Consider the following 55,991-nt stretch of genomic DNA (forward strand, 5'->3'; position numbering starts at 1 on the left):
ATGATCGAGTTCCGGTGCTCAACCCCTGCGCGGTCGGGCAGACTCGAAGGAAACCCGAAGTTCATTCGGTGATCTTTCGCACCCCGCTGCTGATTTCTTTTTCTTCGGCTTTTCCGTTCCCGAAAGAGGGTGGAACGCATGGACCGCTGCGTCGTCCTGGTGGATGCCGGCTACCTGCTCGGTGCCGCCGCGAGTCTGCTCGCCGGAGAGCCGGCCCGTTCCCGCATCACCGTCGACCATGCCGCCCTGATCCAGGGGCTCCGCGAGCGCGCCGAGGCCGACACCCAGCAACCCCTCCTGCGCATCTACTGGTTCGACGGCGCCCCCGACCGGGTCCCGCAGCCCGAGCACCGCCGGCTGCGCGTGATGCCCAGGGTGACGGTCCGCCTCGGCGCTCTGACCCGCAGCGACGGACGCTGGGCGCAGAAGGGCGTGGACGCGGCGATGCACGCCGAGCTGACCGAACTCGCCCGCAACCGGGCCTGCTCGGACGTGGTCCTGGTGACCGGCGACGGCGACCTGCTTCCGGGTCTCATGTCCGCCAAGGAACACGGCGTCGCCGTGCACCTGTGGGCCGTGCAGGCCGCCGACGGCGACTACAACCAGTCCGAGGACCTCGTCGCCGAGGCCGACGAACGCCGGGTGCTCGACCGCGCCTGGATCACCCGCGCGGTCCGCGCCAGGGACCTCACCGGCATCTGCGCTCCCGCCCCCGCCCCGCGCCCCGAGATCGCCGCGATCCTCTCCGCCCCGCTGCCCGAATCGGCGCTCGCCGCCTCGGCCGAGCGGGCCGCCGAGGCCCAGGCCGCGGCGGTGCGGGACGCCGCGGCGCCGCCGGAGGCACCCAGCGAGAACGGCGCCGCGGTGCCCGGCCCGACCGGCGCCAAGGGCGTACCGACCCCGAAGGACCTGGCCTCCCTGCGCGGCCCCGGCAGCGCCCCGGCCGCCCCCGCGCAGCCCGCGTCGGCCACCCTGCGCTGGTCCTCCGACAAGGGCTGGGTGGAGCGGCCGGGCTCCGCGCTCGGCGAATCCCCCGAGACGGCGTCCCTGCCCACGCTCGCGCAGCTCACCAGCGCCGAGCAGCGCTGGGCCGACCGCGAGGAGGACATCACCACCGTGGGCGGCGACCCCTACGAAGTGGGCCAGGTCTTCGCGCGGCGCTGGATGGAACGCCTCCCCGAGCCCACGCATGTACAGAAGCTGTCCACCATGTACCCCCGCATCCCGCACCGCATCGACGGTGAACTCCTGCGCTACGCCGCCCGGTTCGGACTTCTCGCGCACAAGGACGACCAGATCGACGAGCACGACCGGTACGCGATCCGGGCCGGGTTCTGGCGCGAGATCGACGTACGGGCGGCCGCCGAGCGCCAGCCGGCCGGCGAGTAGCCCCGCGCCGCGGGGGCCGCCGGGGGCCGCCCCCGGGGCGGGAGCGGTCCCCGGACCCCTTAGGCTCGTTCTCCGTGAGTACCGGCACAGCAGCGGCACGGGCCGGCACCGTTTGCGCGGTGCGGGGCCTGGTCAAGACGTACCCCGCGGCGCGGGGCGGGCGAGGTGCGCCCGGTACGCCCGAGGTCCGGGCCACCGACGGGATCAGCCTGGACGTGCGGGGCGGCGAGATCTTCGGCCTGCTCGGCCCCAACGGCGCCGGCAAGTCCACCCTCGTACGCCAACTGACCGGGCTCATGCGGCCCGACGCCGGCACGGTCGACGTGCTCGGGCACGACCTGGTCCGCCACCCCGAACGCGCGGCCCGCCTCATCGCCTACCTCGGCCAGGAATCGACCGCGCTCGACGAGCTGACCGTCGCGCTCGCCGCCGAGACCACCGGCCGGCTGCGCGGACTCACCCTGCGCGAGGCGCGCGCCGAACGCGACGCCGTCCTCGCCGAACTGGGCCTCGGAGACATCGCCGGGCGCCCGCTCAAGAAGCTCTCCGGCGGCCAGCGGCGCCTGGCCTGCTTCGCCACCGCCCTCGTCGGCGAGCGCCCCGTCCTGGTCCTGGACGAGCCCACCACCGGCATGGACCCGGTGGCCCGGCGGGCCGTGTGGTCCGCCGTCGACCGGCGCCGGGCCGAACGCGGCGCCACCGTCCTGCTCGTCACCCACAACGTCATCGAGGCCGAGACCGTGCTCGACCGGGTCGCCGTGATGGAACGCGGCAAGGTCATCGCCTGCGACACCCCCGCCGGGCTCAAGGCCCGCGTCGCCGACGAGGTGCGGGTCGAGCTCGTGTGGCGCGACCGCGCCCCCGTCGAGGTCCCGGAGGTCGCGGCGCTGCGCGCGGCGGCCCAGGAGTCCGGCCGGCGCTGGACGCTGCGGCTCAGCCCCGAGCGGGCCCGTGCCGCGGTCGCGACCGTCACCGGCGGCCCGGCCTTCGCCGCGCTCGACGACTTCACCCTGGCCACGCCGAGCCTGGAAGACGTCTACCTCGCCCTCGGCGGCCGCACGGAAGGGCTGGTGAAGGCGTGAGCGCCATTCCCCTGGAGAGCACCGTCGAGACGGTCGGCGGCCGGACCCCGCTCAGCGGGACCGCCGAGCGCCCCGGCGCCGACGACGCCGCACCGCTCGCCCCCCGGGCCCGCCTGCTGCCCGCGCTCGCCGCCGTCTACCGCGCCCAGCTCTCACGGGCCAGGGTCTCCCGCATCCCGCTCCTGTTCGTCGCCACGTTCCAGTCCGTCGGCATCATGATCCTCATGCGGGGCGTCGTGGACGGCGGGAGCGAGGCCCGTGCGGTGGTCGCCGGATCGAGCGTGCTCGTCGTCGCCTTCGTCGCGCTCAACCTGCTCGCCCAGTACTTCGGCCGGCTGCGCGCCGACGGCGGCCTCGACCACTACGCGACGCTGCCCGTGCCGCCCGCCTCCGTGGTCCTCGGCACCGCCGCCGCGTACGCCTCGTTCACCGTGCCCGGCACCGCCGTCACCGCCGTCCTCGGCTGCCTCCTGTTCGGCCTTCCGATGGGACACCTGTGGATCCTGGCCGCGGTGATCCCGCTCGCCGGAGCCGCCCTTTCCGGGCTGGGCGCGGCCCTCGGGCTGCTCGCGCCGCGCCAGGAACTCGCCACGCTGTTCGGCCAGTTGGGCATGTCGGCTGCGCTGCTGCTCGGCGTGCTCCCGGCGTCCCGGCTGCCGGGCCCCATCGCGTACGCCCGTGATCTGCTGCCCTCCACCTACGGGGTGGAGGCCTTCGCGCACAGCTTCGACGCGCACCCCGACTGGGGTCTGGTCGGGCTCGACCTCGGCGTGTGCGCGGCCGTCGGCGTCGTCTCGCTGGCCGCGGCGGCGTGGGCCTATCGCCGGGCAGCGGTCCGGTGAGGCGGCCCACGGACACGCCTGGCACGATGTCAGGGTGACCGCACCTCTGACACCGCCCCATCAGCAGCCCCCGGGCGACGACCCGTGGCAGACGCACGCCGAGGGAGCCCGTCCCGGGCCCGTCGAGGAGGCGCCCACCATGAAGAAGGACGTGCGGGACGCGGTGATCGTCGCCGTCGCGGTGACGGTGGCCGGGGTGGCGCTCGGACTGCTGTGGCTGTGGCTCGCTCCGCGCGTGCCGCTCATCGCCGACGACAAGGCCGTCTTCCTCAAGGACACCGAGGGGGAGGAGGCGATCGGCGGTGACGGAACGTTCATCTTGCTGGCGCTCGGGCTCGGCGCGCTGAGCGCGGTCGCTGTCTTCCTGTTCCGCCGCAAGGGCGGCATCCCCCTGGTCGTCGGCCTCGCCGTCGGCAGCCTGCTCGGCTCGGTCCTCGCCTGGCGCCTGGGCATCTGGCTCGGGCCGAACCAGGACGTGGTGGCCGCGGCCAAGGCGGCCGGCAAGGGCGTCACCTTCGACGCCCCGCTCAAGCTCGACGCCAAGGGCGCGCTGCTGGCCTGGCCGATCGCCGCGATGGGCGTCCACCTGGGCCTCACGGCCCTGTTCGGGCCCCGCGACCCGGAGCCGGCGTGGCAGGTGCCCCCGCTGGACGCGGACCCGGCAGGACCGGGCACGTCCGGCCTCTGAGCGCCCCCGCACGGGCCCGGCCCGGAAAGGCCCCTACACGCGCCCGATCGGCGCCAGCAGGGCTCCGGTGAGGGCCGCCAGATCGGCGGGGGACAGCTCGACCTCCAGGCCGCGCCGGCCCGCCGAGACACAGATCGTGGCGTGCGCCGACGCCGAGTCGTCCAGGACCGTACGGAGCTTCTTGCGCTGGCCGAGCGGCGAGATGCCGCCCCGCACATAGCCGGTGGTGCGCTCGGCGGCCGCCGGATCGGCCATCGCGGCCCGCTTGCCGCCGACCGCCGAGGCGAGCGCCTTGAGGTCGAGCGAGCCCGCCACCGGAACCACGGCCACCGTCAGCTCGCCGTCCACGTCGGCGACCAGCGTCTTGAACACCCGCTCCGCGCTCACCCCGAGGGCCTGCGCCGCCTCCTCGCCGTACGAGGCGGAGGCCGGGTCGTGCGCGTAGGCGTGCACGGTGAACGCGGTGCCCGCAGCCGTCAGGGCCACCGTCGCCGGGGTGCCGCCGCTCTGCTGCTTCTTCTTGGCCAAGGCGGCCCTCCGCTCGGTCAGTTGGGGCTGGTCGGGGTGCGCGTCAGATCCACCGCGGGCAGCGAGGGCAGATGGCGGATGACCGCCGTCTCCGCGCGCAGCAGCTGCAGTTCCTCGCGCAGCCGGGTCGCGGTGTCGGGCGCCTGGAGCAGGCGCTGCTTGGCCGGGACGTCCAGGACGGCGGCCGCGGCGACCAGATAGGACACGACGGAGGGCTCGTCGGGCAGGTCGGCGGTGCCGGCCAGCGACCGTTCACGGGCGCCCGCGAGCCGCTTCTGGTACGAGCGGAACGCCCGCAGGACGCCCTCGGCGAGCGCGCCCGCCTCCTCGCCCGGCTCCTCGGGCACCTCCTCGTACTCGGCCGTCAGATACGGCCCGCTCGCGTCGACCGACAGGATGCGGATGCGCGACGTGCCGGTGGCGAGCACCTCGAAGCTGCCGTCCGGGCGCTCCCGGATGGTGGCCGCGTCCGCGACGCAGCCCACCCGGTGGAAGGCCTGGATCGGATCGGCGCCAAAGCCGGCGGCGGGGCCCTTGTCGGCCGTCGCGGTGCGGTCGGGAAGCCCGGGGGCGGTCGGGGCGACCTCCCGCCCGTCCCGGATCGCCACGACGGCGAAGCGGCGCGGCTCGTCGCCGGCGTCGTCCTCGGGGCCGGACGGGCCGGAAGCGTCGGTGCCGGTCTTCAGCAGATCGCGCATCATGGCGCGATAGCGCTCCTCGAAGATGTTCAGCGGCAGGACGAGCCCGGGGAACAGGACCGAGTTGAGCGGGAAGAGGGGGAGGCGTGCGGTGGTCACAACGCTCAAGCGTAATGGCCGTCGGAGCGGGCGCGTCCGGGCTTCTGCCGCTCCCGCCCCCATGGCATGCCCGCGGCGACCTCACAGCGCACGAACTCGCGCAGTTCCAGGAACTGGCCGAGCGGGTCCGCGGCCAGATGCAGCCAGGGGAAAGACGTCGCATACGGCCCGATGCGCCGGAATTCCTCCAGGGTTTCGGGCCAGCGCCTGCGGACGACGAGGACGTAGGCGAGCAGATTGCGCACCTCGGCCGGCCACGGGTCGCCCGCCTCGTAGGTGCCGGACAGCTCGATGCCGAGATCGGCCGCCGCGTCGATCCGCTCGTACGGAATGCTGTGCCCGCCGCCGCCTACCATGTAGGCGAAGGCGGCCCGCGCCGGGAGCGCGCGGATCAGCGAGCCCGGCAGGGAATCCTCCGCGGCCCGCTCGGCGAAGTCGAAGCACTCGCGGTGCGAGCCGTACCACTGGGCCGAGAGGTACTGGAGCGCCGCCACATGACAGCCGTAGTGGTGCGAGGAACGCCGTATGGCCTCACCCCACAATTCCTCGAAGACCGTGTGGGAGGCATGGGTGCCGCGTGCGTGGTCGAGGGCGATCCGCCACGGGACGGGGTCGGCCGGGTCGCCGTCGGCCGCCGAGAGGATCAGCGGGGCCACGTCGCGCAGCCGCTCGGCCCGCGCGGGCGAGCCCCACGCCTCGACGATCGCGAGCTCGGCCTTGACCAGCAGCGCGTCCGGATCGCGGGGCGCGGCGGCCAGCCAGTCGGCGAGCCACTCCGGCCTGTTCACCGCGAACGCGGCGAGCCGCACCGTGTAGCGGTCGCGGTTCTCCCACTCGGCCAGCTCCCGGGTCGTGGCGAGGAGCTTGGCCGCCGTCTCGTACTCGCCGAGCGCTGCGGAGACCAGCGCGGGGGCGAGCCGGGCGTCGGGGGCGTCGAGCAGCACGTCCCGGCCGTCCCAGAGCCCGGCCGGGAGCAGCCCCTCGGGCCCGCTCGGCTCGAACGGAGCCGAGAGCTTGGTCACGTGCCTGGCCCGCCGTGCGGTGCGGATCAGCGCGGATACGAAAGTCATGGTGCGGACCATTGAAATCCGCAGGTGGGGGTGGCGCCAGGGGGCCGCTGTGAAGCTTTCGTATCGGTGGTGAGGGTTGTACGACGCGGGGTCAAGGACCGGCAAATTCAGCCACCTCGGGCCCCACGGGGAGCGGGTGAGCACCGTGGGCACGGCCCGCTGAAGCGCTGCGGACGGCGCCGGGTCACCCCCGGCCGCCCCAGCTCCGACACGGTTCGTGGCTCAGCCGCGCCGCAGCAGTCGCGAGGCGCCCGCCGCCACCGTCGTCGCCAGGATCCAGCCAAGCAGGATCAGCAGGGCCGCCGCCCACTGCCAGACGCCGGAGAGCCGCCAGTAGCCGTCCTGGCCCAGGTTGACCACCGGGATGAGCAGATCGAGGGCGTACAGCGCCGCGTTCCAGTCGGGGTGCTCGTCGGGCTTGATCGGCCGGGGGTCGTAGTGCGAGAAGGCGAGGGTGCCGGCCGCCCACAGGACCGCCATCCACAGCGCGGCCCGCCCCGGCCGGTAGCCGTACGCCACCGTCAGGTCCTGGAGCACGCCCCACGCCTTCGCGGCCAGCGGCAGCGTCTCGCGGCGCCTGCGCTGCTTGGCGAGCAGCACCTCGCGGGCGTCCGCGTCCTCGCCGCTGCCCCGCAGCACGCCGGCGAGCCGCTCATAGGGTTCGGGCCCGTACTCGGGGGTCGCCGCCGTCACCCAGTCCAGGCGCTGGGCCAGCGTGAACGTGCCGATCGGGATGAGGTTCTCGTAGGCGAAGCCGTTCATCGTCAAATGGCCGGGCCGCGGCCAGCTGTCCGCCATGTCGACGAGGTTGACGACCCGCGCGCCGGACAGCACCACCTTGCCGCGCTCGGCGCGCTGCCCGGTGAAGCGCAGCTCCGGCGTCTGGATGCGGCGCAACGACAGCTCCTGCACGTCGCTCATGACGACACGGGACTGCGCCAGGTCCACCGCGTCCCCGAACCGCCCGTCGTCCAGGCGCAGACCGCCCCGGCATTCGAACGGCTGAATAAGAGTGCCGCGCACCGGCGTGTTGGTGTAGTTCGCCCCGTACGGAGTGCCGTACTGGGTCCCGTACTGCGTCCCGTACGGCGGGGTGGTGCCCGCCTGGTTGCCGCCGGGATAGACGGCCGCCGACGTCAGATACAGGGTGCGCTCGACGATCAGCTGCGGCGCGTTGAGCGCCCGCCCGCCGTCCGGGTTGATGAGCCGGCTGCCGCGCAGGCTCAGCGTCACCCCCACTTTCGCCGCGCGCAGGCTCAGCTCTCCGTAGGACTCGATGAGGTCGGCCTGGAGGTCCTGGCCGACCAGGAGCCCGTCCGCCGCGATCGAGCGGCCGTTGCGGTCACCGTGCACCACGGCCTGGCTGAGCAGGAGGTCGGTGCCGATGTGCGCGTCGGTCAGGCGGATACCGCCCGGGACGCGGCAGCGCGGCAGGTGCAGATCGCCCTCGGTGGTCAGCCTGGCCGCCTCAAGACGCGGAATCGCGCAGCTCACCATGCGCACGGTCGTGAAGTGGGCCTCGGGGAGCAGGACTTCGTTCTCGAAGCGGCAGTTGTTCAGCTCGACGTACGGGGTGACCGTGCCGCCGGACAGGTTGAGCAGGCCGGTGATCTGCACCCCGGTGAGCTTGAGCGCGGCGACCCGGCCGGGCAGCGCGGGCGGCCCGCTCAGCAGGAGCAGCGCCACCACCCTGGCCCGCACGCTGCGCTCGGGCCCCCAGGGGCGCACCGCGAACGGGTCGTCGCGCACGGGGTTGCGGGTGCGCAGATCGTACGTACTGCCGTTGCGGAAGGCCTGCCACATGCCCAGCTCCGCCGGGCTGAGCCAGTCCGGTGCCTCCCCCGGATCGGGCGCTTCGGTCAATGCCGTCCCTCTCGCCGTCCACCCTGACAGGAGGAACGCTAGTGGCCACGGGTGACAGAAGGTGACGCCCGTGTTGCGTATCAGCCACTGATACAGGCGTCCAGTGCTCCGGAGGCGTCTGAGAGAATTGGTTACGTGATCTCCCGAATCGATCTGCGCGGCAACACCCTCCCCGAGGGTGGCGCCCTGCGCGACCTGCTGCCCCGTGCCGAGTTCGACGTGGAAGCCGCCCTGGACAAGGTGCGGCCCATCTGCGAGGACGTGCGTCATCGTGGCGACGCGGCGCTCATCGACTACGCGGAGAGGTTCGACGGCGTCGAGCTGGCCCAGGTCCGGGTGCCCGCCCAGGCTCTGGCGGACGCCCTCGAGCAGCTGGCCCCGCAGGTCAGGGCCGCCCTGGAGGAGTCGATCCGGCGTGCCCGGATCGTGCACCGAGCCCAGCGCCGCACCACCGAGGTGACCGAGGTGGCCCCCGGCGGCACCGTCACCGAGAAGTGGGTGCCGGTCAACCGGGTCGGCCTGTACGCGCCGGGCGGGCGTGCCGTCTACCCCTCCTCCGTGATCATGGACACGGTCCCGGCGCAGGAGGCCGGTGTGCCTTCCATCGCGCTGGCCTCGCCCGCCCAGAAGGAGTTCGACGGCCTCCCGCACCCCACGATCCTCGCCGCCTGCGCGCTGCTCGGTATCGACGAGGTGTACGCGGCCGGCGGTGCCACCGCCGTCGCGATGTTCGCGCACGGCACGGAATCCTGCGAGCCGGTCAACATGGTGGCCGGCCCCGGCAACATCTGGGTCGCGGCCGCCAAGCGCTACTTCACCGGGAAGATCGGCATCGACGCCGAGGCCGGCCCGACCGAGATCGCCGTCCTCGCCGACGACACCGCCGACCCGGTGCACGTGGCGTCCGACCTGATCAGCCAGGCCGAGCACGACCCGCTCGCCGCCTCCGTCCTGGTCACCGACAGCGTCGAACTCGCCGACAAGGTCACGGTCGAGCTCGACAAGCAGGTCGCCGTCGCCCGCCACCGCGAGGATCGGATCGAGCCGGCGCTCAAGGGCGAACAGTCCGCGATCGTCCTCGTCGACTCCCTGGAGGACGGCCTCAAGGTCGTCGACGCGTACGGCGCCGAGCACCTGGAGATCCAGACCGCCGACGCCGCCGCCGTGGCCGACCGGGTCACCAACGCGGGCGCGATCTTCGTCGGGCCCTGGGCCCCGGTCTCGCTCGGCGACTACTGCGCCGGCTCCAACCACGTGCTGCCCACCGGCGGCTGCGCCTGCCACTCCTCGGGCCTGTCCGTGCAGTCCTTCCTGCGCGGCATCCACATCGTCGACTACACGCGCGACGCGCTCGCCGAGGTCACCCACCACGTGGTCACCCTCGCCGAGGCCGAGGACCTGCCCGCGCACGGGGCGGCTCTGAAGGCACGCTTCTCCTGGAAGGTGCCGACCGTATGACGAACGCCGAGCACACGCCGGTCGCCGAGCGCGCGACCACCATCGACGACCTCCCCGTACGGGACGAGCTGCGCGGCAAGTCCCCTTACGGCGCGCCCCAGTTGGACACCCCCGTCCAGCTGAACACCAACGAGAACCCCTACCCGCTGCCCGAGCCGCTCGTCGCGCGGATCGCGGAGCGGGTCGCCGAGGCGGCCCGGAGCCTCAACCGCTACCCCGACCGCGACGCGGTGGAGCTGCGCACCGAGCTGGCGCGCTACCTCACCCGCACCGGCAAGCACCCGGTCGCGGTCGAGAACGTGTGGGCGGCCAACGGGTCCAACGAGGTCCTCCAGCAGCTGCTCCAGGCCTTCGGCGGCCCCGGCCGCACCGCGATCGGCTTCGAGCCCTCGTACTCGATGCACGCCCTGATCGCCCGCGGCACCGGCACCGGCTGGATCTCCGGGCCCCGCAACGAGGACTTCACGATCGACCTCGCGGCGGCCGAGCGGGCCGTGGCGGAGCAGGCGCCGGACGTCGTCTTCATCACCTCGCCCAACAACCCGACGGGCACCGCGGTCGCCGCCGAGACGGTCCTCGCGCTGTACGAGGCCGCGCAGGCGGCTAAGCCCACGATGGTCATCGTGGACGAGGCGTACGTCGAGTTCAGCCACCGCGACTCGCTGCTCCCGCTCATCGAGGGCCGCCCGAACCTGGTGGTCTCGCGGACCATGTCGAAGGCGTTCGGTGCGGCCGGGCTGCGCCTGGGCTATCTCGCCGCGCACCCCGCGGTGGTCGACGCGGTACAGCTGGTCCGCCTTCCCTACCACCTGTCCGCCGTCACCCAGGCGACCGCGCTCGCGGCCCTGGAGCACACGGACACGCTGCTCGGCTATGTCGAGCAGCTCAAGGCCGAGCGGGACCGCCTGGTCACCGAGCTGCGGGCGATCGGCTACGAGGTGACCGAGTCGGACGCCAACTTCGTCCAGTTCGGCCGCTTCGACGACAGCCACGCCGCGTGGCAGCAGATCCTCGACCGGGGCGTCCTGGTCCGGGACAACGGGGTGCCGGGCTGGCTGCGGGTCACCGCGGGCACCCCGGCCGAGAACGACGCGTTCCTCGACGCGGTCCGTCAACTCAAGAAGGAGCAGAGCGCATGAGCCGCGTTGGAAGAGTGGAACGCACCACCAAGGAGACGTCCGTCCTCGTCGAGATCGACCTCGACGGCAGCGGAAAGGTCGATGTGTCGACCGGGGTCGGCTTCTACGACCACATGCTCGACCAGCTCGGCCGCCACGGCCTGTTCGACCTCACGGTCAAGACCGACGGCGACCTGCACATCGACACCCACCACACCATCGAGGACACCGCGCTCGCGCTCGGTGCGGCCTTCAAGCAGGCCCTCGGCGACAAGGTCGGCATCTACCGCTTCGGCAACTGCACCGTGCCGCTCGACGAGTCGCTCGCCCAGGTGACCGTCGACCTGTCGGGCCGCCCCTACCTCGTGCACACCGAGCCCGAGAACATGGCGCCGATGATCGGTGAGTACGACACCACCATGACCCGGCACATCTTCGAGTCCTTCGTGGCCCAGGCGCAGGTCGCGCTGCACATTCACGTACCGTACGGACGCAACGCGCACCACATCGTGGAGTGCCAGTTCAAGGCGCTCGCCCGCGCGCTGCGCTATGCCTCCGAACGGGACCCGCGCGCCGCCGGAATCCTTCCTTCCACCAAGGGTGCCCTGTAAGCATGAACGGCCTCAACACCATCCTGATCGTGCTCGGCCTCTTCCTGATCGGCGGAATCATCTCCTTCGTCAAGCAGGGGATGCCGAAGAGCCTGATCGTGCTCCTGTCCATCGGTGCCGTGATGTGCCTGGCCGCCGGCATCCTGCGAGTGGACTTCTGATCATGAGCGCACCCGCCAAGAAGGTCGTCGTCTTCGACTACGGATTCGGCAACGTCCGCTCCGCGGAGCGGGCCCTGGCCCACGTCGGTGCGGACGTGGAGATCACCCGCGACTACGACCGGGCCATGAACGCCGACGGGCTGCTCGTGCCCGGTGTCGGCGCCTTCTCCGCCTGCATGAAGGGCCTGCGCGACGCCCGCGGCGACTGGATCGTGGGCCGCCGGCTCTCCGGCGGCCGCCCGGTCATGGGCATCTGCGTCGGCATGCAGATCCTCTTCGAGCGCGGCATCGAGCACGGCGTGGAGACCGAGGGTCTGGACGAGTGGCCCGGCGTGGTCGAGCCGCTGAACGCGCCGGTCGTGCCGCACATGGGCTGGAACACGGTGAAGGCGCCCGAGGACAGTGAACTGTTCGCCGGCCTGGACGACGAGGCCCGCTTCTACTTCGTCCACTCCTACGCCGTGCGCGACTGGAGCCTCGAAGTGACCAACCCCAAGATCCGCGCCCCCAGGGTCAGTTGGGCCACCCACGGCGAGCCGTTCGTGGCCGCGGTGGAGAACGGTGCCCTGTGGGCCACCCAGTTCCACCCCGAGAAGTCCGGCGACGCCGGAGCCCAGCTGCTCACCAACTGGATCGGAACCCTGTGATGGCTGCCCCGCTCGAACTCCTTCCCGCCGTCGACGTCCGCGACGGCCAGGCCGTACGGCTCGTCCACGGCGAGTCCGGCTCCGAGACCTCCTACGGCTCGCCCCTCCAGGCGGCCCTCGCCTGGCAGCGCTCGGGCGCCGAGTGGCTGCACCTGGTCGACCTGGACGCGGCGTTCGGCACCGGCGACAACCGCGCGCTGATCGCCGAGGTCGCGGGCGCCATGGACATCAAGGTCGAGCTGTCCGGCGGCATCCGCGACGACGCCACCCTGGAGGCGGCCCTCGCCACCGGCTGCACCCGCGTCAATCTCGGCACCGCCGCCCTGGAGACCCCGGAATGGGTCGCCAAGGTCATCGCCCAGTACGGCGACAAGATCGCGGTCGGCCTCGACGTGCGCGGCACCACGCTGCGCGGCCGCGGCTGGACCCGCGACGGCGGCGACCTGTACGAGACCCTGGCCCGCCTGGACTCCGAGGGCTGCGCGCGGTACGTCGTCACCGACATCGCCAAGGACGGCACGCTGACCGGCCCCAACCTGGAGCTCCTGAGGAACGTCTGCGCCGCCACGGACAAGCCGGTGGTGGCGTCCGGCGGAGTCTCCTCCCTGGACGACCTGCGCGCGATCTCCGAGCTGGTCCCGCTCGGTGTCGAGGGCGCGATCGTCGGCAAGGCCCTGTACGCGAAGGCCTTCACGCTGGAAGAGGCGCTCAAGGCGGTGGCGGCATGAGTGACATGAGCGGCATGGGCGGCGAGATCCGCAGGACCTCCTCCGGCTCCGCGTTCGACGAGCGCTTCGGCTCCTCGCGGGTCGTGGAGCTGCCGGGCGGCCTCGTCCTGGTCGGCGGCTGCACGTCGACGGTCACCGGCCGCATCGACGATTCGGGCCCCTACCAGCAGGCCGTCACCGCGTTCGGCGTTGCCATCAAGTCGCTGGAGTCCGTGGGGCTCGGCCGGCAGGACGTGGTGCGCACCCGTGTGTACATCACCCATGCCCGAGACGTCGACGACGTGGGCCGCGCCCACAAGGAACTCTTCGACGACGTGCGCCCCGCCACCACGATGGTGATCGTGTCCGGCTTCGTCGACCCGAGCCTGGTGGTCGAGGTCGAGGTAGAGGCGTACCGGCGGACGGCGGCACAGGCATGACCCTCGCGGTACGCGTGATCCCCTGCCTGGACGTGGACAACGGCCGGGTCGTCAAGGGCGTCAACTTCCAGAACCTGCGTGATGCCGGCGACCCGGTCGAGATGGCCAAGCTGTACGACGCCGAGGGCGCCGACGAGCTGACCTTCCTCGACATCACGGCCTCCTCCGGCAACCGCGAGACCACCTACGACGTGGTGCGGCGCACGGCCGAGCAGGTCTTCATCCCGCTCACCGTCGGCGGCGGCGTGCGCAGCGCCGACGACGTCGACAAGCTGCTGCGGGCGGGCGCGGACAAGGTGGGCGTGAACACGGCCGCGATCGCCCGCCCCGACCTGATCCGCGAGATCGCCGAGCGCTTCGGCCGCCAGGTCCTGGTCCTCTCGGTCGACGCCCGGCGCACCGCGTCCGGCTCCTTCGAGGTGACGACGCACGGCGGCCGCACGGGCACGGGCATCGACGCGGTCGAATGGGCCCACCGGGCCGCGGAGTTGGGTGCGGGGGAGATCCTGCTCAACTCGATGGACGCGGACGGCACCAAGGACGGCTACGACACCGAGATGATCGCGGCGGTCCGCCGCCACGTCACCGTCCCGGTCATCGCCTCCGGCGGCGCCGGCCGCCTGGACCACTTCCCGCCGGCGATCGAGGCGGGCGCGGACGCGGTCCTGGCCGCGTCGGTCTTCCACTTCGGCGACCTGCGCATCGCGGAGGTCAAGCAGGCGCTGGCGAAGGCGGGCCACCCGGTCCGCTGACCACGCCCGCCCCGGAGCCCGGCACGCAGCACTGCGCGCCGGGCTCCCGCGCGTACGGCGGTGGCGCGCCGGGGAAGGGGATACGCAGCTTTATTTGCGCAACAAATATTGCGCAACTTTATTTTCCTATCTAGTCTCGACGGCATGGCAGCCCGGGGCAATCGCAGGATCACCGACGTCGACACGCTCAAGGCGTTCGGCCACCCCCTGCGCATGAAGCTCTACCGCGCGCTCTACATCGCCCGCTCCGCCACCGCGTCCCAGCTCGCCGACCAGGTCGACGAGGCGGTGTCCCTCGTCAGCTACCACCTGCGCAAGCTCGCCGACCACGGCCTGATCGAAGCGGCCGAGTCGCCGGGCACGGACGGGCGGGAGCGGTGGTGGCAGCCGGCGTCGGAAGGCATCAGCTACCGGCACGAGGATTTCACGGACGCCCCCGAGAAGGTGGCGGCCCACACCTCCGTCACCCGCCTCCTCGTGGAACAGCGTATGGACCTCTACCGCGCCTACCTCGACGAGATGGCCGCCTGGGGCGCCGAGTGGACGGGCGCGTCCTTCAGCAGCGAGTACCCGCTCCGGCTGACCTCGGCCGAACTGACCGAGCTGGAGGGGGAGTTGGACGCCGTGCTCAAGAAGTTCAAGGAGCGCGGCGACACCGCGACGGCGAACGACGACATCGAGGGCCGCGAAAACGTCTCGGTCCACCTGTACGGCTTCCCGTTCCGCGTCTGAGTCTCCGAGAGGTCCGCCATGTCCGTCACCACCCTCATACCGCCCGCGACCGCCCGCCCGGCCCACCGCGACGGCAACGTCCTGCGCTGGCTCGCCGCGTACACCTCCTCGCTCGTCGGCGACAGCGTCTACTACATGGCGCTCGCCTGGGCCGCGGCGCGTTCCGGGAGCGCGGGGCAGGCCGGGCTCGTGCTCGCGGTCGGCGCCGTGCCGAGGGCGCTGCTCATGCTGGGCGGCGGAGTGATCGCCGACCGGTTCGGGCCCCGCCTCGTCGTCATCGGCAGCGACGCCGCCCGCAGCGTGATCATCCTGGGCATGGCCGCGGCCCTGCTGCTCTCCGGGCCGCACCTCTGGCTCCTGATCGTGATCGCCCTGGTCTTCGGCGCCGTGGACGCGGTGCTCCTGCCCGCGCTCGGAGCGCTGCCGCCCAGGATCACAGGACCCGGCGAACTCGCCCGGGTGCAGGGCCTCAAGGGGCTCGCTACGCGGGTCGCCGGCGTGGCCGGGGCCCCGCTCGGCGGGCTCGCCGTGGCCCTCGGCGGCACCGCGGCCACGTTCGCCGTGGCCGGCGGCCTGTTCGCCGTGTCGACCCTGCTGCTCGTCCGGGTCCGCATCGCCGGGCTCGACGGCGACGGGCGGCAGACGAAGGAATCTCCGCTGCGCGACCTCTCCGACGGCCTGCGCTACATCCGCGGACACCGGCTGCTCGCCCCGCTGATGCTGGTCCTCGCCATCGGCGAGCTGGGGTTCGCGGCGCCGCTCAACATCGGCCTCACGCTGCTCGCGAAGGAGCGGGCCTGGGGCGCGTCCGGCATGGGCTGGATCGTCGCGGCGTTCGGTGCGGGCGCGGGGGCCGCCTCGCTGCTGCTCTCGGTGCGGGGCCGCATCCCGCGCGCCGGGCTCGTCCTGCCGGTGTCCCTGCTCGGCGCCACCATGGCCATCGCCGGCCTCGCGTACGCCCCCTCGGTCGCCCTCGCCGCCGTCGCCGGGGTCTTCATGGGCCTGCTCGCCGGGCTGAGCGGCGCCCTGTGCGGGGCGCTGATGCAGACCGCCACGGCGCCGGCCTATCTGGGCCGGGTCACCGCCGTGGCCTCCCTGTTCACCCTGGGCATCGCGCCGCTCGGCTACCCGGTCGCGGGCGCCGCGATCGGCGTCTGGGGCACCACGCCGGTCTTCCTGGCCGGTGCGGGTGTGTGCGCGACGGGTGCGGTGATCGGCCTGGCCTCGGGCCGTCTGCGCCGCGCGGAACTCCCGCACTGAGCCCCGTGCGGGCGACCGCCGCACCGTGAGCCGAGCCGAGCCGAGCCGAGCCGAGCCGAGCCGAGCCGAGCCGAGCCGAGCCGAGCCGAGCCGAGCAGGGCAGAGCAGAGCAGAGCAGAGCAGAGCCGGACGGGCGCCGGCCGGTCCCCGAGCGGATCCCCCCCCGCCGGGCCGCCCCCGCCCTCAGATCCCGAGCTTCGCCTCGATCGCCCGCGTCGCCGCTTCCTTCTCGCCCTCGATCTCGACGCGGGCGGCGTCCTGGCGCCCGTACGCGAAGAGCATCAGCTCGCCCGGCTCGCCGGTCACCGTCACCACCGGGGTGCCCTTGTGCGCCACCGCCGTCTGCCCGTCCGGGCGGCGCAGCACGATGCCCACCGGGGCCTTGCGGCCCATCACACGGGCCGCCTTCTCCAGACGGGCCCACAGCGCGTCCGCGAACACCGGGTCGAGCTCGCGGGGCGTCCAGTCGGCCTGGGCCCGGCGGACGTCCTCGGCGTGGACGTAGAACTCCACCGCGTTGGCACCCTCGTCGATCTGCTTGAGGCTGTACGGCGAGAACTTCGGCGGGCCGGTGCGGATCAGCTGGATCAGTTCCTCGAACGGCTTGCCGGCGAACTCCGCCTGCACCCGGTCGAGGCGATTCCTGAGCGCGCCGATCAGGATCCCGCCCGCCGCGTCGAGGCGCCGTTCGCGCACCACGACATGGGCCGCGAGTTCCCGGGCCGTCCAGCCCTCGCACAGGGTCGGAGCCTCGGGGCCCGCCGCTTCCAACAGGTCGGCGAGCAGAAGCCGTTCACGCTTGGCATGGGTCGACATGTCTGCCAGCGTACGGCGGCCGGGGTCGTCCGGACAGTGGACGCACCGCCCGGCCGCCCCGCGGGCCACGGCAGAATGGGGGTATGACCAGCAATCTCGACCCCGCCATCGCCGCCCGCCTCAAGCGCGGCGCGGATGGTCTGGTCCCGGCCATCGCCCAGCAGTACGACACCGGTGAGGTGCTCATGCTCGGCTGGATGGACGACGAGGCCCTGCACCGCACCCTGACCACCGGCCGCTGCACGTACTGGTCGCGCAGCCGTCAGGAGTACTGGGTCAAGGGCGACACCTCCGGGCACGTCCAGCACGTCAAGTCGGTCGCCCTGGACTGCGACGCGGACACCGTCCTGGTCAAGGTCGACCAGGTGGGCGCGGCCTGCCACACCGGGGACCGCACCTGTTTCGACGCCGACGTACTCGACCTCGGGAAGTAGCAAGCAGTCATGGACCTCGACACCTTCCGCAAGCTCGCCGTCGACCGCCGCGTCATCCCGGTCCACCGGCGCCTGCTCGCCGACGGCGACACCCCGGTCGGCCTCTACCGCAAGCTCGCCGCCGAGCGGCCCGGCACCTTCCTGCTCGAATCCGCGGAGAACGGCCGCACCTGGTCGCGGTACTCCTTCGTCGGCGTGCGCTCCGCCGCGACCCTCACCGTGCGCGACGGCGAGGCCCACTGGCTCGGCACGCCGCCCGTCGGCGTCCCCACTTCGGGTGATCCTCTGGCGGCCCTGAAGGCCACCGTCGAGGCGCTGCACACCCCGCGCGACCTGGTCGCGGGAATGCCGCCCTTCACCGGCGGCATGGTCGGCTACCTCGGCTACGACATCGTGCGGCGCCTGGAGAAGATCGGCGAGCACGGCGGCGACGACCTGAAGCTGCCCGAGCTGACCATGCTGCTCACCTCGGACCTCGCGGTGCTCGACCACGGGGACGGCTCGGTCCTCCTGATCGCCAACGCGATCAACCACAACGACCTCGACACCGGTGTGGACGAGGCGTACGAGGACGCCGTGGCCCGGCTCGACGCGATGGAGGCCGACCTCGCGAAGCCCGCCGAGTACGCGCCGGTCGCGCTGCCCGCGTCGGAGCTCCCCGAATACACCGCGCTGTGGGGCGGCCCGGACTACCAGGGCGCCGTCGAGGACATCAAGGAGCGCATCCGGGCCGGCGAGGCCTTCCAGGTGGTTCCCTCGCAGCGCTTCGAAACCTCTTGCAACGCAAGCGCGTTGGACGTCTACCGGGTGCTGCGGGCCACCAACCCGTCGCCGTACATGTACCTGTTCCGCTTCGACGGCTTCGACGTCGTCGGCTCCAGCCCCGAGGCCCTCGTCAAGGTCGAGGACGGCCGGGCGATGCTGCACCCGATCGCCGGGACCCGGCCGCGCGGCGCCACCCCGCAGCACGACCAGGCGCTCGCCGACGAGCTGCTCGCCGATCCCAAGGAGCGCGCCGAGCACCTCATGCTCGTCGACCTCGGCCGCAACGACCTGGGCCGGGTCTGCGAGCCCGGCTCGGTGGAGGTCGTGGACTTCATGTCGATCGAGCGGTACTCCCATGTGATGCACATCGTGTCGACCGTGACCGGCACGGTCGCCGAGGGACGCACCGCCTTCGACGTCCTGACGGCCTGCTTCCCGGCCGGCACGCTCTCCGGCGCCCCCAAGCCCCGCGCGATGCAGATCATCGAGGAGCTGGAGCCCAGCCGCCGCGGGCTCTACGGCGGCTGTGTCGGCTACCTCGACTTCGCCGGGGACTCCGACACCGCGATCGCGATCCGTACCGCGCTGCTGCGGGACGGCACCGCGTACGTGCAGGCCGGAGCCGGCGTGGTCGCCGACTCCGACCCGGTCGCGGAGGACGACGAGTGCCGCAACAAGGCGGCCGCCGTCCTGCGCGCCGTCAACACGGCCAACCGGCTCAGCCGGTGAACGCGGCGGTTCCGTTCGGGGTGCCGAGCCCCGACGGGCCGTCGTAGCCGCTGCCTCCCTTGCACAGGTAGGCCGGCGAGCAGCTGCCGTTCGAGCCGCTCGTCACGTCGTTGAGCGAGCCGGTGTGGGCGTACGGGAACGAGGCCGGGGTGGAGCCCGAGGACGGGACGCCCGCCAGCGCGTACACCGCGGCGATCAGCGGCGAGGACGCGCTGGTGCCGCCGAACACCTCCCAGCCCGGGTCGCCGCCGTAGGTGTCGTACACCGCGACACCCGTGGCCGGGTCGGCGACCGCCGAGACGTCCGCGACGGTCCGCTTCGAGCAGCCGGTGTCCTTCTGCCAGCTCGGCTTCGCGTCGTACGCGGAGCAGCCGGATCCGGCGCCGCTCCACACGCTCTCGGTCCAACCCCGGCTGTTCGAGGCCGTCTTGAGCGAGGTGCCGCCGACGGCGGTGACGTAGCGGGAGGCGGCCGGGTACTCGGTGCCGTATCCGCCGTCACCGGAGCTCACGGTGATGGCGACGCCCGGGTGGTTGAAGTACTGGCTGTCGTAGGACGTGTCGGAGGACGACTCGCCGCCGCCGTAGCTGTTGGAGACGTACTTCGCGCCGAGCGAGACCGCCGTGTTGACGGCCGTGCCGAGGTTCGCCATCGACGCCGACTTGGCCTCGACGAGCAGGATCTTGCAGTTGGGGCAGGCCGCGCTGACCATGTCGAGGTCGAGGGATATCTCTTCGGCCCAGCCGGCGTCCGCGCCCGGCAGCGTCGACGTGCCGGTCTGACCGACCTTCTTGAAGCAGCCGTTGGCCACGGTGCAGGCCGGAAGCCCGTACTGGGAGCGGTACTTGGCGAGGTCGGCCGCCGCGTTGGGGTCGTCGTACGCGTCGACGATCGCCACCGTACGGCCCGAACCGGCCGTCGACGACGGCAACTTGTACGCGGACTGGAGCGAGGAGGGCCCGAGGCCGGACGGCGCCGCCGCGCCGGTCAGCGAGCGCTCGGTGTGCGCCGAGGCGACCGTGCCGCCGGTCACCTTCAGTGCCTTGCAGGCCATGACGTCGACGCGTGTCGGGGCCGCGCAGGAGCGGACGGTGGTGACGTGCGCCGCGGTGGAGGGACCGGTGGCCGCCTGGGCGAGGGGAGTTGCCAGGGCGAGCGCTGCCGCGGCCAGCGTGGCGGCCAGGGCGGTGGGGGAGAGGGTTCTGCGCAACTTACTGCCTCCGTGATGTGGGTGTACCAGGAGTCGTGCGGTGTGCGCGGTGCCGGCCGTTCCGCGTGGTGCGCGACCCGACCGGCGGCGAACCTAGGCTGACTGGGCCATGCCAACAAGGAGCGCGCCGGAATCTCTATCGCCGCTTTGCCTTCGAGGGCCGTTCGGGGACAGTTCCCGGGCGGTTCGGGGGAATGCGATAACCGTTCGATGGCCGGCCGCTTGCCCGTTCTTGGTTCCCGCGCACCGCTCGGCGCGGCAGGGCTGCGGGCCCCCGGGTGACACGCCGTGCCGCGCGCAGGCGATAGTGGAGTACGTGAGTGCCGCATCCGTACCCCAGCCCCGTGCCGAAGCAGCCGCGCCGTCCGCTCGCGGCGGCGGCGGCCGCCGCAGCCTGGCCGCCGCACTGTTCGCCGGCGCGGTCGGCGCCGCCGTCGTCCTCATGGCCTCCGGCCAGACCTGGGCTCACGGCAACGCGGCCGTCGGCGGCGGCGCGCTGCCCCTGAAGGCGTCCGGCGGCGACATCACCGGCGTGCCCTCCGCCCTCGCGATCGTCGGGCTCGCGGCCCTCGTCGCGGTCTTCGCGGTGCGCGGCGCGGGCCGGATCCTGGTCGCCGCGCTGCTCACGCTCAGCGGCGCGGGAGCCGCGGCGACCGCCTGGCTGGGCGTCGGCGACAGCACGGCCCTCGACGAGAAGGCGGCCAAGGCAAGCGGCGACGCAGCGGCCACCGTCGGCTCGCTCACCCACACCGGCTGGCCCTACGTCGCGGTCGCGGGCGGCGTCCTGCTGCTGCTCGCCGGGCTGCTCGCCCTCCGTTTCGGCAAGGCCTGGCCCGCGATGGGCGGCCGCTACGAGCGCGACGGCGCCCCCCGTCCGCGCAAGGCGCGCACCGCGCCCGACCCCGAGCGCCCCGAGGAACTCTGGAAGGCGCTCGACCGCGGCGAGGACCCCACGCGCGAGAGCTGACCCCCGCACTCACCCACCCTTCGCGGTGCGGGACAATGGCAGCGAGCGTCGGGTCCGACGACAGCGGCAGCGCCGACCACAACACGTGCAACACCTACGAGGAGCAACCCCCATGGCGAAGAGCGGCCACGGCCACACCCCGGCAGCATGGACCGGTGTCATCATTGCCTTCATCGGATTCTGCGTGACCTGCGTCTTCATAGTGGCCGCCAACCCGGCGGGCTTCTGGGCCGGCATCGCGCTTCTCGGCATCGCCGCGGTCGTCGGCGGCATCATGAAGATCGCGGGCCTCGGCACCCCGAAGGACACGCCGGAGGTCCAGCGCATGCGCGAGGACGCCGCCGCCAAGGTCCGCGCCCGCCTCGAAGCCCAGGCCGGCTGAGCCCGGAACCACCGTGCGACAGGCGCAGCCCGACCGGGCTGCGCCTGTCGACGTGAACGGGGACAATCGCCGAGTGGACGCAGCCCAGTCGAACCCAGGCCCGGCCCCGGCACGCCCAGGCCCGGCCCCGGCGCACCCCGGCTCCGGCCCGGCCCCGGCGCACCCGGCCGATACGGCCGGCTCGCCCGTCCGGCGGCTCCTGGTGCCGCTCGGCACGCTCGGCGCGGTGGCCTCGGCCTTCGCGTACGTGGGTCTGGTCGACCCGAACCACCCCGGCCACTACCCGGTCTGCCCCCTGTTCGCCCTCACCGGCGTCTACTGCCCGGGGTGCGGCGGGCTGCGCAGTGCGCACGACTTCGTCACCGGGCACTTCGCCGCCGCCGTGGGCGCCAACGCGCTCGCCGTCGCCGGCTATCTGGTCTTCGCCGTGTGCTGGGTCCTGTGGGCGATGCGCTCGGCCCGCGGGCTGCCCCTGCGGATCGCGGTGAGCGACCGCCAGTGGTGGATCGTCGGATCCGTCGTGCTGATCTTCTCGGTGGCGCGGAATCTTCCGTTCGGCTCGTTCCTCGCGCCATGACCTTCGCGAGGAAACCGCAGGTGGCGTCCCACGTGATGGGACGGGAGTCAACCGGATGTGATCCGTTGGCCCCGGTACGGATACCATCGACATGGCTGACCGTGACCGTTCCGTACGGTCATCCTCGTCCTGACCGACATCACCGTCCCGGAAGGGGGCCGCTCGCGTGAGTGTGCTCGACGAGATCATCGAAGGCGTCCGCGCCGACCTCGCAGAGCGGCAGGCGCGTGTCAGCCTCGACGAGCTGAAGGAGCGCGCCGACAAGGCGCCCCCGGCCCGTGACGGGGTCGCGGCCCTGCGCGGCGACGGCGTGAAGGTCATCTGCGAGGTCAAGCGCTCCAGCCCCTCCAAGGGCGCGCTGGCCGCCATCGCGGACCCGGCCGCGCTCGCCGCCGACTACGAGGCCGGCGGCGCGTCCGTCATCTCCGTCCTGACCGAGGAGCGCCGCTTCGGCGGCTCGCTCGCCGATCTGGAGGCCGTGCGCGCCAAGGTCGACATCCCGATCCTGCGCAAGGACTTCATCGTCACGGCCTACCAGCTGTGGGAGGCCAGGGCGCACGGCGCCGACCTCGCGCTGCTCATCGTGGCCGCCCTCGACCAGCCGGCCCTGGTGTCGCTGATCGAGCGCGCCGAGTCGATCGGACTCACCCCGCTGGTCGAGGTGCACGACGAGGACGAGGTCGAGCGGGCCGTCGACGCCGGCGCCAAGATCATCGGCGTCAACGCGCGCAACCTCAAGGACCTCAAGGTCGACCGCACGACCTTCGACCGGGTCGCCCCGGAGATCCCGAACCACATCGTCAAGATCGCCGAGTCCGGCGTCCGCGGCCCGCACGACCTCATCGCGTACGCCAACGCGGGCGCCGACGCGGTGCTCGTCGGCGAGTCCCTGGTCACCGGCAAGGACCCGCGCGCGGCCGTCGCCGACCTCGTCGCGGCCGGCGCCCACCCCGCGCTGCGCCACGGGCGGAACTGACCCCATGGCCATTGCCGCCCGTCTCGCACCCGGCTGCCGCCCCCGCGGCTGCCGCGCTCCGGCGCGCCGGGTGCACGGGCGGCGCGTGCGGTACGTGATCGGCTCGGAGCCCGGCCAGGTCAACGGCATGCGATGGCGCGGCGGCCCGAGCGCCGCCCGTGTGAGCGCCTCCTAGGGCGCGAGGCCGAACCCCGTGCGACGGTGTCGCGCGGGCGCGACCGGACCCGACGCAGGGTCCGGCGCGGGCGCGACCGGACCGGACACGGTCCGTCGTCGCGCACCTGCCTCCACACCTGCGGCGCCTGGGCACATCCACATCCCAAGCCGACCCAGGACCGGGGCTGCGACGCCCCCGCGAGGTATCCGCATGTCCAACGAGAACGAGTTCTTCGTACCCGACCCCGACGGCCAAGTGCCCAGCGCCAAGGGCTACTTCGGCGCGTACGGCGGTAAATTCATCCCCGAGGCGCTGGTCGCCGCGGTCGACGAGGTCGCCGTCGAGTACGACAAGGCCAAGAACGACCCCGCCTTCGCGGCCGAGCTCAACGAGCTCATGGTCAACTACACCGGCCGGCCGAGCGCCCTCACCGAGGTGCCCCGGTTCGCCGAACACGCGGGCGGCGCCCGGGTGTTCCTCAAGCGCGAGGACCTCAACCACACCGGCTCGCACAAGATCAACAACGTGCTCGGCCAGGCGCTGCTCACCAAGCGCATGGGCAAGACCCGCGTCATCGCCGAGACCGGAGCGGGCCAGCACGGCGTCGCCACGGCCACCGCCTGCGCCCTGTTCGGCCTCGAATGCACCATCTACATGGGCGAGATCGACACCCAGCGCCAGGCGCTCAACGTCGCCCGGATGCGGATGCTCGGCGCCGAGGTCGTCCCCGTCGCCTCCGGCAGCCGCACCCTCAAGGACGCCATCAACGAGGCGTTCCGCGACTGGGTCGCCAACGTCGACCGCACCCACTACCTCTTCGGCACGGTCGCGGGCCCGCACCCCTTCCCCGCGATGGTCCGCGACTTCCACCGCGTGATCGGCGTCGAGGCCCGCCGCCAGATCCTCCAGCGCGCCGGCCGCCTGCCCGACGCGGCGGTGGCCTGCGTGGGCGGAGGCTCCAACGCCATCGGCCTCTTCCACGCCTTCATCCCGGACGCCTCCGTACGCCTCATCGGCTGCGAGCCCGCCGGCCACGGCGTGGAGACCGGTGAGCACGCGGCGACCCTGACCGTGGGCGAGCCCGGCATCCTGCACGGCTCGCGCAGCTACGTACTCCAGGACGAGGAGGGCCAGATCACCGAGCCCTACTCGATCTCGGCCGGCCTCGACTACCCGGGCATCGGCCCCGAGCACTCCTACCTCAAGGACATCGGGCGCGGCGAGTACCGCGCGGTCACCGACGACGCGGCGATGCAGGCCCTGCGCCTGCTGTCGCGCACGGAGGGCATCATCCCGGCGATCGAGTCGGCGCACGCGCTCGCGGGCGCGCTCGACGTCGGCAAGGAGCTCGGCAAGGACGGACTGATCCTGATCAACCTGTCCGGCCGTGGCGACAAGGACATGGACACGGCCGCACGCTACTTCGGCCTGTACGGCACCGACGCCGAGGTGGCCGCCGACGCCGCGGGCCTCGCCGAGATCGAGGGAGACGCCAAGTGAGCGGCAACGTGACCCTGCTGGACGACACCCTGGCCACGGCGAAGGCCGAGGACCGGGCCGCGCTCATCGCCTACCTGCCGGCCGGCTTCCCGACCGTCGACGGCGGCATCGAAGCGGTCAAGGCGGTCTTCGAGGGCGGCGCCGACATCGTCGAGGTGGGCCTGCCGCACAGCGACCCGGTCCTGGACGGCCCGGTCATCCAGACCGCCGACGACATCGCCCTCAAGGGCGGCGTGAAGATCGCCGACGTGCTGCGCACGGTCCGCGAGGCCCACGCCGCCACGGGCAAGCCGGTCCTGGTCATGACGTACTGGAATCCCGTCGACCGCTACGGCGTGGAGCGCTTCACCGCCGAACTCGCCGAGGCGGGCGGCGCGGGCTGCATCCTGCCCGACCTGCCGGTCGAGGAGTCGGGCGTGTGGCGCGAGCACGCCGAGAAGCACGGTCTCGGCACCGTCTTCGTCGTCGCCCCCAGCAGCAAGGACGCCCGCCTCGCCACGATCACGGCGGCCGGCTCCGGTTTCGTGTACGCGGCCTCCCTGATGGGTGTCACGGGCACCCGGGAGTCGGTGGGCGCGTCGGCCGAGGACCTGGTGGGCCGCACCCGCGCCACCACCGACCTGCCGGTCTGTGTGGGCCTCGGCGTCTCGAACGCGGTCCAGGCCAAGGAGGTCGCGGCCTTCTCCGACGGCGTGATCGTGGGCTCGGCCTTCGTCAAGCGCATGCTGGACGCCCCCGACCACGCGGCGGGTCTCGTCGCCGTACGGGAACTGGCGGCCGAGCTCGCCGAAGGCGTTCGCCGGGCGCACTAGCGCGCTCATCGCACAGCTCACCCGTACGGGTGGAAGTCGGACCGGGGAGGCACGAGCGTGCCTCCCCGGTTCGTTGCTGCGGGTGTGAGTGACAAGAACCCCGATGCGAAAAGGGCCGCGCGCGACCGGCTCATCAAGGAACGCGAACAGCACAAGGCGGGCGAGCGGCGCCGCCGGCAGCTGATCGTGGCGGGCGCCGTGGTGGGTGTGCTCGCCCTGGCCGCGGTGGTCGGCGTGATCGCCGCCAACGCGGGCGGCAGCGGCAGCGCCAAGAGCACCAGCACCAGCGGCCCGGTGGTGGCCCCCACCGGGGCCGACGAGAAGGACGGCCTCGCCATCCCGGTGGGCGCGGCCGACGCCCCGTCCACCCTCACGGTGTGGGAGGACTTCCGCTGCCCGGCCTGCGCCATGTTCGAGAACGGCTTCAGGTCCACCATCCACGAGCTGGAGAACAGCGGCCAGATCCGGGTGCAGTACCACCTGGCCACCCTCATCGACGACAAGACCCGGGGCGCCGGCTCGCTCCACGCGGCCAACGCGGCGGCCTGCGCGCAGGACGCGGGGAAGTTCACCGCGTACCACGACGTCCTCTACACCAACCAGCCCGACGAGACGGACGACGCGTACGCGGACAACAACAAGCTCCTCGGCCTCGCGAAGAAGGTCCCGGGCCTCGACACCCCCGCCTTCCGTTCCTGCGTCGAGAACGGCACGCACGACAGCTGGGTCGTGAAGTCCAACGAGGCGTTCCAGGCGGGCAAGTTCAACGGAACACCCACCGTGCAGCTCAACGGTGTGTCCGTCTTCCCGATGAAGGGCAGCGAGCAGATCACCCCGGCCAATCTGAAGAAGTGGGTCGCCCAGGCCAACAAGGGCAAGCCCGCGGGCAAGAAGACCGCGCCCGCGTCCTGAGATCCGGGGCCTCTCGTTACTCATAAGTTGCCGGGCGGGTTGCCGCAGCGCCCGCCCGGCACGGTAGCGTCGACCCTGCCATGGAACTTGCCTTCATCCCCAGCCCGTCGACCGGGGTGCTCCACCTCGGGCCGATCCCGCTGCGCGGCTACGCCTTCTGCATCATCATCGGTGTCTTCGTCGCCGTCTGGTACGGCAACAAGCGGTGGGTCGCGCGCGGCGGCCGCTCCGGCACCGTCGCCGACATCGCCGTGTGGGCGGTGCCCTTCGGCCTCGTCGGCGGCCGGCTCTACCACGTCATCACCGACTACCAGCTGTACTTCAGCGACGGTGAGGACTGGGTCAACGCCTTCAAGATCTGGGAGGGCGGCCTCGGCATCTGGGGCGCGGTCGCGCTCGGCGCGGTCGGCGCCTGGATCGGCTGCCGCCGCCGGGGCATCCCGCTGCCGGCATGGGCCGACGCGCTGGCCCCCGGTCTCGCCTTCGCCCAGGCCATCGGCCGCTGGGGCAACTGGTTCAACCAGGAGCTGTACGGCCGCCCCACCGACGTGCCCTGGGCGCTGAAGATCAGCGAGGGCCCGAACCGGATCGCCGGCACCTACCACCCCACGTTCCTGTACGAGTCCCTGTGGTGCGTCGGCGCCGGCTTCCTGATCATCTGGGCCGACCGCCGCTTCAAGCTGGGCCACGGCCGGGCGTTCGCGCTGTACGTCGCCACGTACTGCGTGGGCCGGTTCTGGATCGAGTACATGCGGGTCGACGAGGCCCACCACATCCTCGGCCTGCGTCTGAACGACTGGACGGCCGGCGGTGTCTTCCTGCTCGCCGTCGCCTACATCGTGATCTCGGCGAAGCTGAGCCCCGGCCGCGAGGAGATCGTCGAGCCGGGCGCCGAGGACGACGACCAGCCGGTGTCCCTGGACAAGTCCTCCCACACGGGGGAGTCCTCGGACGACCCCGCCGCGCCGACGGACGAGCCCAAGGCGGAGTCGGTGGTCGCGGAGCCGGTCGCCTCGGAACCGGAGCCGAAGCAGGCCTGATCATCAGGCCCTGAGGCGTTTGAGCAACGAGGGCAGGGGCCGAGGGGGCCGAGCTCCCGCGGCCCCGGGCACCGCGACCACCTCGGCCGGCCCCGGGCACCGCGACCACCTCGGCCGGCCCCGGGCACCGCGACCACCTCGGCCGGCCCCGGGCACCGCGACCACCTCGGCCGGCCCCGGACCACTGCCGCCCGCCGGACGGCTATCCGTCGATCTCCGCCCGGTACGGCATCGACGTGGCCGCCCCCGGCCGCTGGACCGACAGCGCGGCCGCGCCGGACGCCCAGGCCAGCGCCTCGGTCATCGGGCGGCCCTCGGCGAGGGCCACCGCGAGGGCGCCCACGAAGGTGTCGCCCGCGCCGGTGGTGTCCACCGCGGTGACCGGCGGGGCAAGAACCGCGACCGGCTCCCGCTGAGCGCGGGACGCGTAGAGACAGCCCCGAGCGCCGAGCGTGATCACGACCTCGGGCACCTGCGCGAGGAGCGCCGCCGCGGCCCGCTCGGGGTCGCCCGAGATACCGGTGAGGGTCGCCGCTTCGTGCTCGTTGGGCACCAACAGGTCGGTGACGGCGAGGAGTTCGGCCGGCAGGGGCTGGGCCGGGGCCGGGGTCAGGATCGTGCGGACGCCGTTGCGCCGGGCCGCTTCGGCGCCTTCGAGGACCGCGCTCATCGGCAGTTCCAGCTGGAGCAGGAGCGACTGTGCCTCGGCGATCAGCGCCCGGTCGGCGTGGCTGAGCGAGGTGACCGAACCGTTGGCGCCGGGGATCACGACGATCGCGTTGCCGCCGTCGCCGTCCACCACGATGTGCGCGGTGCCCGAGGGGCCCTCGGTGGTGCGCAGCAGGTCGATGTCGATGCCCGCGTGTTCCAGCGTGCTGCGCAGCCGGTCGCCGAACGCGTCCGTGCCGACCGCCCCGATCATCGCGACCTCCGCGCCGGCCCGAGCGGCGGCGACCGCCTGGTTGGCGCCCTTGCCGCCGGGAACGGTGCGGAACTCGTGGCCGGTGACGGTCTCGCCGCTGCGGGGCGCGGTCGTGACGTAGGCGACGAGGTCCATGTTGGTGCTGCCGAGCACGGTGATCCGGGTCATGCCGGGATTGTCTCCCGAGGGCGGCCGGTTGTGTGACCGTACGCGGCCCGGCGCGTTCGTGCGGGACCCCCGAAAGGGCATCCGCACCCTCCGCAGCCAGGCCTTCCTTACTGAGCGCACCCTTACTGAGTAAGGCCTTGCTTGCTGGCGCGGCCCTTACGTCGAGCGTAGTTTCGAGGGTGTTGAGGGGGCGCGGGACGTGCTGGTGCCCGCGGCTGAACGCAAGGGGATAGCTGTGTCCATCATTGATACCGACGCCACGCTGCACGAGGCGCACCGCGACAACCACACCCACCGCGATGTCAACGGTGGCTGGCTGCGCCCGGCCGTGTTCGGTGCGATGGACGGGCTCGTCTCCAACCTCGCGCTCATGACGGGTGTCGCGGGCGGCGCCGTCTCGCACCAGACCATCGTCATCACCGGGCTCGCGGGCCTGGCGGCCGGCGCCTTCTCGATGGCGGCCGGCGAGTACACCTCGGTGGCCTCGCAGCGCGAGCTCGTGGAGGCCGAACTCGACGTCGAGCGGCGGGAGTTGCGCAAGCACCCGGCCGACGAGGAGCGGGAGCTCGCCGAGCTGTACATGTCGCGCGGTGTCGAGCCGGAGCTGGCCCGCGAGGTCGCCCGGCAGCTGTCGCAGGACCCCGAGCAGGCGCTGGAGATACACGCCCGCGAAGAGCTCGGCATCGACCCCTCGGACCTGCCCTCGCCCACCGTGGCCGCCGTGTCCTCGTTCGCCTCCTTCGCGCTCGGCGCGCTGCTGCCGCTGCTGCCGTATCTGCTCGGCGCGAGCGCGCTGTGGCCGGCGGTGCTGCTCGCGCTGATCGGTCTCTTCGGGTGCGGCGCGGTGGTCGCGCGGGTGACCGCCCGCTCGTGGTGGTTCAGCGGTGCGCGCCAGCTGGTCCTCGGTGGCGTCGCGGCCGCCCTCACCTTCGGGCTCGGGCACCTCTTCGGTGCCGCCATCGGCTGACGGGCCGCTGCACGCCGACGCCGCGCGCCGCGTGCCGCGACATCAGGACCACCGCACGGGGCGGAGCCGATCGGCTCCGCCCCGTGTGACATTCGTCCTGCCGCGTTGCGGGCCCCGGGCCGTAGAATGGCGGGAGTATGCAGGAAGCCACATAACTAATCGTTACTCGGCGGTTTCGAATCTTTTGTCGCCGGGCATAGGCCGTACACACCCATAACCGCACTCCTGTGCGCCCCCGTGAGCAAGGAAGCTCGCACCCCGGGTGTCCGCATGCTGGAATGAACTATCCGGTTCCCGAGATACGTTCCATCATGTAACCTGCACGAAATTTTGCAGAGGGCCAACGTCGTCCCTCGGCTTTGAACATGCCACGACGACGACGGGAGAGCCGATGCGTTCCGACGCCTGGTCGCCCATGGACGGTCGCCCCGCCCAGCAGGGGATGTACGACCCCCGTAACGAGCACGACGCCTGTGGCGTCGGGTTCGTGGCCACCCTCACCGGTGTTGCCAGCCATGAGCTGGTCGAGCAGGCGCTGACCGTACTGCGCAATCTGGAACACCGCGGTGCCACCGGCTCCGAGCCCGACTCCGGAGACGGCGCCGGCATCCTGTTCCAGGTCCCCGACGCGTTCCTGCGCGAGGTCACGGACTTCGAGCTGCCCGAGGCCGGCTCCTACGCCGTCGGCATCGCCTTCCTGCCGCTGGAGGAGACCGACGAGGCCGTCTCGGCGATCGAGGCGATCGCCGGGGAAGAAGGACTCACCGTCCTGGGATGGCGTGAGGTCCCCGTCACCCCCGCACTCCTCGGCAACGGCGCCCGCGCCACCATGCCCGCCTTCCGCCAGCTGTTCGTGAGTGACGGCAGCTCGGCCGGGGTCGCGCTCGACCGCAAGGCCTTCGTGCTGCGCAAGCGCGCCGAGCGGGAGGCCGGTGTCTACTTCCCGTCGCTCTCCGCCCGGACCATCGTCTACAAGGGCATGCTGACCACCGGCCAGCTGGAGCCGTTCTTCCCGGACCTCTCCGACCGCCGCTGCGCCACCGCCGTGGCCCTCGTGCACTCGCGGTTCTCCACCAACACGTTCCCGAGCTGGCCGCTGGCCCACCCGTACCGCTTCGTCGCGCACAACGGTGAGATCAACACGGTCAAGGGCAACCGCAACTGGATGGTGGCCCGCGAGTCCCAGCTCGCGTCCAACCTGTTCAACTCCGGCGCCGGCAAGATCGACCGCATCTTCCCCGTCTGTACGCCGGACGCCTCCGACTCCGCGTCCTTCGACGAGGTGCTCGAACTCCTCCACCTCGGCGGACGCTCGCTGCCGCACTCGGTCCTGATGATGGTCCCCGAGGCCTGGGAGAACCACGAGTCGATGGACCCGGCTCGCCGCGCCTTCTACCAGTTCCACGCCACGATGATGGAGCCCTGGGACGGCCCGGCCTGCATCACCTTCACCGACGGCGTCCAGGTCGGCGCGGTCCTCGACCGCAACGGTCTGCGTCCGGGCCGCTACTGGGTGACCGACGACGGCCTCGTCGTCCTGTCATCCGAGGTCGGCGTCCTCGACATCGACCCCGCGAAGGTCGTCCGCAAGGGCCGCCTCCAGCCCGGCAGGATGTTCCTCGTCGACACCGCCGAGCACCGCATCATCGAGGACGACGAGATCAAGGCGTCCCTCGCGACCGAGAACCCGTACCAGGAGTGGCTGGAAGCCGGCGAGATCGAGCTGGAGGACCTGCCCGAGCGTGAGCACATCGTGCACACCCACGCCTCGGTCACCCGCCGCCAGCAGACCTTCGGCTACACCGAGGAAGAGCTCCGCGTCATCCTCGCGCCGATGGCCCGCACCGCCGGCGAGCCGCTCGGCTCGATGGGCACCGACTCGCCGATCGCCGCGCTCTCCGCGCGCCCCCGGCTGCTGTTCGACTACTTCACCCAGCTGTTCGCGCAGGTCACCAACCCGCCGCTGGACGCGATCCGCGAAGAGCTGGTCACCAGCCTGCGCTCCACGCTCGGCCCGCAGGGCAACCTCCTTGAGCCCACCGCGGCCTCGTGCCGCAGCGTCACGCTGCCCTTCCCGGTCATCGACAACGATGAGCTGGCGAAGCTGATACACATCAACGCCGACGGCGACATGCCGGGCATGAAGGCCGCCACGCTCTCCGGTCTGTACCGGGTCTCCGGCGGCGGCGACGCGCTCGCCGCCCGCATCGAGGCCATCTGCAACGAGACGGACGCGGCGATCGAGGGCGGCGCCCGCCTGATCGTCCTGTCCGACCGGCACTCCGACGCCGAGCACGCGCCGATCCCGTCGCTGCTGCTCACCGCGGCCGTCCACCACCACCTCATCCGTACCAAGCAGCGCACCCAGGTGGGCCTGCTCGTCGAGGCCGGTGACGTCCGCGAGGTGCACCACGTCGCGCTGCTCATCGGGTACGGCGCCGCGGCCGTCAACCCGTACCTCGCGATGGAGTCCGTCGAGGACCTCGTGCGGGCCGGCACCTTCATCGAGGGCCTGGAGCCCGAGCAGGCCATCCGCAACCTGATCTACGCGCTCGGCAAGGGCGTCCTGAAGGTCATGTCCAAGATGGGCATCTCGACGGTCGCCTCCTACCGCGGCGCCCAGGTCTTCGAGGCCGTCGGGCTCGAAGAGGCCTTCGTCCAGAAGTACTTCATCGGCACCGCCACCAAGATCGGCGGCGCCGGCCTCGACGTCGTCGCCAAGGAGGTCGCCGCCCGGCACGCCAAGGCCTACCCGGCCTCCGGCGTCCCCTCGGCGCACCGCGCCCTGGAGATCGGCGGCGAGTACCAGTGGCGTCGCGAGGGCGAGCCGCACCTGTTCGACCCCGAGACGGTCTTCCGCCTCCAGCACGCCACCCGCAACAAGCGCTACGACATCTTCAAGCAGTACACGGACCGCGTGAACGAGCAGTCCGAGCGCCTCATGACGCTGCGCGGCCTGTTCGGCTTCGACTCCGGGCGCGAGCCGATCTCCATCGACGAGGTCGAGCCGGTCTCCGAGATCGTCAAGCGCTTCTCCACCGGCGCCATGTCGTACGGCTCCATCTCGCGCGAGGCGCACGAGACGCTCGCCATCGCCATGAACCAGCTGGGCGGCAAGTCCAACACCGGTGAGGGCGGCGAGGACGCCGACCGCCTGTACGACCCGGCGCGCCGCTCCTCCATCAAGCAGGTCGCCTCCGGCCGCTTCGGTGTGACCAGCGAGTACCTGGTCAACGCGGACGACATCCAGATCAAGATGGCGCAGGGCGCCAAGCCCGGCGAGGGCGGTCAGCTGCCCGGCCACAAGGTCTACCCGTGGGTCGCCAAGACCCGGCACTCCACCCCGGGCGTCGGCCTCATCTCGCCGCCGCCGCACCACGACATCTACTCCATCGAGGACCTGGCTCAGCTGATCCACGACCTCAAGAACGCCAACCCGGCCGCGCGCATCCACGTGAAGCTCGTGTCCGAGGTCGGCGTCGGGACGGTGGCGGCGGGTGTCTCCAAGGCGCACGCGGACGTCGTCCTCATCTCCGGCCACGACGGCGGAACGGGCGCTTCCCCGCTGACCTCGCTCAAGCACGCGGGCGGCCCCTGGGAGCTCGGCCTCGCCGAGACCCAGCAGACCCTGCTGCTCAACGGCCTGCGCGACCGCATCGTGGTGCAGACCGACGGTCAGCTCAAGACCGGCCGTGACGTGATCATCGCCGCGCTGCTCGGCGCCGAGGAGTTCGGTTTCGCGACCGCGCCGCTCGTCGTCTCCGGCTGCGTCATGATGCGCGTCTGCCACCTGGACACCTGCCCGGTCGGCATCGCCACCCAGAACCCGGTGCTGCGCGACCGCTTCTCGGGCAAGCCCGAATTCGTCGTGAACTTCTTCGAGTTCATCGCCGAAGAGGTCCGCGAGATCCTCGCCGAGCTCGGTTTCCGCACCATCGAGGAGGCCGTCGGCCACGCCGAACTCCTCGACACCGACCGGGCCGTGACCCACTGGAAGGCCCAGGGCCTCGACCTCGCGCCGCTGTTCTACGTGCCCGAGCTGCCCGAGGGCGCCGTGCGCCACGCGGTGACCGAGCAGGACCACGGCCTGGAGAAGGCGCTCGACAAGGAGCTCATCAAGCTCGCCGCCGACGCCCTCGAAGCCGAGACCCCCGAGGCGGCCCAGCCGGTCCGCGCGCAGATCGCGATCCGCAACATCAACCGGACCGTGGGCACCATGCTCGGCCACGAGGTGACGAAGAAGTTCGGCGGTGCGGGCCTGCCCGACGACACCATCGACATCACCTTCACCGGCTCGGCCGGCCAGTCCTTCGGTGCCTTCCTGCCCAGCGGCGTGACGCTGCGCCTGGAGGGCGACGCCAACGACTACGTCGGCAAGGGCCTCTCCGGCGGCCGCGTCATCGTCCGCCCGGACCGGGGCGCCGACCACCTCGCCGAGTACTCGACGATCGCGGGCAACACGATCGCGTACGGCGCGACCGGCGGCGAGCTGTTCCTGCGCGGCCGCACCGGCGAGCGCTTCTGCGTCCGCAACTCGGGTGCCACCGTCGTCTCGGAGGGCGTGGGCGACCACGGCTGCGAGTACATGACCGGCGGCCAGGCGGTCGTCCTCGGCGAGACGGGGCGCAACTTCGCGGCCGGCATGTCCGGCGGCATCGCGTACGTGATCGACCTCGACCGGGACAACGTCAACTCCGGGAACCTGGGCGCCATCGAGGCCCTGAGCGACACCGACAAGCAGTGGCTGCACGACGTCGTGCGCCGCCACTTCGAGGAGACCGCGTCGACGGTCGCCGAGAAGCTGCTCGCCGACTGGTCCGTGAACGTGGACCGCTTCAGCAAGATCATCCCGACCACGTACAAGGCAGTGCTCGCCGCCAAGGACGCCGCTGAGCTCGCCGGTCTCTCCGAGCAGGAGACCACCGAGAAGATGATGGAGGCGGCGACCAATGGCTGACCCCAAGGGCTTCCTGACCACCGGCCGCGAGGTCGCCACGACCCGCCCGGTGGGCGAGCGCCTCAAGGACTGGAACGAGGTCTACGTTCCCGGTTCGCTGCTGCCGATCATCAGCAAGCAGGCCGGGCGCTGCATGGACTGCGGCATCCCGTTCTGCCACAACGGCTGTCCCCTCGGGAACCTGATCCCCGAGTGGAACGACTACGCCTACCGCGAGGACTGGCAGGCCGCGTCCGAGCGTCTGCACGCCACCAACAACTTCCCGGAGTTCACCGGGCGGCTGTGCCCGGCTCCCTGCGAGTCGGCGTGCGTGCTCGGCATCAACCAGCCCGCCGTCACCATCAAGAACGTCGAAGTCTCCATCATCGACAAGGCGTGGGACAGCAATGACGTCCGGCCGCAGGCGCCCGAGCGCCTGTCCGGCAAGACCGTCGCGGTCATCGGCTCCGGCCCGGCGGGTCTCGCCGCCGCCCAGCAGCTGACCCGCGCGGGCCACACGGTCGCCGTGTACGAGCGCGCCGACCGCATCGGCGGCCTGCTGCGCTACGGCATCCCCGAGTTCAAGATGGAGAAGGTGCACATCAACCGCCGCATCGAGCAGATGCGCGCGGAGGGCACCAAGTTCCGCACCGAGGTGGAGATCGGCCGCGACATCGACGCCGCCAAGCTGCGCAAGCGCTACGACGCGGTCGTCATCGCGGCCGGCGCCACCGTCTCGCGCGACCTGCCGGTCCCGGGCCGCGAGCTGAACGGCATCCACTTCGCGATGGAGTACCTGCCGCTCTCGAACAAGGTGCAGGAGGGCGACTTCGTCACCCCGCCGATCACCGCAGAGGGCAAGCACGTCGTGGTCATCGGCGGCGGTGACACCGGCGCGGACTGCGTGGGCACCGCCCACCGCCAGGGCGCGGCCTCCGTCACCCAGCTGGAGATCATGCCGAGGCCGGGCGACGAGCGGAACCCGGGCCAGCCCTGGCCGACGTTCCCCATGCTCTACAAGGTGACCTCCGCGCACGAGGAGGGCGGCGAGCGGGTCTACTCCGTCTCGACCACCCACTTCGAGGGCGACGAGGACGGCAACGTCCAGTCGCTGCATCTCACCGAGGTCGAGTTCATCGACGGCAAGCTGACCCCGAAGCCCGGCACGGAGCGTGCGATCCCCGCGCAGCTGGTCACCCTCGCCATGGGCTTCACCGGCACCGACCAGGCCAACGGTCTCGTACAGCAGTTCGGCCTCGACCTGGACGAGCGCGGTAACGTGGCCCGTGACGCGGACTTCGCGACCAACGTCGACGGCGTGTTCGTCGCCGGTGACGCGGGCCGCGGCCAGTCCCTGATCGTCTGGGCGATCGCCGAGGGCCGCTCCGCCGCCCGCGGTGTCGACCGCTACCTGACCGGCGCGAGCGACCTGCCCGCCCCGATCCGCCCCACGGACCGCGCCCTGACGGTCTGACCCCTCATCGTCCCGCACAACGACGTGCGGAACTGACCGGCGCCCGCCCCACTGTCCCCGACCGGACGACTGGGCGGGCGTCGCGGCGTGTGCGGGACCGGGCACGCGAAGCTCGGGCCCCGTCCCGTGCCACGTATTGACTATTAGTCAATTGCGCCTCAGTCTCGGGACGAGCCGCCGTCCGTCACCGGGAGGTCCCGTGAGCAACGAAGCGCTGTCGCACCTGAGTACGGAGCTGGGGGCGCCGCCCCCGCCCTCCCTCGCCCGCCTGACGGAGGATCAACTCACCTGTTTGGCGGCCGCGTTGAGCAAGGAACGCGCAAGCCGTGCGGCCGGCCTCGGCGAGGCCGCCGAAGCGGCCCTCGGGCTCGTGCCCGCCCTGGCCCGCGGCCCCGTGCGCCGCATCCTCTTCAAGTGAGGCCGGTGACCGCCATGGACACCCGGGACACGCTCCGGGGCCGCGCCGAGATCGAGAAGCTCGCCGCCCTGCTCGACGAGCGCCCCGAACGGCTCGCCTTCCTCGCCGGGCTGCCCGCCGACGATCTGCGCACCCTGCGCGAACAGACCGTGGCCGCCCTGTTCGACGGCGTGCCCGACATGCTCGACCGCATCGCCCGCGCCACCAAGCTCGTCCCGGCCGGGGTCGCCGCCGCCATCTCGCAGAAAGCCCTGGGCCCCCGGCTCGCCGCCGCCGTCGCGGGGCGCCTCGAACCGGCACGGGCCGCCGACATCATCGAGAAACTGCCCGTCGCCTTCACCGCCGCGTCCTGCGCCCACCTGGACCCGCGCCGCATCGGGGACATCGTCGACCGCCTCGACGAGAACCTGCTCGTACGGATCTCCGTCGCCCTCGCCGAACGCGGCGACCACCTCACCATGGGCCGCTTCGTCGGCCATCTGCGGGACTCGGCGCTGACCCGCATCCTGCCGCAGGTCGACGACGCGGTGGTCCTGCGGACCGGATCCGTCATCGACAACCCCCAACGCCTCGGCGCCATCGTGGAGTTGATGGGCGAGGAACGCTTGGCCGGGGTCGTCGCGTCGGCCGCCGACGGCCTGTGGCCCGAGGCTCTCGCCGTCGCCGGCATGGTGACGGGCGAGCAGCGCGCCCGCATCGCCACGCTGGCCGCCCGCCAGCCCGTGGCCCGCCTCGACACGCTGGTCCGCACGGTGGCCGATCAGGGCCTGTGGGAATCCCTCCTGCCCCTGGTGGCCCTGCTCGGCGACGAGGACCGCCGGGCCGTGGCCGTACTGCCCTCCCTCACCGACCCCGCGGTCCTCACCGGCATCGTCCCCGCCGTCGTGGCGACCGGGCTGTGGGCGGAGTTCCTGCCCCTGGTCGGCCTGCTGCCCGAACCCTCCCGCACGGTCGTCGCCGATGCGGCGGGCGCCCTCGCGGACCAGGACCTCGACGCGCTGGCCCGCGAGGTCGACCAGCGGAACCTGTGGGAACTGGTGCTGCCCCTGGTCGAGTTGATGGACGATCCGTCCAAGGAACGCATCTTCGCCCTGCCGTCGTTCCAGGACCGGGGCGAGCCCACGTAACCCCCGCGAACGGAGCTCGGCCTCCCCGTACCGGGCGCGCGGTCCGCCGCACCCGGTCACCCGACCCTCCCCACCTGGCGTAGCCTCGTCACCCCGACCCGCCGGATCGGTGAGCGAACGGAGACGAGGCGCATGCCCGCACTGTCCCTCCAGAAAGTGCAGGAGCGTGCCCCCGCGCTCGTCTCCCTCTACAAGAGCGCGGGCGAATCCCTGGAGAGGCACGGGCTCGACGACGAGAGCGCCGCCGTCTACCTGGTCGTCGACCACTCGGGCTCGATGCGCCCGTACTTCAAGGACGGCAGCGTGCAGGCGCTCGCCGACCGGGTGCTCGGGCTCTCCGCCCACCTCGACGACGACGGCCGCGTGCCGGTGGTGTTCTTCTCCACGGACATCGACGCCCACACGGAGATCGCCCTCGACAACCACCGCGGTCGCATCGAACGGATCGTGGCCAACCTCGGCCACATGGGCCGGACCAACTACCACGTGGCGATGGACGCGGTCATCGACCACTACCTGGAGAGCGGCGCGAGCGCCCCCGCGCTCGTCGTGTTCCAGACCGACGGCGGCCCCACCAGCAGGGCCGCCGCCGAACGCCATGTCTGCAAGGCGGCGGCCCTGCCGATGTTCTGGCAGTTCATCGGCTTCGGGGACCCGCACAGTCAGCAGTTCGACTTCCTGCGCAGGCTGGACGAGCTGGCCGTGCCGGACTTCCGGCGCGTCGACAACGCCGGGTTCTTCGCCGCCGGGCGCGATCCGCGCCGGATGACCGACGCCCAGCTGTACGACCGGCTGCTCGGCGAGTTCCCGCACTGGCTGCGGGCGGCGCGCGCGGAAGGGATCGTACGGTGAGGGTGCTGCGGGCCGCCGCGCGCGTGGCCGTGCCGTGGAAGAACGGGGGCGGTGTCACGCGGGGTGTCGCCGCGCACCCCGAGGGCTCCGGGGTCGCGGACTTCGCGTGGCGGGTCAGCCTCGCCGACGTCGGCGCGGACGGACCGTTCTCCGCGTTCCCCGGCGTCGACCGGATCCTCACCGTCGTCGAGGGCGCCGGCATGGACCTCACGGTGGACGGCCGGCGCCGGCTCGTGGACGAGCGGTTCGTGCCCCAGCACTTCCCGGGCGACGCCCCCACCGACTGCCGTCTCCTGGCCGGTCCCGTCGTCAACTTCAACGTGATGTTCCGCCGGGGCGCACCCGCACCGTCGGTCGCCGTCGTGCGGGGCGAGCTGCGCGTCGCCGGGCCCGCCCTGATCGTCGCCCTGGACGCCCCCGCCCACGCGGGCGGCGTACGCCTCGGCCCGTACGACGCGGTCCTCACCGGCGCGGGCGCCACCCCGGTGCGCGTCCAGGGGCACACCGCCGTGGTCACCCTCCCGCTTCGTTAATCCGGACAGGAGATGACGGGTATCTGAGGTTTCCTGGAGTCATGACGACGAACATCAGCACGAGGGAGATGTCATGACCGGTCCGCAGAGCCCCGTCCTCGCCATGAGCTGGGCGCAGTTCAGGGAAGTGGAGACTCCCTTCGCGTCAGCGGCCGAGGCGCGGTTCAAGAAGTACAAGCACCATGTCCTGGCGACCCTGCGCAAGGACGGCTCGCCCCGGGTGACCGGTCTCGAAGTGGAGTTCCAGGACGGCGAGTTGTGGCTCGGCATGATGCCGGGCTCGATGAAGGCCCACGACCTGCGGCGCGATCCGCGCTTCGCGGTGCAGGCCAACCCCGGCCCCGACGCCGAGATGGCCGACGGCGACGTGCGGATCAGCGGGCGCGCCGTGGAGGTCACCGACCCCGCGGTGACGGCGCGGTTCGCCTCGCAGGTCGAGCCGCCCGAGCCGTTCCACCTCTTCCGCGCCGAGCTGACCGAGGTCGTGCGCACCGACGTCGAGAACGACGACCTGGTCGTACGGGTGTGGCGGCCCGGCGCCGCCCTGCGCATCCTCAGACGCGGCAACGGCGACGACGGAGTCCGCGAGGACGCCTGAGCCGTCACGGGCCCGGGAGCTAGAGTCACCTGGTCATGCAACGCATGTGAGGATCCAGGGGAGTTCATGAACAGCGAACACGACAGCGGCGCGGTCACTCTTGTCACCGGCGGGGCGAGCGGCATCGGTGCCGCCACCGTCGGGCGGCTCCTCGACGCGGGGCACCGGGTCGCCGTCACCGGCCGCGACCAGGGCAGGCTCGACGCCTTCGCGGCCGAACGGGGCGCGGGAGAGCGGCTGTTGGCGGTCGCCGCCGACACCACCGACCTCGCATCGATCGGCGACGCGGTCCAGGCGACGGTCAAGACGTTCGGGCGGCTCGACCACGTCGTGGCCAACGCCGGGTTCTCCACCCATGACAACCTCGCCGACGGCGACCCCGAGCACTGGCGCGAGATGCTCCTGGTCAACGTGCTCGGCCCGGCGGTTCTGGTGAAGGCGGCGCTGCCCGCGCTCACCGAGAGCGGCGGCCGCATCGTGATGGTGGGCAGCACCGCCGGGATCAAGAACACCCCGGGCAACATGTACTCGGTCAGCAAGAGCGCGCTGACCTCGCTCGCCGAGAACACGCGTGTCCTGGTCACCGGCTCGGGGGTGGCCGTGACGCTCATCGCGCCGGGCCGCGTGGACACCCCGTTCTGGTCGAGCCACCCCACCGGCGTCGTGCCGGGCGGCCCCGCGCTGACTCCCGACCACGTGGCCGAGGCCATCGTCTGGTCGCTCGCGCAGCCGCCCGGCGTCGAGGTCAACCAGGTGGTGGTCCGCCCCACCGGCCAGGTCCACTGACCGGGGCCGGGACCAGTACGGCAGCGGGGCCGAGGCCGGGGCCGGGACCCGCACCGGGCCACCGGGGCGGCTCAGCCCGCCAGGACCAGCGCCCTGCACTCGCCGGGCGTCCCCCAGGCGTCCCTCAGGGGCCGCGCCTTGCGCAGCCACAGCGACAGGTCGAGCTCCTGCGTGTAGCCCACCGCGCCGTGCAGTTGCAGCGCGGCGCGGGCTGCGGCGTACGCGGCCTCACCGGCACTCACCTTCGCGGCGGCCACATCGCCCGGTGCGAGGGAGAGCGCGGCCCCGAAGAGCAGCGGCCGGGCGAACTCCACCGCGACCAGCGTGTCCGCGAGCCGGTGCTTGACCGCCTGGAAGGACCCGATCGGCGCGCCGAACTGGGTGCGCTGCTTGACGTACGCCACGGTCCGGTCGAGCAGCGCCTGGGCGAGCCCGATGCACTGCCCGGCCGCCGCGAGCCGCGCCCACACCGTGGCGTGCTCGACCGCGTCGGCCACCGCGGGCCCGGCGGCCAGGAGTTCACCGCCGGGCAGGGGCCGGGACAGGCGACGCGCGGGATCGGCCGAGGCCTGGACCGGGCCGTGCCCCGGGGCGAGTCGCAGCTCCGGGCCGGCCGGGCCCGGCCGTCCGGCTTGGTCCGCTTGACCCGCTTGGTCTGCTTGGTCTGCGACGACGAGGACGGCATCGGCGCGGTCCGCGTCGAGCGCGTAGGGACGCGCGCCCGGGAACAGCACGCTCGCCACGCACGCGCCCGACACGACCGGGGGCAGCAGCCGCTTGGCCGGCCCCGCCTCGCCGAGTTCCGCGAGCCGGGTGAGCAGCGCGGCCGCCGCCACCGTCTCCACGAACGGGCCAGGTGCCGCGTGCCGTCCCAACTCGACGCAGGAAAGGGCGAGTTCGACGGGATGGAGGCCCGCGCCCTCGTACGCCTCGGGCGCCACCAGCGCGAAGATTCCGGCGCCGGCGGCCCGCGACCACAGGGCCCGGCCGGGCCCCGCGTCGCCCGCGCCCCAGGCCCGTACCGCCGACGGCGTGTCGGCCGCGGTCAGCATCGCGTCGAGGGAGCGCGCGAAGGCGAGCTGTTCCGAGGTGAGCAGGAACCTCATCGGCGGCCCTTCGGCAGGCCGAGCAGACGCTCGGCGATGATGTCGCGCTGGATCTCGTTGGTTCCCGCATAGATGGGGCCGGCCAGCGAGAACACGTAGTTCTCGGCCCAACTCCCTTGTGCGGGAGCCTCGTCGGCGTCGTCGGACAGCTCGCCGTAGGGCCCGAGGAGGTCGAGCGCGCACTCGTGCAGGGCGATGTCGTACCGCGACCAGAACACTTTGTTCAGGCTGGACTCGGCGCCGATGGTCTCGCCCGCCGCGAAGCGGGAGGCGTTGGCCGCGGTGAAGAGCTGGTAGGCGCGCGCCCCGATCACCGCGTCCGCGACCCGGTCGCGCAGCGCGGTGTCCGCCGGGTCGCCCGCAGCGCGCCACAGTTCCACGAGCCGCGCGGCCGAGGCGAGGAAGCGCCCGGGGGAGCGCAGCATCAGACCGCGCTCGTTGCCGGTCGTCGACATGGCGATCCGCCAGCCCGCGCCGGCCTCGCCGACGACGTCCTCGTCGGGCACGAAGACGTCGTCGAGGAAGAGCTCGGCGAAGGCGGGTTTGCCGTCGAGACGGCCGATGGGACGCACCGTCACACCGGGCGCCCGCAGGTCGAACATCAGATAGGTGAGGCCCTGGTGGGGCTTGGCCGCGGCCGGGTCCGAGCGGAAGATGCCGAACGCGCGGTCGGCGAACGCGGCCCGCGACGACCAGGTCTTCTGCCCCGACAGCAGCCAGCCCCCGTGGGTGCGTTCGGCCGTGGACCTCAGCGAGGCGAGGTCGGAACCGGCCTCCGGCTCCGACCAGGCCTGCGCCCAGATCGTCGCGCCGCTCGCCATGTCCGGCAGGATCCGGGCCCGCTGTTCGGGCGTGGCGTGGTCGAACAGGGTGGGCGCGAGCAGGTTGATGCCGTTCTGCGAGACGCGGCCGGGGCCGCCCGCCGCGAAGTACTCCTCCTCGAACGCCAGCCACTGGAAGATGTCGGCGCCCCGGCCCCCGTACTCCTCGGGCCACGACACCACCGACCAGCGGTCCGCGGCCAGTTGTGCCTCCCACTCCCGGTGCGCGGCGAAGCCGGCCGCGGTCTCCAGGGAGGGCAGCGGGGCGGCGGGGACGTGGGCGGCGAGCCAGGCGCGTGCCTCGGCCCGGAAGGCCTCCTGGGCGGGCGTGGGATCCAGGTCCATGGGTGCGGCACACCATCCTTCCCTAACAAGTGTTTGGTAGGTTAACGTGGCGCCGTGACGGACAACAAGGCTCAGTACGTGCCGGGCCACGGCCTCCTCGACGGCCGCACCGCCGTCGTCACCGCGGCGGCCGGCGCCGGGATCGGCGGGGCCACCGCCCGCAGGCTCCTCGAAGAGGGCGCCCGCGTCGTCATCGGCGACGCCCACGCCCGCCGCCTCGAGGAGACCGAGCAGACGCTCGCCGCCGCCTTCGGCGCGGACCGCGTCGCCTCCCTCCCCTGCGACGTGACCGACGAAGAACAGGTCGCGGCCCTCTTCGCGCTCGCCGAGCACGAACACGGCGGCCTCGACATCGTCGTCAACAACGCCGGCCTCGGCGGCACGTGCTCCCTCGTCGACATGAGCGACGACACGTGGTCCAAGGTCCTCGACGTCACGTTGAACGGCACCTTCCGCTGTACCCGGGCGGCCCTGCGCGTCTTCAAGGAGTCCGGCCGCGGCGGCGTGATCGTCAACAACGCCTCCGTCGTCGGCTGGCGAGCCCAGGCCGGCCAGGCCCACTACGCCGCGGCCAAGGCGGGCGTCATGGCCCTCACCCGGTGCGCGGCCATCGAGGCAGCCGCGTACGGGGTGCGCGTCAACGCGGTCGCGCCCAGCCTCGCCATGCACCCGCACCTGGTGAAGGTCACCTCCGCCGAACTCCTCGAAGAGCTCACCGCACGCGAGGCGTTCGGCCGCCACGCCGAACCGTGGGAGGTCGCCAACGTCATCGTGTTCCTGGCCAGCGGCTATTCCTCGTACCTGACCGGCGAGGTCGTCTCCGTCAGCAGCCAGCACGCCTAGCCGGGGCAGCACAATGGACGTGTGCCGACGAACGAGAAGCCGACGAACAAGAAGAAGACGCAGGTGACCGCCTCGCCCGAGCGGCGGCGCGAACTCCTCGCCACCGCGGCCGAGGTGTTCGCCGCCCAGGGCTACAACGCCACCACCGTGCGCCGGATCGCCGACGAGGCCGGCCTGCTCGCGGGCAGCCTCTACTACCACTTCGACTCCAAGGAGTCGATGCTCGACGAGATCCTCTCGGCCTTCCTGAACGAGCTCTGGGAGGGATACGACGCCGTGCTCGCCGCCGGGCTCGGACCGCGCGAGACCATCGAGGCCCTGGTCACCGAGTCCTTCAGGGAGATCGACCGGCACCGCGCCGCGGTGGCGATCTACCAGAAGGAGTCCCGGCACCTGGCCGCCCAGCCCCGCTTCCACTACCTGGCCGACTCGCAGCAGAAGTTCGAGAAGGCCTGGCTCGGCACCCTTGAGCGCGGCGTCGCGGCCCACGTCTTCCGCGCCGACCTGGACATCCGCCTCACCTACCGCTTCGTGCGCGACACCGTGTGGGTCGCCGCGTCCTGGTACCGGCCCGGCGGCCTGCACAGCCCGGAGGAGATCGCCCGCCAGTACCTCTCGATGGTCCTGGACGGAATCGCCGTACGCGCACAACACCCATAAATCGCAGCCGTACAGGGGGAGTTGACATGGCCGAGGCCTACATAGTCGAAGCGGTACGCACTCCGGTGGGCCGGCGGGGCGGAGGGCTCGCCGGGGTCCACCCCGCCGACCTCGGCGCCCACGTACTGAAGGCGCTCGTGGAGCGGTCCGGCATCGACCCGGCCGCCGTCGAGGACGTCGTCTTCGGCTGCCTGGACACGGTCGGCCCCCAGGCCGGTGACATCGCCCGCACCTCCTGGCTCGCGGCCGGCCTGCCCGAAGAGGTGCCCGGGGTCACCATCGACCGGCAGTGCGGCTCGTCCCAGCAGGCCCTCCACTTCGCCGCGCAGGGCGTGCTCTCCGGCACCCAGGACCTCGTCGTGGCCGGCGGCACCCAGAACATGTCGATGATCCCCATCGCCTTCGCCTCCCGTCGGGCCGCCGAGCCGCTCGGCCTGACCCAGGGCCCCTTCCTCGGCAGCGAGGGCTGGCGCGCCCGCTACGGGGACGCGCCCGTCAACCAGTTCCACGGGGCGCAGCTGATCGCCGAGAGGTGGAACATCACGCGCCGCGACATGGAGGAGTTCGCCCTGCGCTCCCACCAGCGGGCGGTCCGAGCCATCGACGAGGGCCGCTTCGCACGCGAGACCGTTCCCTACGGGGGCGTCACCACCGACGAAGGCCCGCGCCGGGACACCACCGTGGCCAAGATGGCCGGCCTGAGGCCCGTCATGGAGGGCGGCACGATCACCGCGGCCTGCTCCTCGCAGGTCTCCGACGGCGCGGCCGCCCTGCTCATCGCCTCCGAACGCGCCGTCGCCGACCACGGCCTGACCCCCCGGGCCCGCATCCACCACCTCTCGGTCCGAGGGGAGGACCCGATCCGCATGCTGTCCGCGCCGATCCCCGCCACCGCGTACGCACTGAAGAAGACCGGCATGACCATCGGCGACATCGACCTCGTCGAGATCAACGAGGCGTTCGCGCCGGTGGCGCTCGCCTGGCTGAAGGAGACCGGCGCGGACCCCGCGCGCGTCAACGTCAACGGCGGCGCGATCGCCCTCGGCCACCCGCTCGGCGCGACCGGCGCGAAGCTGATGACGACGCTGCTGCACGAGCTGGAGCGCACCGGCGGCCGCTACGGGCTCCAGACGATGTGCGAAGGCGGCGGCCAGGCCAACGTGACCATCGTCGAGCGGCTGTGAGCCACGGCGCCGGACGCCACGGGGGGCGACCGGTGTAACACGGCCCACAGGGACACCCCACACACGGGCGTGCTATCGTGGTGGCTGTTGCAGTTTTGGTACCCATATACTTTATGTGCGCCTGACGGGAATGATCCTCAGGCGCATTATTTGTTTCCGGGGTTTCTCCGGATGGGCTCAATGCGGCGACGAGGAATCCGTAAATCCGCGGATTTCCGGAACTGCCCCTGTCTTAGGAGAAATGACATGGCTACTGGCACCGTGAAGTGGTTCAACTCGGAAAAGGGCTTCGGCTTCATCGAGCAGGACGGCGGCGGCCCCGACGTCTTCGCCCACTACTCCAACATCGCCTCCAACGGCTTCCGTGAGCTCCTCGAGGGCCAGAAGGTCTCCTTCGAGGTCACCCAGGGCCAGAAGGGCCTGCAGGCGGAGAACATCGTCCCCGCCTAATCGCCGACGAGGCGTATTTTGCAGCCGCGGAATCCGCGGCTCGCGAATTTCGCAGCCGGGGCCCGCACCCTCAGGTGCGGGTCCCGGCTTGTGCTGTCTTGTCCCAGGAGGCAAAACCGTATGACGCGCACGACCAGCAAGCGCTTCGGCGCAGGTTCCGGTGCCGCCGCCGGCTCACGTTCCGGCTCCGGCGCCCGCCAGGGTTCCGGCCGGCCCGCCGCGAAGACCGCCAAGTCCGCCAAGGGGCGGAGCATGGCGGCGCCGCAGGGCGAATTCAAGCTGCCGGAGACCCTCACCCCCGCGCTGCCTGCCGTCGAGGCCTTCGCCGACCTGGACATGCCTGCCGCGCTCCTCAAGACGCTCGACGCGCAGGGCGTGACCGAGCCCTTCCCGATCCAGGGCGCCACCCTCCCGAACTCGCTGGCCGGCCGTGACATCCTCGGCCGCGGCCGCACCGGCTCCGGCAAGACCCTCGCCTTCGGCCTGGCCCTGCTCGCCCGCACCGCGGGCCGGCGCGCCGAGCCCACGGCGCCCCTCGCGCTCGTGCTGGTCCCCACCCGGGAACTCGCCCAGCAGGTCACCGACGCGCTCACCCCGTACGCGACCGCGGTCAACCTCCGCCTCACCACCGTCGTCGGCGGGCTCTCCATCACCAAGCAGGCCAACGCGCTGCGCCGCGGCGCCGAAGTCGTCGTCGCGACGCCCGGCCGGCTCAAGGACCTCATAGAGCGAGGCGACTGCTCGCTGGAGAACGTGGGCATCACCGTTCTCGACGAGGCCGACCAGATGGCCGACATGGGCTTCATGCCGCAGGTCGTGGCGCTGCTCAAGCAGGTCGAGGCGGACGGCCAGCGCATGCTGTTCTCGGCGACCCTCGACGCCAACATCGACCGCCTGGTCCGGATGTTCCTCACCGACCCGGTGGTGCACTCCGTCGACCCGTCGGCCGGCGCGGTCACCACGATGGAACACCACGTCCTGTACGTCATGGACGAGACCGACAAGAAGGCCGTCACCACGCGCATCGCCGCGCGCGACGGCCGCGTGATCATGTTCCTCGACACCAAGCGCTCCGTGGACCGGCTGGTCAAGCGGCTGCTCGCGAGCGGTGTGCGGGCGGCCGGGCTGCACGGCGGACGCTCCCAGCCGCAGCGCAACCGCACGCTCGACCAGTTCAAGAACGGCCAGGTCACCGCGCTGGTCGCCACGAACGTGGCGGCGCGCGGCATCCACGTCGACGACCTTGACCTCGTGGTCAACGTCGACCCGCCCACCGACCACAAGGACTACCTCCACCGTGGTGGGCGCACCGCTCGCGCGGGCGAGTCGGGCAGCGTCGTCACGCTGGTCCTGCCGGACGAGAAGCGCGAGATGACCAAGCTCATGTCGTTCGCGGGCATCCGGCCCCGCACGGCCGAGATCAAGTCGAGCTCCGAGGAGCTCGTGCGGGTCACGGGTGCGCGCGAGCCGTCCGGCGTCCCGGTGGTCATCGAGATCCCGGCCCAGCCGGAACCGAAGCGGGCTCCTTCCGGCGGGCGCGGCCGGGGCCGCCGCGGCGGCCAGGGCTCCCGGGGCACCGGCCAGGGCACCCCCCAGTCGCCCACCTCCCGCACCCAGAGCACCCGCACCCAGTCCGGTGCGGCCCGTACGCAGGGAGGTGCGGCCCGTACGCAGTCCGGTGCGGCCCGTACGCAGTCCGGTGCGGCCCGTACGCAGTCCGGTGCGGCCCGTTCCCAGGGTGGCCGTGGTCGTGGCCAGGGCGGTGCGAGCCGGGGCCGCTCCGGGGCCTGACCCAGGTCGAGCCCCATCTCCCTGGGGCTCCGCCCCGGACCCCGTTCGCGCCTCAAGGGCGCTCGTCCTCGAACGCCGGACGGGCTGGGTATGCCTCTGCCGAGCCCCGTAGGGGGTGCGGGGCACGCGCGAGGCGGTGTCGGGGTTACGGCACCAGCCGTGACCTCAGCCCCGCCAGGTCCCGCACGCTCAGACCCAGCCCCCGCGTCAGGTACCCGTACAAGTCGCCGTACTGCGTACCCAGTTGCGACAGTGCCGCGTTCAGGTAGTCGGACCGGACCTCCTGGAGCGGGATCAGCAGATCCGGGTTCTGCATCACGCCCGACTGCTTCAGGCCCGCCCGCAGCGCCGCGTCCGCCGCCGCGCGGAACCCGTTGGACGCCAGGTAGTCCTGCTCGGCCGTGGCCGCCGGGACGCCCACCGCGCGCAGCAGGACGTAACTCTCCCACCCCGTACGGTCCTTGCCCGAGGTGCAGTGGAAGAGCACGGGGCCGCGCCCCGACGCCAGGTCCTTCAGGGTCGCCCCGAACCGGGTGCGCGCGGCCGGGTCGGAGACGAAGGCCTGGTACTCGGTGCGCATGAGCGCCTCCGCCTTGCCGTGGCCGAGCATCGCGTCCTGCACGGCCGGGTCCTTGGACCCGATCGCGGACAGCATCGCCGCGTACAGGCCGCTGTCGGTGACGGGGCGCGACGTCGGGGCGACCCCGGCCGGCAGCCGGTCGGGGCCGTCGTACTGGAGCTCCAGGGGCACCCGGAAGTCGACCACCTCGCGCAGGCCGAGCCGGGCCAGCGTCGTGACGTCCGTGTCCGTCGCCTTGTTCAGCGCGTCGGCGCGGTAGGCGACGCCGTACCGGACCTGTTCGCCGTCGTAGGTCCGGTACCCGCCCACGTCACGTACGTTCACGGCGCCCTGCAGCGCTATCTGGTGGATCGGTGGGGCGTAGGGGCGGTGCGCGGCCGCCGACGCTGACGTCGCCGACGGCAGCAGGCCCACGGTCAGGGCGGCGGCCGCCATCGCCGTGATCGCCACGGATGTGGCACGTGTCAGCGGCCGGGTGTGGCGGTGGGGAGGGGAGTGGGGGCGGACTCGGGTGTTCACGCGGGTGTTCACGGGTCATCAACTCCACTGCTGGGGAAGGGGATTCGCTGCGCCGACGGCAGCGCGGCAAGGACCCGCGCCGCCTCGTCCATCACCCGGGTGACGAGTTCCTCGCAGCTCGGGAGGTCCTCGATCACCCCGGCGACCTGGCCCGAGGCCATCACCGCGAGATCGGTGCGGCCCTCGACCATGGACGCCCTCAGCAGCATCGGGGTGTTCGCCGCGAGGAGGGTCTGGCTCCAGGTCAGGTTCTTGCCGTGCTTCGTCGCCAGGCCGTCCCTGACGAGCTGGGCCCAGGTCAGGCCGGAGATCTTCCGGAAGGCCGAGGCCCGGCGTATCGCGTGGGTCAGCGCCCGGACGCGGCCCGCCGACTCCAGGGCGGTGACCAGGTCCGTACGGAGCATGCGGTGCGGCAGTCCGTCCACGGCCGTGGTCACCGTGACGTCCTTCACCGTGGCCTCCAGATACTTCGCCTTCACCGGGTCGGGGACCGTCGAGTCGGAGGTCAGCAGGAACCGGGTGCCCATGGCCACGCCCGCCGCGCCGTAGGCGAGCGCCGCCACCAGGCCCCGCCCGTCGTGGAAGCCGCCCGCCGCGATCACCGGGATGTCCACGGCGTCCACAACCTGCGGCAGCAGCACGGTGGTTGCCACGTCGCCGGTGTGGCCGCCGCCCTCGCCGCCCTGCACGATCACCGCGTCCGCGCCCCACGCGGCGACCTTCTCGGCATGCCGTCTGGCGCCGATGGAGGGGATCACGACGACGCCGGCGTCCTTGAGTTCGGCGATGAGCTCGCGGGAGGGGGCCAGAGCGAAGGACGCCACGCGCACGCCCTCGTCCACGATGATCCGCACCCGCTCGCGGGCATCGGCCGCGTCGGCCCGCAGGTTGACGCCGAACGGCGCGCCGGTACGGGACTTGACCTCGCGGACCGCGCGCCTCAGCTCGGTGGCCGTCATCGTCGCGGACGCCAGGATGCCGAGGGCGCCCGCGTTGGCGGTGGCCGAGACCAGGCGGGGGCCCGCCACCCAGCCCATGCCGGTCTGCACGACCGGATGCCGGACGCCGACCAGTTTCGTCAGCGCCGTCTCGATGCGGGGCTCCGTGGACGCGGCGGTCATGGCCCGACCTCGCGGTCGCGCAACCCGTCCGGGTCGATGACCTCGCGGATCAGGCGCAGCTCGGCGGTGGTGGGCTCGCGGGTGGACGCGGGCCCGTCGAGGCCGGACAGCTCGAACGCCGTCGCCTCGCGCACCTCCTCGACCGTGACCCCCGGATGCAGCGACACCAGCCGCATCGTGTGGTCCGGCGTCGCGAAGTCGAAGACGCCGAGATCGCTCACCACGCGCGGGATGCGGTGGAAGCGGGTCGCGGAGGGGCCGGCGGCGGCCGCGCTGTCGTAGCCGACGCCGCAGATCATGTCGACCTTCGGCACGAAGACCCGCGTCGAATGCTTCGGCACCCAGTAACTCACGGGATTGTTGAGGGTGTTGACGGGGGCGCCACGCACCCCGAGGAGCTGGCGGGCGGGCCGGGACCAGTCGCCGATGCAGGAGATGTTCTGGTTGCCGAACCGGTCGATCTGGCTGGCGCCCATCATCACGTGCCGCCGGCCGCCGGTGACCATGGTCAGATGCCTGCGGTAGGGGAGCCAGCCCTCGGGTTCGCCGTCGAGCCCGACGAGCATCGCCTCGCCGTCGGTGAGGAGCAGGTCGGGCGCGAAGGTGCGCCGGGCGAGGCGGGCGCCGATCGACGGGATCGGGCCCATCGGGCTCGCGAGCACCTCCCCGTTGTCGCGCCAGGCCTCGGCGCAGGCGATCACGCAGTACTCGGCGCGCGTCACGCGCACGGCGTTCGTCGTCACGTCCGCTCCTTGTCGTGCCAGCTCCGCACCGCCGACTGGTAGGACTTCTCGTCGGGGCCGGCGAGGAAGCGTGCGGCGAACTCGGGCCAGGGCGTGGACGCGTACAGCCTCTGGAACGGCTCGTCGCGGCCGTAGTCGGGGGCGCAGGAGGTGAAGTGGGCGCCGCCGGGGCACTCGACGACGCCGGTGACGGCGTGCCGGGCGACCAGCAGGGACTGCGGCACCGCGTCCTTGAAGCCGTCCACGATCCGCTCGCACGAGACGTACGCGCTGTCGGCCGCCTCGCAGAACAGGTCGTCGAAGTACGGGTCGGGGCCGAGGTACTGGCCGTTGCCGAGCCGGTCGGCGCGGTTGAGGTGGACGAGCGCCGCGTCCATGCGCAGGGCGGGCATCGCCACGAACGTCTCGCCGTCCGCGTACGGCGAAGTGACGGTATGCAGACCCGGGTTGACCCGCATCACGTCGGAGCCGATGCCGGCGCGGACCGGCAGGAACGGCAGCCGGTTGGCGCCGGCGTGCAGGCCCCACATGAACATCGCCTCGTCGACCTCCGTCAGCTCGAAGGCCGCGGCCTGGCGGGCCGCGCGGAAGTGCGGCTCCAGGGGGACCGAGTCGAGCGTCACGAAGGGCGCGACCAGCTTGCGGATCCGTCCCGCGGCGGCGAGCAGGCCGACGTCGGGGCCGCCGTAGCAGATCACCGTGAGATCGGTGACGGGGGAGCGCAGCAGGGCGCGCACCAGGGCCATCGGTTTGCGACGCGAGCCCCAGCCGCCGATGCCGAGGGTCATGCCGCTGCTCAGGCGCGCGACGACGTCCTCGGGCGTCATGGTCTTGTCGGTCACCGCTGTCCCTCCTCGGTGGGGGCCCCACCGGATGTCGTCGCGCCGGCTCCCGCCGTCCCGAACGTGTCGCGCACGCGGTCCGCGACGCCGCTGAGGCCCGCCTCGAAGGTGAAGCCCTGCTCGAAGCGGTAGCTGCGGCGTACGTCGACGGGGTCGATGCCGTTGATGGCGGCCTTGGCGAGCCGGATGAGCGTGCCGTCCTTGCGGGCGATCTCGCGCGCCAACTCCATCGCCGCACCCAGGAGTTCATCGCGCGGGACGACCTTCCACACCGAGCCGTGGGTGTGCAGCTCGGCCGCCGTCACGGTGCGCGAGGTGTAGTACAGGGCGCGCATGAGGTGCTGGGGCACGAGACGGGCGAGATGGGTGGCGGCGCCCAGCGCGCCGCGGTCGAGCTCGGGCAGACCGAAGACGGCGTCCTCGCCCGCCACGATCGCGTCCGCGTTGCCGGCCAGGCCGATGCCGCCGCCCAGGCAGAACCCGCCGATCGCCGCGACGACCGGCACCTCGCACTCGTACACCGCGGCGAACGCCTCGAAGCAGCCCCGGTTCGCGCCGATGAGGGCCGTGTGACCGGGGTCGCGCTGCATCTCCTTGATGTCGACGCCCGCGTTGAAGCCGCGGCCCTCGGCGGCGAGCACCACGCAGCGGTTCTCGGGGTCGCGCCCGGCTGCGCGGACCGCGTCGGCGAGCTCGTACCAGCCCCGCACGGGAAGGGCGTTGACGGGCGGGAAGTCGACCGTGACGAGGCGGATGCCCTTGTCGGGGCTTGAGGTGGAGACACCCATGGGCGGATCAGCTACCTTTCCACCAAACATTTGTTAGGTGAGGAAGGTAGCGCGGATGGAGCTGACCGGGAAGGTGGTCGTCGTCACCGGCGGTACCCGGGGCGTGGGCGCGGGCATCGCGAAGGCGTTCCTCGGGGCGGGCGCGGACGTCGTGGTGTGCGCCCGCAGACCGCCCGGCGAACCGGTCGAACTCGGCGGCCGCACGGCCGAGTTCCGCCCGCTCGACCTGCGGGATCCCGCCGCCGTGCGGGCGTTCTTCGCGGAGGTCGCCGCCGACCACGGACGCCTGGACACGCTGGTCAACAACGCGGGCGGCACGCCCTACCGGCTGCTCGGCGAGAGCGAGGGCGAGGGCGAGGGCGAGGGTGAGGGCGAGGCCGAGCGCCATGCGCGGGTCGTCGAGCTGAACCTGGTGGCGCCGATGAGGGCCTCGCTCGCGGCCAGGGCCCAGCTGCGGGCCGCGCGCGGATCGGTCGTGATGATCGGGAGCGTGAGCGGGGTGCGGCCCTCGCCGGGCACGGCCGCGTACGGCGCGGCCAAGGCGGGCCTGGAGAACCTCGCGCGCTCGATGGCGGTCGAGTGGGCGCCCGAGGTGCGCGTCAACACGCTCGTCCTCGGAATGGTCCGCACCGAACGGAGCGCACTGCACTACGGCGACGCGGAAGGCGTCGCGCGCGTGGGGGAGACCGTGCCGCTCGGCCGGCTCGCCGAACCCGGGGAGATCGGGGCGGCCGCCGTCTTCCTCGCCTCCCCGAGCGCGTCCTACATCAGCGGCGCGTCCCTGCTCGTCCACGGCGGCGGCGAACGCCCCGCGTTCCTGGACGCGGCCACGGTCAACCGGCGTGACATCAACAAGCCCGAAGGAGACGGAAGATGAGCGGACTGTGCGAGGGGCGAGTCGTGATCGTGACGGGCGCCGGGCGGGGGCTGGGTCGCGCCCACGCGCTGGCCTTCGCCGAGCAGGGGGCGCGCGTCGTCGTCAACGACCTGGGGGTGGGGCCCGACGGGGCGGGGGCGTCGGGCGGCCCCGCCCAGGAGGTCGTGGAGGAGATCCGCGCGGCCGGCGGCGAGGCGGTGGCACACGGCGGCGACATCGCCACGGCCGACGGCGCCGCCTCGCTCGTCGCCACGGCCCTCGACGCGTTCGGCGCGCTGCACACCCTGGTCAACAACGCGGGCTTCCTGCGCGACCGGACGCTGATCAACCTCGACGAGGACGACTGGGACGCGGTGATGCGGGTCCACCTCAAGGGCCACTTCCTGCCTCTGCGGCACGCCGCCGCGCACTGGCGCGCCGAGGCGAAGGCGGGCCGCGAGATCGCCGCACGCGTGATCAACACCAGCTCCGGGGCCGGTCTGTTGGGCTCCGTCGGACAGGGCAACTACAGCGCCGCGAAGGCCGGCATCGTGGGGCTGACCCTGGTCGCGGCGGCCGAGATGGGCCGGTACGGCATCCAGGTCAACGCGATCGCCCCGGCGGCCCGCACCCGGATGACCGAGGGCACGTTCGCCGAGGCGATGGCCGCGCCCAGGGAGGCCGGAGCCTTCGACGCGATGGCCCCGGGCAACGTCTCGCCCCTGGTGGTGTGGCTGGGTTCGGCCGCGAGCGAGGGCGTCACCGGCCGGGTCTTCGAGGCGGAGGCGGGCCGCATCACCGTGATGGAGGGCTGGCGGCCCGGCCCGACCAGCGACAAGGGAGCCCGCTGGACCCCGCGCGAGGCGGGAGAGGCGGCCCTGAAGCTCCTCGCGCGGGCCGGAGCTCCGGGGGTGGCGTACGGGTCGCGCTAGGGGAGCGGACGCTCCGCCAGGGGAGCGGACGCTCCGCCAGGGGGGCGGACGCTCTGGGGTGGCCTCCCGCTTAACCCCCTGTGGCCCCTTCATTACGCAGGGGGCCGGTCGGGTTAACAAGGAGAAAAATCAACGGAGTTTACGTTGACGGCCGCCGCTCTACGCGCGTCATCATGGTGCGCATGAACATCCCCCCACGCATCAAAGCCATCAGCGGCGCCTTCGCCGTGGCCGCCGCGCTCCTCGCGGGCCCGACCGCCACCACCGCATCGGCCACCCCCACGGCCCCTCCCGCGGCACCCCTCGCCACGGCCCAGGTGGCCGTGAAGTCGGTCGGCAGCGTCTGCTCCTCGGCGCTGCCCTCCCAGGCCCACGACACCCTCGACCTGATCGCACGCGGCGGCCCGTTCCCGTACTCCCAGGACGGCGTCGTCTTCCAGAACCGCGAGGGCGTGCTGCCGAAGCAGAGCAGCGACTACTACCACGAGTACACCGTGATCACCCCGGGAGCGCCCACGCGCGGCACCCGGCGGATCATCACGGGCGAGAAGTCCCAGGAGGACTACTACACCGCCGACCACTACGTCACCTTCCGGCTGGTCGACTTCGGCTGCTGACCCGGCGGCCGTCGGCTCGGCGGCCGGCAGTCCAGCGGCCGTCAACCCGGCGGCCGACACGCATGGCGCGGCCCGCCCCGTCCCCCACGGACGGGGCGGGCCCTCGTGCGGATGCGGCCGCGGTACGCGGGCTCACTCCTCGCCGAAGCGCCGCCCCAGCGCCCCGCCCGCCGTCGAGTTGTGCACCGTGAACGCCACCGTGCCCGGCAGATAGCGGTCCTCGGACCACTCCACCGGGGTGCCCGCAGGGTCGGTGGAGCGGCGCCGCTCGCGCAGGAGCGCGTCACCCGCCCGGCAGCCGAGCAGCGCCGCGTCGTCCGTGTCGGCGTGACCCACGTCGATGGTGTGCCGGGCATCGGTGAACAGGACCCCGCGCAGCTCCAGTTGACGGGAGTGCGACACCTCGTCGGGTGCCAGCTGCGCCACCAGACGCCCGACCCGCTCCGGGTACGTCGAACGCTCCACCATCACCGGCTCGCCCGACAGCGTCCGTACCCGGAGGACCCGGAACACCCCGGTGCCGGACGGGAGGTGGAGCTGACCGGCCTCCTCCGCCGTGGCCTCGCCCGGCTCCACGGCCACCGTCAGGCCGCCCGGCTCCTCGCCGAGCGAACGGGCCCACCGCGCGAAGGAGCGCAGCTCCGCGAAGCTCTGCAGCCGGGCCGCGCCGCCCAGGACCACCCGGCGGGCGCCGCGCCGCGACGTCACCAGACCGTCGGCCCGCAGCGACGCCAGCGCCTGGCGGACCGTGCCCCGGGACACGCCGTAGCGGCGGGCGAGCTCCTCCTCGGCGGGCAGCCGCGCGCCCGAACCGTACTCGCCCGCCGCGATCGCGCTCCGCAGGTCCCCCGCCACCTTCCGGTGCAGCGGCGACTTCCCGGCCACCCCGGCCTCCTCAACTGCCGATCAGCGAGCGGAGCAGGGCGAGGTCCGCCTCCTCCAGGCTGGCCAGCACCGTGCGGCCCCGGGCGGGTCCGATCGGCTCCACCGACGGCACCGCCAGCACCACGCAGCCCGCCGCCTCCGCCGAGGCCACGCCCGTCGCGGTGTCCTCGACGGCGACACAGCGCGCCGGGTCCGCGCCGAGCGCCGCGGCCGCCGCGAGATACGGGTCGGGGGCCGGCTTGGTGCGTGCCGTGTCCTCGGCCCCGTACACCGCGTCGAAGCGGTGGCCGCCGAGCGACATCGCGACCCCGCGCACGACCGCGCTCGGCGACGCCGACACCAGCGCCGTCGGCACGCCCGAATCGCTCAGCGCCCGCAGGAGGCGCAGGGCGCCCGGCCGCGGCTCGGCGCCGTCCGCCAGGCGGGCCGTGAAGTCCGCGCCCAGCTCCGCCGCCAGGTCCTCGCGCCGGGCGCCCAGCGACGCGTGAAGCAGCCCGGCCGTGTCCCGCACCGAGCGCCCGTACACCGAGCGGCGCTCCTCGCCGGCCAGCGCGTGCCCGTGGCGGGCCGCGACCTGCTCGACGACCTCCACCCAGGTCTCCTCGGTGTCGACGAGGGTGCCGTCCATGTCGAACAGGACCGCCCGCAGCCCGCTCACGCCGCCTCACCGGCCGCCAGCACGGGACGCGGCCGCGGCCGTACGGT

Annotated in this window: 59 protein-coding genes (1 of these 59 cut by a window edge); 42 read left to right on the plus strand and 17 right to left on the minus strand. The window is 72.6% G+C overall.

Going from position 1 to position 55,991, the window contains the following annotated elements; all coding sequences use genetic code 11:
• Positions 1-138 precede the first annotated feature (138 nt).
• The 4 genes from OG432_RS26320 (at position 139) to OG432_RS26335 (ending at position 4,001) form a co-directional block, all read left to right on the plus strand.
• Positions 139-1,389, plus strand: a complete 1,251-nt coding sequence (locus tag OG432_RS26320) for an NYN domain-containing protein (protein ID WP_328313442.1) — start codon at positions 139-141, stop codon at positions 1,387-1,389.
• 74 nt (positions 1,390-1,463) lie between these two features.
• The gene (locus tag OG432_RS26325) at positions 1,464-2,471 is read left to right on the plus strand and encodes an ABC transporter ATP-binding protein (RefSeq protein ID WP_328313443.1); all 1,008 of its coding nucleotides are present in this window, start codon (positions 1,464-1,466) and stop codon (positions 2,469-2,471) included.
• Positions 2,468-3,313, plus strand: a complete 846-nt coding sequence (locus OG432_RS26330; protein WP_443058462.1) for an ABC transporter permease — start codon at positions 2,468-2,470, stop codon at positions 3,311-3,313. Before OG432_RS26325 ends, OG432_RS26330 begins: the two co-directional genes overlap by 4 nt.
• A gap of 34 nt (positions 3,314-3,347) precedes the next feature.
• Positions 3,348-4,001 carry a hypothetical protein gene (locus OG432_RS26335; RefSeq protein WP_328313444.1) on the plus strand — a complete coding sequence of 218 codons (654 nt, stop codon included), beginning with the start codon at positions 3,348-3,350 and terminating at the stop codon, positions 3,999-4,001.
• Between the two features lie 33 nt (positions 4,002-4,034).
• Here OG432_RS26335 and ybaK read toward each other — a convergent pair whose 3' ends face one another.
• The 4 genes from ybaK to OG432_RS26355 form a co-directional block, all read right to left on the minus strand.
• Entirely contained in the window at positions 4,035-4,529 is a 495-nt protein-coding gene (ybaK, locus tag OG432_RS26340) for a Cys-tRNA(Pro) deacylase (RefSeq protein WP_328313445.1), read from the minus strand.
• A 17-nt stretch (positions 4,530-4,546) separates the two neighbouring features.
• On the minus strand, positions 4,547-5,326 hold the full coding sequence (locus OG432_RS26345) for an LON peptidase substrate-binding domain-containing protein (protein WP_328313446.1): 780 nt from the start codon (positions 5,324-5,326) through the stop codon (positions 4,547-4,549).
• A gap of 5 nt (positions 5,327-5,331) precedes the next feature.
• On the minus strand, positions 5,332-6,408 hold the full coding sequence (locus OG432_RS26350) for a hypothetical protein (protein ID WP_328313447.1): 1,077 nt from the start codon (positions 6,406-6,408) through the stop codon (positions 5,332-5,334).
• A 210-nt stretch (positions 6,409-6,618) separates the two neighbouring features.
• A complete protein-coding gene (locus OG432_RS26355) occupies positions 6,619-8,259 on the minus strand; it encodes an oxidoreductase (protein WP_328313448.1) in 1,641 nt (546 codons plus the stop codon).
• A 135-nt stretch (positions 8,260-8,394) separates the two neighbouring features.
• Between OG432_RS26355 and hisD the strand changes: the two genes are divergently transcribed.
• The 10 genes from hisD to OG432_RS26405 all read left to right on the plus strand — a co-directional run bounded on the left by hisD (position 8,395) and on the right by OG432_RS26405 (position 16,145).
• The gene (hisD, locus tag OG432_RS26360; RefSeq protein ID WP_328313449.1) at positions 8,395-9,717 is read left to right on the plus strand and encodes a histidinol dehydrogenase; all 1,323 of its coding nucleotides are present in this window, start codon (positions 8,395-8,397) and stop codon (positions 9,715-9,717) included.
• On the plus strand, positions 9,714-10,856 hold the full coding sequence (locus OG432_RS26365) for a histidinol-phosphate transaminase (RefSeq protein WP_328313450.1): 1,143 nt from the start codon (positions 9,714-9,716) through the stop codon (positions 10,854-10,856). The genes hisD and OG432_RS26365 overlap by 4 nt, the downstream gene beginning before the upstream one ends.
• On the plus strand, positions 10,853-11,446 hold the full coding sequence (gene hisB / locus OG432_RS26370) for an imidazoleglycerol-phosphate dehydratase HisB (RefSeq protein WP_053727805.1): 594 nt from the start codon (positions 10,853-10,855) through the stop codon (positions 11,444-11,446). Before OG432_RS26365 ends, hisB begins: the two co-directional genes overlap by 4 nt.
• A gap of 2 nt (positions 11,447-11,448) precedes the next feature.
• Positions 11,449-11,607 (plus strand): hypothetical protein, encoded by a 159-nt coding sequence (locus OG432_RS26375; protein ID WP_328313451.1) that lies wholly within the window; start codon positions 11,449-11,451, stop codon positions 11,605-11,607.
• A gap of 2 nt (positions 11,608-11,609) precedes the next feature.
• Positions 11,610-12,254 carry an imidazole glycerol phosphate synthase subunit HisH gene (gene hisH / locus OG432_RS26380; RefSeq protein ID WP_328313452.1) on the plus strand — a complete coding sequence of 215 codons (645 nt, stop codon included), beginning with the start codon at positions 11,610-11,612 and terminating at the stop codon, positions 12,252-12,254.
• Positions 12,254-12,982: a bifunctional 1-(5-phosphoribosyl)-5-((5-phosphoribosylamino)methylideneamino)imidazole-4-carboxamide isomerase/phosphoribosylanthranilate isomerase PriA gene (gene priA, locus OG432_RS26385; RefSeq protein WP_328313453.1), complete on the plus strand. Its 729-nt coding sequence runs from the start codon at positions 12,254-12,256 to the stop codon at positions 12,980-12,982. The genes hisH and priA overlap by 1 nt, the downstream gene beginning before the upstream one ends.
• 5 nt (positions 12,983-12,987) lie before the next feature.
• Positions 12,988-13,401 carry a Rid family hydrolase gene (locus tag OG432_RS26390; RefSeq protein WP_443058605.1) on the plus strand — a complete coding sequence of 138 codons (414 nt, stop codon included), beginning with the start codon at positions 12,988-12,990 and terminating at the stop codon, positions 13,399-13,401.
• A complete protein-coding gene (gene hisF / locus OG432_RS26395) occupies positions 13,398-14,153 on the plus strand; it encodes an imidazole glycerol phosphate synthase subunit HisF (RefSeq protein ID WP_328313454.1) in 756 nt (251 codons plus the stop codon). Before OG432_RS26390 ends, hisF begins: the two co-directional genes overlap by 4 nt.
• A gap of 144 nt (positions 14,154-14,297) precedes the next feature.
• A complete protein-coding gene (locus OG432_RS26400) occupies positions 14,298-14,885 on the plus strand; it encodes an ArsR/SmtB family transcription factor (RefSeq protein ID WP_328313455.1) in 588 nt (195 codons plus the stop codon).
• 18 nt (positions 14,886-14,903) lie between these two features.
• Positions 14,904-16,145, plus strand: coding sequence for an MFS transporter (locus OG432_RS26405; RefSeq protein ID WP_328313456.1), 1,242 nt, complete (start codon positions 14,904-14,906; stop codon positions 16,143-16,145).
• Between the two features lie 183 nt (positions 16,146-16,328).
• Here OG432_RS26405 and OG432_RS26410 read toward each other — a convergent pair whose 3' ends face one another.
• Positions 16,329-16,961: a TIGR03085 family metal-binding protein gene (locus tag OG432_RS26410; RefSeq protein ID WP_328313457.1), complete on the minus strand. Its 633-nt coding sequence runs from the start codon at positions 16,959-16,961 to the stop codon at positions 16,329-16,331.
• 83 nt (positions 16,962-17,044) lie between these two features.
• Between OG432_RS26410 and hisI the strand changes: the two genes are divergently transcribed.
• Together hisI and OG432_RS26420 are read left to right on the plus strand one after the other, a co-directional pair.
• On the plus strand, positions 17,045-17,395 hold the full coding sequence (gene hisI / locus OG432_RS26415) for a phosphoribosyl-AMP cyclohydrolase (protein WP_100574534.1): 351 nt from the start codon (positions 17,045-17,047) through the stop codon (positions 17,393-17,395).
• A 9-nt stretch (positions 17,396-17,404) separates the two neighbouring features.
• Complete coding sequence (locus OG432_RS26420) at positions 17,405-18,889, plus strand: anthranilate synthase component I (RefSeq protein ID WP_328313458.1); 1,485 nt, start codon at positions 17,405-17,407, stop codon at positions 18,887-18,889.
• Here OG432_RS26420 and OG432_RS26425 read toward each other — a convergent pair.
• A complete protein-coding gene (locus tag OG432_RS26425; RefSeq protein WP_328313459.1) occupies positions 18,879-20,099 on the minus strand; it encodes a S53 family peptidase in 1,221 nt (406 codons plus the stop codon). The two genes, OG432_RS26420 and OG432_RS26425, sit on opposite strands and share 11 nt — an antisense overlap.
• 307 nt (positions 20,100-20,406) lie before the next feature.
• On the opposite strand from OG432_RS26425, the gene OG432_RS26430 reads away from it, so the two are divergent.
• The 9 genes from OG432_RS26430 to lgt all read left to right on the plus strand — a co-directional run bounded on the left by OG432_RS26430 (position 20,407) and on the right by lgt (position 27,422).
• Positions 20,407-21,066, plus strand: coding sequence for a TIGR02234 family membrane protein (locus OG432_RS26430; RefSeq protein WP_328313460.1), 660 nt, complete (start codon positions 20,407-20,409; stop codon positions 21,064-21,066).
• A gap of 112 nt (positions 21,067-21,178) precedes the next feature.
• A complete protein-coding gene (locus OG432_RS26435) occupies positions 21,179-21,448 on the plus strand; it encodes an HGxxPAAW family protein (protein WP_328313461.1) in 270 nt (89 codons plus the stop codon).
• Between the two features lie 73 nt (positions 21,449-21,521).
• Entirely contained in the window at positions 21,522-22,025 is a 504-nt protein-coding gene (locus OG432_RS26440; protein ID WP_328313462.1) for a DUF2752 domain-containing protein, read from the plus strand.
• 166 nt (positions 22,026-22,191) lie between these two features.
• Positions 22,192-23,001, plus strand: coding sequence for an indole-3-glycerol phosphate synthase TrpC (gene trpC / locus OG432_RS26445; RefSeq protein WP_328313463.1), 810 nt, complete (start codon positions 22,192-22,194; stop codon positions 22,999-23,001).
• A 4-nt stretch (positions 23,002-23,005) separates the two neighbouring features.
• Positions 23,006-23,176, plus strand: coding sequence for a tryptophan biosynthesis modulator TrpM (gene trpM / locus OG432_RS34970; RefSeq protein WP_443058463.1), 171 nt, complete (start codon positions 23,006-23,008; stop codon positions 23,174-23,176).
• 192 nt (positions 23,177-23,368) lie between these two features.
• Complete coding sequence (trpB, locus tag OG432_RS26450) at positions 23,369-24,658, plus strand: tryptophan synthase subunit beta (protein WP_328313464.1); 1,290 nt, start codon at positions 23,369-23,371, stop codon at positions 24,656-24,658.
• Complete coding sequence (gene trpA / locus OG432_RS26455; RefSeq protein WP_328313465.1) at positions 24,655-25,470, plus strand: tryptophan synthase subunit alpha; 816 nt, start codon at positions 24,655-24,657, stop codon at positions 25,468-25,470. Before trpB ends, trpA begins: the two co-directional genes overlap by 4 nt.
• A gap of 84 nt (positions 25,471-25,554) precedes the next feature.
• On the plus strand, positions 25,555-26,382 hold the full coding sequence (locus tag OG432_RS26460) for a DsbA family protein (protein WP_328313466.1): 828 nt from the start codon (positions 25,555-25,557) through the stop codon (positions 26,380-26,382).
• 80 nt (positions 26,383-26,462) lie between these two features.
• The gene (gene lgt, locus OG432_RS26465; protein ID WP_328313467.1) at positions 26,463-27,422 is read left to right on the plus strand and encodes a prolipoprotein diacylglyceryl transferase; all 960 of its coding nucleotides are present in this window, start codon (positions 26,463-26,465) and stop codon (positions 27,420-27,422) included.
• A gap of 202 nt (positions 27,423-27,624) precedes the next feature.
• Here lgt and rbsK read toward each other — a convergent pair whose 3' ends face one another.
• The gene (gene rbsK, locus OG432_RS26470) at positions 27,625-28,512 is read right to left on the minus strand and encodes a ribokinase (protein ID WP_328313468.1); all 888 of its coding nucleotides are present in this window, start codon (positions 28,510-28,512) and stop codon (positions 27,625-27,627) included.
• A 235-nt stretch (positions 28,513-28,747) separates the two neighbouring features.
• Here rbsK and OG432_RS26475 point away from each other — a divergent pair, with 235 nt between their 5' ends.
• The 9 genes from OG432_RS26475 to OG432_RS26515 all read left to right on the plus strand — a co-directional run bounded on the left by OG432_RS26475 (position 28,748) and on the right by OG432_RS26515 (position 40,203).
• On the plus strand, positions 28,748-29,479 hold the full coding sequence (locus tag OG432_RS26475) for a VIT1/CCC1 transporter family protein (RefSeq protein ID WP_328313469.1): 732 nt from the start codon (positions 28,748-28,750) through the stop codon (positions 29,477-29,479).
• 391 nt (positions 29,480-29,870) lie between these two features.
• Positions 29,871-34,436, plus strand: coding sequence for a glutamate synthase large subunit (gltB, locus tag OG432_RS26480; protein ID WP_328313470.1), 4,566 nt, complete (start codon positions 29,871-29,873; stop codon positions 34,434-34,436).
• A complete protein-coding gene (locus OG432_RS26485; protein WP_328313471.1) occupies positions 34,429-35,889 on the plus strand; it encodes a glutamate synthase subunit beta in 1,461 nt (486 codons plus the stop codon). Before gltB ends, OG432_RS26485 begins: the two co-directional genes overlap by 8 nt.
• Positions 35,890-36,088: 199 nt before the next feature.
• A complete protein-coding gene (locus tag OG432_RS26490) occupies positions 36,089-36,307 on the plus strand; it encodes a hypothetical protein (protein WP_328313472.1) in 219 nt (72 codons plus the stop codon).
• Positions 36,304-37,434 carry a hypothetical protein gene (locus OG432_RS26495; RefSeq protein WP_328313473.1) on the plus strand — a complete coding sequence of 377 codons (1,131 nt, stop codon included), beginning with the start codon at positions 36,304-36,306 and terminating at the stop codon, positions 37,432-37,434. The genes OG432_RS26490 and OG432_RS26495 overlap by 4 nt, the downstream gene beginning before the upstream one ends.
• Positions 37,435-37,566: 132 nt before the next feature.
• Positions 37,567-38,286: a vWA domain-containing protein gene (locus OG432_RS26500; RefSeq protein ID WP_328313474.1), complete on the plus strand. Its 720-nt coding sequence runs from the start codon at positions 37,567-37,569 to the stop codon at positions 38,284-38,286.
• Positions 38,283-38,819 (plus strand): HutD/Ves family protein, encoded by a 537-nt coding sequence (locus tag OG432_RS26505; protein WP_328313475.1) that lies wholly within the window; start codon positions 38,283-38,285, stop codon positions 38,817-38,819. Before OG432_RS26500 ends, OG432_RS26505 begins: the two co-directional genes overlap by 4 nt.
• A 73-nt stretch (positions 38,820-38,892) precedes the next feature.
• The gene (locus tag OG432_RS26510) at positions 38,893-39,417 is read left to right on the plus strand and encodes a pyridoxamine 5'-phosphate oxidase family protein (RefSeq protein ID WP_443058464.1); all 525 of its coding nucleotides are present in this window, start codon (positions 38,893-38,895) and stop codon (positions 39,415-39,417) included.
• A gap of 66 nt (positions 39,418-39,483) precedes the next feature.
• Positions 39,484-40,203, plus strand: coding sequence for an SDR family oxidoreductase (locus tag OG432_RS26515; protein WP_328313476.1), 720 nt, complete (start codon positions 39,484-39,486; stop codon positions 40,201-40,203).
• 71 nt (positions 40,204-40,274) lie between these two features.
• Here OG432_RS26515 and OG432_RS26520 read toward each other — a convergent pair whose 3' ends face one another.
• Complete coding sequence (locus tag OG432_RS26520; protein ID WP_328313477.1) at positions 40,275-41,309, minus strand: acyl-CoA dehydrogenase; 1,035 nt, start codon at positions 41,307-41,309, stop codon at positions 40,275-40,277.
• Positions 41,306-42,475 (minus strand): acyl-CoA dehydrogenase family protein, encoded by a 1,170-nt coding sequence (locus OG432_RS26525; protein WP_328313478.1) that lies wholly within the window; start codon positions 42,473-42,475, stop codon positions 41,306-41,308. The genes OG432_RS26520 and OG432_RS26525 overlap by 4 nt, the downstream gene beginning before the upstream one ends.
• Before the next feature lie 54 nt (positions 42,476-42,529).
• Between OG432_RS26525 and OG432_RS26530 the strand changes: the two genes are divergently transcribed.
• The 5 genes from OG432_RS26530 (at position 42,530) to OG432_RS26550 (ending at position 47,403) form a co-directional block, all read left to right on the plus strand.
• On the plus strand, positions 42,530-43,318 hold the full coding sequence (locus OG432_RS26530; RefSeq protein ID WP_328313479.1) for an SDR family oxidoreductase: 789 nt from the start codon (positions 42,530-42,532) through the stop codon (positions 43,316-43,318).
• A gap of 21 nt (positions 43,319-43,339) precedes the next feature.
• Positions 43,340-43,978 carry a TetR/AcrR family transcriptional regulator gene (locus tag OG432_RS26535; RefSeq protein ID WP_328313480.1) on the plus strand — a complete coding sequence of 213 codons (639 nt, stop codon included), beginning with the start codon at positions 43,340-43,342 and terminating at the stop codon, positions 43,976-43,978.
• Positions 43,979-44,004: 26 nt separating this feature from the next.
• A complete protein-coding gene (locus tag OG432_RS26540; protein WP_328313481.1) occupies positions 44,005-45,162 on the plus strand; it encodes an acetyl-CoA C-acetyltransferase in 1,158 nt (385 codons plus the stop codon).
• 246 nt (positions 45,163-45,408) lie between these two features.
• Complete coding sequence (locus OG432_RS26545) at positions 45,409-45,612, plus strand: cold-shock protein (RefSeq protein ID WP_328313482.1); 204 nt, start codon at positions 45,409-45,411, stop codon at positions 45,610-45,612.
• Positions 45,613-45,732: 120 nt separating this feature from the next.
• Entirely contained in the window at positions 45,733-47,403 is a 1,671-nt protein-coding gene (locus OG432_RS26550; RefSeq protein WP_328313483.1) for a DEAD/DEAH box helicase, read from the plus strand.
• Positions 47,404-47,548: 145 nt separating this feature from the next.
• Here the strand turns inward: OG432_RS26550 and OG432_RS26555 are convergent, their stop codons facing one another.
• The 5 genes from OG432_RS26555 to OG432_RS26575 form a co-directional block, all read right to left on the minus strand.
• Positions 47,549-48,433 (minus strand): tyrosine-protein phosphatase, encoded by an 885-nt coding sequence (locus OG432_RS26555; RefSeq protein WP_328313484.1) that lies wholly within the window; start codon positions 48,431-48,433, stop codon positions 47,549-47,551.
• 77 nt (positions 48,434-48,510) lie between these two features.
• Entirely contained in the window at positions 48,511-49,596 is a 1,086-nt protein-coding gene (locus tag OG432_RS26560; protein ID WP_443058607.1) for an NAD(P)H-dependent flavin oxidoreductase, read from the minus strand.
• Between the two features lie 23 nt (positions 49,597-49,619).
• Complete coding sequence (locus OG432_RS26565) at positions 49,620-50,366, minus strand: CoA-transferase subunit beta (protein ID WP_328313486.1); 747 nt, start codon at positions 50,364-50,366, stop codon at positions 49,620-49,622.
• Positions 50,363-51,208, minus strand: coding sequence for a CoA transferase subunit A (locus OG432_RS26570; RefSeq protein WP_328313487.1), 846 nt, complete (start codon positions 51,206-51,208; stop codon positions 50,363-50,365). The genes OG432_RS26565 and OG432_RS26570 overlap by 4 nt, the downstream gene beginning before the upstream one ends.
• A complete protein-coding gene (locus OG432_RS26575) occupies positions 51,205-51,996 on the minus strand; it encodes an enoyl-CoA hydratase family protein (protein WP_328313488.1) in 792 nt (263 codons plus the stop codon). Before OG432_RS26575 ends, OG432_RS26570 begins: the two co-directional genes overlap by 4 nt.
• Before the next feature lie 55 nt (positions 51,997-52,051).
• Here OG432_RS26575 and OG432_RS26580 point away from each other — a divergent pair, with 55 nt between their 5' ends.
• From OG432_RS26580 to OG432_RS26590, 3 genes are all read left to right on the plus strand, one after another.
• Complete coding sequence (locus OG432_RS26580; protein WP_328313489.1) at positions 52,052-52,873, plus strand: SDR family oxidoreductase; 822 nt, start codon at positions 52,052-52,054, stop codon at positions 52,871-52,873.
• The gene (locus OG432_RS26585) at positions 52,870-53,784 is read left to right on the plus strand and encodes an SDR family oxidoreductase (protein WP_328313490.1); all 915 of its coding nucleotides are present in this window, start codon (positions 52,870-52,872) and stop codon (positions 53,782-53,784) included. Before OG432_RS26580 ends, OG432_RS26585 begins: the two co-directional genes overlap by 4 nt.
• A gap of 182 nt (positions 53,785-53,966) precedes the next feature.
• Positions 53,967-54,401: a ribonuclease gene (locus OG432_RS26590; RefSeq protein ID WP_328313491.1), complete on the plus strand. Its 435-nt coding sequence runs from the start codon at positions 53,967-53,969 to the stop codon at positions 54,399-54,401.
• Between the two features lie 132 nt (positions 54,402-54,533).
• Here the strand turns inward: OG432_RS26590 and OG432_RS26595 are convergent, their stop codons facing one another.
• The 3 genes in view from OG432_RS26595 to OG432_RS26605 are tightly spaced (at most 10 nt apart) and all read right to left on the minus strand, a layout consistent with a single transcriptional unit that may run on beyond the window.
• Positions 54,534-55,286: a GntR family transcriptional regulator gene (locus OG432_RS26595; RefSeq protein ID WP_328313492.1), complete on the minus strand. Its 753-nt coding sequence runs from the start codon at positions 55,284-55,286 to the stop codon at positions 54,534-54,536.
• Between the two features lie 10 nt (positions 55,287-55,296).
• Complete coding sequence (locus OG432_RS26600; protein ID WP_328313493.1) at positions 55,297-55,944, minus strand: HAD family hydrolase; 648 nt, start codon at positions 55,942-55,944, stop codon at positions 55,297-55,299.
• On the minus strand, positions 55,941-55,991 hold the final stretch of the coding sequence (locus tag OG432_RS26605) for an ABC transporter ATP-binding protein (protein ID WP_328313494.1). It continues 1,023 nt past the right edge of the window; 51 of the gene's 1,074 nt are visible here — the last part of the coding sequence; the start codon falls outside the window, past its right edge — the gene reads right to left on this strand; the stop codon is at positions 55,941-55,943. Before OG432_RS26605 ends, OG432_RS26600 begins: the two co-directional genes overlap by 4 nt.

Source organism: Streptomyces sp. NBC_00442 (assembly GCF_036014195.1).
Lineage (GTDB): Bacteria > Actinomycetota > Actinomycetes > Streptomycetales > Streptomycetaceae > Streptomyces.

What these genes read in the sequence shown, in the direction of transcription:
- OG432_RS26320 (WP_328313442.1), top strand. Translation starts at nt 139, where the DNA reads ATGGACCGCTGCGTCGTCCTGGTGGATGCCGGCTACCTGCTCGGTGCC.
- OG432_RS26350 (WP_328313447.1), bottom strand. Translation starts at nt 6,408, where the DNA reads ATGGTCCGCACCATGACTTTCGTATCCGCGCTGATCCGCACCGCACGG.
- OG432_RS26365 (WP_328313450.1), top strand. Translation starts at nt 9,714, where the DNA reads ATGACGAACGCCGAGCACACGCCGGTCGCCGAGCGCGCGACCACCATC.
- hisB (WP_053727805.1), top strand. Translation starts at nt 10,853, where the DNA reads ATGAGCCGCGTTGGAAGAGTGGAACGCACCACCAAGGAGACGTCCGTC.
- OG432_RS26375 (WP_328313451.1), top strand. Translation starts at nt 11,449, where the DNA reads ATGAACGGCCTCAACACCATCCTGATCGTGCTCGGCCTCTTCCTGATC.
- hisH (WP_328313452.1), top strand. Translation starts at nt 11,610, where the DNA reads ATGAGCGCACCCGCCAAGAAGGTCGTCGTCTTCGACTACGGATTCGGC.
- priA (WP_328313453.1), top strand. Translation starts at nt 12,254, where the DNA reads ATGGCTGCCCCGCTCGAACTCCTTCCCGCCGTCGACGTCCGCGACGGC.
- OG432_RS26390 (WP_443058605.1), top strand. Translation starts at nt 12,988, where the DNA reads ATGAGCGGCATGGGCGGCGAGATCCGCAGGACCTCCTCCGGCTCCGCG.
- hisF (WP_328313454.1), top strand. Translation starts at nt 13,398, where the DNA reads ATGACCCTCGCGGTACGCGTGATCCCCTGCCTGGACGTGGACAACGGC.
- OG432_RS26400 (WP_328313455.1), top strand. Translation starts at nt 14,298, where the DNA reads ATGGCAGCCCGGGGCAATCGCAGGATCACCGACGTCGACACGCTCAAG.
- OG432_RS26405 (WP_328313456.1), top strand. Translation starts at nt 14,904, where the DNA reads ATGTCCGTCACCACCCTCATACCGCCCGCGACCGCCCGCCCGGCCCAC.
- OG432_RS26410 (WP_328313457.1), bottom strand. Translation starts at nt 16,961, where the DNA reads ATGTCGACCCATGCCAAGCGTGAACGGCTTCTGCTCGCCGACCTGTTG.
- hisI (WP_100574534.1), top strand. Translation starts at nt 17,045, where the DNA reads ATGACCAGCAATCTCGACCCCGCCATCGCCGCCCGCCTCAAGCGCGGC.
- OG432_RS26420 (WP_328313458.1), top strand. Translation starts at nt 17,405, where the DNA reads ATGGACCTCGACACCTTCCGCAAGCTCGCCGTCGACCGCCGCGTCATC.
- OG432_RS26435 (WP_328313461.1), top strand. Translation starts at nt 21,179, where the DNA reads ATGGCGAAGAGCGGCCACGGCCACACCCCGGCAGCATGGACCGGTGTC.
- trpM (WP_443058463.1), top strand. Translation starts at nt 23,006, where the DNA reads ATGGCCATTGCCGCCCGTCTCGCACCCGGCTGCCGCCCCCGCGGCTGC.
- trpB (WP_328313464.1), top strand. Translation starts at nt 23,369, where the DNA reads ATGTCCAACGAGAACGAGTTCTTCGTACCCGACCCCGACGGCCAAGTG.
- lgt (WP_328313467.1), top strand. Translation starts at nt 26,463, where the DNA reads ATGGAACTTGCCTTCATCCCCAGCCCGTCGACCGGGGTGCTCCACCTC.
- rbsK (WP_328313468.1), bottom strand. Translation starts at nt 28,512, where the DNA reads ATGACCCGGATCACCGTGCTCGGCAGCACCAACATGGACCTCGTCGCC.
- gltB (WP_328313470.1), top strand. Translation starts at nt 29,871, where the DNA reads ATGCGTTCCGACGCCTGGTCGCCCATGGACGGTCGCCCCGCCCAGCAG.
- OG432_RS26485 (WP_328313471.1), top strand. Translation starts at nt 34,429, where the DNA reads ATGGCTGACCCCAAGGGCTTCCTGACCACCGGCCGCGAGGTCGCCACG.
- OG432_RS26500 (WP_328313474.1), top strand. Translation starts at nt 37,567, where the DNA reads ATGCCCGCACTGTCCCTCCAGAAAGTGCAGGAGCGTGCCCCCGCGCTC.
- OG432_RS26510 (WP_443058464.1), top strand. Translation starts at nt 38,893, where the DNA reads ATGACCGGTCCGCAGAGCCCCGTCCTCGCCATGAGCTGGGCGCAGTTC.
- OG432_RS26515 (WP_328313476.1), top strand. Translation starts at nt 39,484, where the DNA reads ATGAACAGCGAACACGACAGCGGCGCGGTCACTCTTGTCACCGGCGGG.
- OG432_RS26520 (WP_328313477.1), bottom strand. Translation starts at nt 41,309, where the DNA reads ATGAGGTTCCTGCTCACCTCGGAACAGCTCGCCTTCGCGCGCTCCCTC.
- OG432_RS26525 (WP_328313478.1), bottom strand. Translation starts at nt 42,475, where the DNA reads ATGGACCTGGATCCCACGCCCGCCCAGGAGGCCTTCCGGGCCGAGGCA.
- OG432_RS26540 (WP_328313481.1), top strand. Translation starts at nt 44,005, where the DNA reads ATGGCCGAGGCCTACATAGTCGAAGCGGTACGCACTCCGGTGGGCCGG.
- OG432_RS26545 (WP_328313482.1), top strand. Translation starts at nt 45,409, where the DNA reads ATGGCTACTGGCACCGTGAAGTGGTTCAACTCGGAAAAGGGCTTCGGC.
- OG432_RS26550 (WP_328313483.1), top strand. Translation starts at nt 45,733, where the DNA reads ATGACGCGCACGACCAGCAAGCGCTTCGGCGCAGGTTCCGGTGCCGCC.
- OG432_RS26575 (WP_328313488.1), bottom strand. Translation starts at nt 51,996, where the DNA reads ATGGGTGTCTCCACCTCAAGCCCCGACAAGGGCATCCGCCTCGTCACG.
- OG432_RS26580 (WP_328313489.1), top strand. Translation starts at nt 52,052, where the DNA reads ATGGAGCTGACCGGGAAGGTGGTCGTCGTCACCGGCGGTACCCGGGGC.
- OG432_RS26585 (WP_328313490.1), top strand. Translation starts at nt 52,870, where the DNA reads ATGAGCGGACTGTGCGAGGGGCGAGTCGTGATCGTGACGGGCGCCGGG.
- OG432_RS26590 (WP_328313491.1), top strand. Translation starts at nt 53,967, where the DNA reads ATGAACATCCCCCCACGCATCAAAGCCATCAGCGGCGCCTTCGCCGTG.